Source organism: Acinetobacter variabilis (genome assembly GCF_000369625.1).
Classification (GTDB): domain Bacteria; phylum Pseudomonadota; class Gammaproteobacteria; order Pseudomonadales; family Moraxellaceae; genus Acinetobacter; species Acinetobacter variabilis.
In genome coordinates this window covers 358723-416393 of record NZ_KB850111.1, presented here as the reverse complement: position 1 = coordinate 416393, position 57671 = coordinate 358723, and the positions used below count along the sequence as shown (strand labels likewise).

The 57671-nt window shown below is 43.4% G+C and carries 58 protein-coding genes, 4 tRNA genes and 1 pseudogene (1 of these 63 running past the window's edge); 40 read left to right on the top strand and 23 right to left on the bottom strand.

The genetic code is table 11. From position 1 onward, the window contains the following. Positions 1-807: 807 nt before the first annotated feature. Both F897_RS01975 and F897_RS01970 read left to right on the top strand, forming a co-directional pair. Positions 808-2517, top strand: a complete 1710-nt coding sequence (locus F897_RS01975; protein ID WP_005232635.1) for a GGDEF domain-containing protein — start codon at positions 808-810, stop codon at positions 2515-2517. A 127-nt stretch (positions 2518-2644) separates the two neighbouring features. Continuing rightward, the gene (locus F897_RS01970; RefSeq protein WP_005232633.1) at positions 2645-3112 is read left to right on the top strand and encodes an HIT family protein; all 468 of its coding nucleotides are present in this window, start codon (positions 2645-2647) and stop codon (positions 3110-3112) included. 74 nt (positions 3113-3186) lie between these two features. Here the strand turns inward: F897_RS01970 and uvrA are convergent, their stop codons facing one another. Then, positions 3187-6018, bottom strand: a complete 2832-nt coding sequence (uvrA, locus tag F897_RS01965; RefSeq protein WP_005232631.1) for an excinuclease ABC subunit UvrA — start codon at positions 6016-6018, stop codon at positions 3187-3189. 293 nt (positions 6019-6311) lie between these two features. Next, complete coding sequence (gene tenA, locus F897_RS01960) at positions 6312-6983, bottom strand: thiaminase II (protein WP_005232629.1); 672 nt, start codon at positions 6981-6983, stop codon at positions 6312-6314. A gap of 222 nt (positions 6984-7205) precedes the next feature. Here tenA and F897_RS01955 point away from each other — a divergent pair, with 222 nt between their 5' ends. The 3 genes from F897_RS01955 (at position 7206) to ssb (ending at position 10452) form a co-directional block, all read left to right on the top strand. Then, the gene (locus F897_RS01955) at positions 7206-8297 is read left to right on the top strand and encodes a DUF475 domain-containing protein (RefSeq protein WP_005232627.1); all 1092 of its coding nucleotides are present in this window, start codon (positions 7206-7208) and stop codon (positions 8295-8297) included. Between the two features lie 154 nt (positions 8298-8451). Beyond that, positions 8452-9816 carry an MFS transporter gene (locus tag F897_RS01950; RefSeq protein WP_005232626.1) on the top strand — a complete coding sequence of 455 codons (1365 nt, stop codon included), beginning with the start codon at positions 8452-8454 and terminating at the stop codon, positions 9814-9816. A 51-nt stretch (positions 9817-9867) separates the two neighbouring features. Further along, positions 9868-10452, top strand: a complete 585-nt coding sequence (ssb, locus tag F897_RS01945; RefSeq protein ID WP_005232624.1) for a single-stranded DNA-binding protein — start codon at positions 9868-9870, stop codon at positions 10450-10452. Positions 10453-10521: 69 nt separating this feature from the next. Here the strand turns inward: ssb and F897_RS01940 are convergent, their stop codons facing one another. Further along, positions 10522-10986 (bottom strand): hotdog fold domain-containing protein, encoded by a 465-nt coding sequence (locus F897_RS01940; RefSeq protein ID WP_005232622.1) that lies wholly within the window; start codon positions 10984-10986, stop codon positions 10522-10524. A gap of 138 nt (positions 10987-11124) precedes the next feature. On the opposite strand from F897_RS01940, the gene F897_RS01935 reads away from it, so the two are divergent. The 5 genes from F897_RS01935 to F897_RS01915 all read left to right on the top strand — a co-directional run bounded on the left by F897_RS01935 (position 11125) and on the right by F897_RS01915 (position 16173). Further along, a complete protein-coding gene (locus F897_RS01935) occupies positions 11125-11769 on the top strand; it encodes a TetR/AcrR family transcriptional regulator (protein WP_005232620.1) in 645 nt (214 codons plus the stop codon). Between the two features lie 151 nt (positions 11770-11920). Then, a complete protein-coding gene (gene ahpC, locus F897_RS01930; protein WP_005232609.1) occupies positions 11921-12484 on the top strand; it encodes an alkyl hydroperoxide reductase subunit C in 564 nt (187 codons plus the stop codon). Between the two features lie 246 nt (positions 12485-12730). Next, entirely contained in the window at positions 12731-13609 is an 879-nt protein-coding gene (locus F897_RS01925; protein ID WP_005232608.1) for a pirin family protein, read from the top strand. Positions 13610-14022: 413 nt separating this feature from the next. Continuing rightward, complete coding sequence (locus F897_RS01920) at positions 14023-15330, top strand: FAD-dependent oxidoreductase (protein ID WP_004781572.1); 1308 nt, start codon at positions 14023-14025, stop codon at positions 15328-15330. Between the two features lie 3 nt (positions 15331-15333). Then, the gene (locus F897_RS01915; RefSeq protein WP_005232607.1) at positions 15334-16173 is read left to right on the top strand and encodes an SAM-dependent methyltransferase; all 840 of its coding nucleotides are present in this window, start codon (positions 15334-15336) and stop codon (positions 16171-16173) included. 75 nt (positions 16174-16248) lie between these two features. Here F897_RS01915 and F897_RS01910 read toward each other — a convergent pair. The 4 genes from F897_RS01910 to F897_RS01895 form a co-directional block, all read right to left on the bottom strand. Continuing rightward, positions 16249-16324: transfer RNA gene (locus F897_RS01910), tRNA-Thr, on the bottom strand. Between the two features lie 205 nt (positions 16325-16529). Next, positions 16530-16757 carry a hypothetical protein gene (locus F897_RS01905; protein ID WP_004781576.1) on the bottom strand — a complete coding sequence of 76 codons (228 nt, stop codon included), beginning with the start codon at positions 16755-16757 and terminating at the stop codon, positions 16530-16532. A gap of 435 nt (positions 16758-17192) precedes the next feature. Next, on the bottom strand, positions 17193-17393 hold the full coding sequence (locus tag F897_RS01900) for a hypothetical protein (RefSeq protein ID WP_004781578.1): 201 nt from the start codon (positions 17391-17393) through the stop codon (positions 17193-17195). 205 nt (positions 17394-17598) lie between these two features. After that, positions 17599-17689, bottom strand: a tRNA-Ser gene (locus F897_RS01895). 121 nt (positions 17690-17810) lie between these two features. Between F897_RS01895 and F897_RS01890 the strand changes: the two genes are divergently transcribed. Then, positions 17811-19691 carry a potassium transporter Kup gene (locus tag F897_RS01890; protein WP_005232606.1) on the top strand — a complete coding sequence of 627 codons (1881 nt, stop codon included), beginning with the start codon at positions 17811-17813 and terminating at the stop codon, positions 19689-19691. Between the two features lie 68 nt (positions 19692-19759). On the opposite strand, the gene F897_RS01885 is transcribed toward F897_RS01890, so the two are convergent. Beyond that, positions 19760-20329, bottom strand: a complete 570-nt coding sequence (locus tag F897_RS01885) for a hypothetical protein (RefSeq protein WP_005232605.1) — start codon at positions 20327-20329, stop codon at positions 19760-19762. 266 nt (positions 20330-20595) lie between these two features. Here F897_RS01885 and F897_RS01880 point away from each other — a divergent pair, with 266 nt between their 5' ends. After that, entirely contained in the window at positions 20596-21693 is a 1098-nt protein-coding gene (locus tag F897_RS01880) for a DNA/RNA non-specific endonuclease (protein ID WP_005232604.1), read from the top strand. 85 nt (positions 21694-21778) lie between these two features. Then, on the top strand, positions 21779-22024 hold the full coding sequence (locus F897_RS01875) for a hypothetical protein (RefSeq protein WP_005232602.1): 246 nt from the start codon (positions 21779-21781) through the stop codon (positions 22022-22024). A gap of 72 nt (positions 22025-22096) precedes the next feature. Here the strand turns inward: F897_RS01875 and F897_RS01870 are convergent, their stop codons facing one another. Further along, positions 22097-23167 carry an AraC family transcriptional regulator gene (locus tag F897_RS01870; protein WP_005232601.1) on the bottom strand — a complete coding sequence of 357 codons (1071 nt, stop codon included), beginning with the start codon at positions 23165-23167 and terminating at the stop codon, positions 22097-22099. A gap of 108 nt (positions 23168-23275) precedes the next feature. Here F897_RS01870 and F897_RS01865 point away from each other — a divergent pair, with 108 nt between their 5' ends. Continuing rightward, entirely contained in the window at positions 23276-23869 is a 594-nt protein-coding gene (locus F897_RS01865) for a hypothetical protein (RefSeq protein ID WP_005232599.1), read from the top strand. A 338-nt stretch (positions 23870-24207) separates the two neighbouring features. Here F897_RS01865 and hisF read toward each other — a convergent pair whose 3' ends face one another. Then, positions 24208-24966: an imidazole glycerol phosphate synthase subunit HisF gene (gene hisF / locus F897_RS01860; protein ID WP_004781588.1), complete on the bottom strand. Its 759-nt coding sequence runs from the start codon at positions 24964-24966 to the stop codon at positions 24208-24210. Between the two features lie 113 nt (positions 24967-25079). Between hisF and F897_RS01855 the strand changes: the two genes are divergently transcribed. Genes F897_RS01855 through F897_RS01845 form a run of 3 tightly spaced genes read left to right on the top strand, consistent with a single transcriptional unit; the run spans position 25080 to position 27096 of the window. Next, a complete protein-coding gene (locus tag F897_RS01855) occupies positions 25080-26027 on the top strand; it encodes a homoserine kinase (protein ID WP_005232598.1) in 948 nt (315 codons plus the stop codon). A gap of 26 nt (positions 26028-26053) precedes the next feature. Further along, positions 26054-26680, top strand: coding sequence for a DUF1294 domain-containing protein (locus F897_RS01850; protein WP_005232597.1), 627 nt, complete (start codon positions 26054-26056; stop codon positions 26678-26680). 20 nt (positions 26681-26700) lie between these two features. Then, positions 26701-27096, top strand: a complete 396-nt coding sequence (locus F897_RS01845) for a DUF4870 family protein (RefSeq protein ID WP_005232596.1) — start codon at positions 26701-26703, stop codon at positions 27094-27096. A 61-nt stretch (positions 27097-27157) separates the two neighbouring features. On the opposite strand, the gene F897_RS01840 is transcribed toward F897_RS01845, so the two are convergent. The 5 genes from F897_RS01840 to hisB form a co-directional block, all read right to left on the bottom strand. After that, positions 27158-28087, bottom strand: coding sequence for a DMT family transporter (locus tag F897_RS01840; protein WP_005232594.1), 930 nt, complete (start codon positions 28085-28087; stop codon positions 27158-27160). A 67-nt stretch (positions 28088-28154) separates the two neighbouring features. Next, positions 28155-28889 (bottom strand): 1-(5-phosphoribosyl)-5-[(5-phosphoribosylamino)methylideneamino]imidazole-4-carboxamide isomerase, encoded by a 735-nt coding sequence (hisA, locus tag F897_RS01835; protein ID WP_005232592.1) that lies wholly within the window; start codon positions 28887-28889, stop codon positions 28155-28157. A 221-nt stretch (positions 28890-29110) separates the two neighbouring features. Further along, positions 29111-29773 carry a 3'-5' exonuclease gene (locus tag F897_RS01830; protein ID WP_034580436.1) on the bottom strand — a complete coding sequence of 221 codons (663 nt, stop codon included), beginning with the start codon at positions 29771-29773 and terminating at the stop codon, positions 29111-29113. A 151-nt stretch (positions 29774-29924) separates the two neighbouring features. Continuing rightward, positions 29925-30542 carry an imidazole glycerol phosphate synthase subunit HisH gene (gene hisH, locus F897_RS01825; protein WP_005232590.1) on the bottom strand — a complete coding sequence of 206 codons (618 nt, stop codon included), beginning with the start codon at positions 30540-30542 and terminating at the stop codon, positions 29925-29927. Then, positions 30542-31135: an imidazoleglycerol-phosphate dehydratase HisB gene (hisB, locus tag F897_RS01820; RefSeq protein ID WP_005232589.1), complete on the bottom strand. Its 594-nt coding sequence runs from the start codon at positions 31133-31135 to the stop codon at positions 30542-30544. The genes hisH and hisB overlap by 1 nt, the downstream gene beginning before the upstream one ends. Positions 31136-31231: 96 nt before the next feature. On the opposite strand from hisB, the gene F897_RS01815 reads away from it, so the two are divergent. The 7 genes from F897_RS01815 to tehB all read left to right on the top strand — a co-directional run bounded on the left by F897_RS01815 (position 31232) and on the right by tehB (position 35616). After that, on the top strand, positions 31232-31609 hold the full coding sequence (locus F897_RS01815) for a GNAT family N-acetyltransferase (protein ID WP_004781604.1): 378 nt from the start codon (positions 31232-31234) through the stop codon (positions 31607-31609). A 203-nt stretch (positions 31610-31812) separates the two neighbouring features. Beyond that, positions 31813-31888 (top strand) — tRNA-Phe (locus F897_RS01810). A 137-nt stretch (positions 31889-32025) separates the two neighbouring features. Further along, positions 32026-32101: transfer RNA gene (locus F897_RS01805), tRNA-Phe, on the top strand. Between the two features lie 317 nt (positions 32102-32418). Next, entirely contained in the window at positions 32419-32832 is a 414-nt protein-coding gene (locus tag F897_RS01800) for a hypothetical protein (RefSeq protein WP_224213982.1), read from the top strand. A gap of 231 nt (positions 32833-33063) precedes the next feature. Further along, positions 33064-33564: a hypothetical protein gene (locus F897_RS01795; RefSeq protein WP_005232586.1), complete on the top strand. Its 501-nt coding sequence runs from the start codon at positions 33064-33066 to the stop codon at positions 33562-33564. Between the two features lie 241 nt (positions 33565-33805). After that, complete coding sequence (locus tag F897_RS01790; protein WP_005232585.1) at positions 33806-34555, top strand: hypothetical protein; 750 nt, start codon at positions 33806-33808, stop codon at positions 34553-34555. A 194-nt stretch (positions 34556-34749) separates the two neighbouring features. Then, positions 34750-35616, top strand: a complete 867-nt coding sequence (gene tehB / locus F897_RS01785; RefSeq protein ID WP_005232584.1) for an SAM-dependent methyltransferase TehB — start codon at positions 34750-34752, stop codon at positions 35614-35616. 98 nt (positions 35617-35714) lie between these two features. Here tehB and F897_RS01780 read toward each other — a convergent pair whose 3' ends face one another. The 3 genes from F897_RS01780 to F897_RS16840 all read right to left on the bottom strand — a co-directional run bounded on the left by F897_RS01780 (position 35715) and on the right by F897_RS16840 (position 37172). After that, entirely contained in the window at positions 35715-36095 is a 381-nt protein-coding gene (locus F897_RS01780) for a hypothetical protein (RefSeq protein WP_005232583.1), read from the bottom strand. Positions 36096-36352: 257 nt separating this feature from the next. After that, positions 36353-36829, bottom strand: coding sequence for an IS5/IS1182 family transposase (locus F897_RS17835; RefSeq protein ID WP_005232582.1), 477 nt, complete (start codon positions 36827-36829; stop codon positions 36353-36355). Continuing rightward, positions 36777-37172, bottom strand: coding sequence for a transposase family protein (locus tag F897_RS16840; protein ID WP_081400878.1), 396 nt, complete (start codon positions 37170-37172; stop codon positions 36777-36779). The genes F897_RS17835 and F897_RS16840 overlap by 53 nt, the downstream gene beginning before the upstream one ends. A gap of 132 nt (positions 37173-37304) precedes the next feature. Between F897_RS16840 and F897_RS01770 the strand changes: the two genes are divergently transcribed. Both F897_RS01770 and F897_RS01765 read left to right on the top strand, forming a co-directional pair. Then, entirely contained in the window at positions 37305-37820 is a 516-nt protein-coding gene (locus tag F897_RS01770) for a Panacea domain-containing protein (protein WP_005232581.1), read from the top strand. A 6-nt stretch (positions 37821-37826) separates the two neighbouring features. Continuing rightward, entirely contained in the window at positions 37827-38207 is a 381-nt protein-coding gene (locus tag F897_RS01765; protein WP_158651683.1) for a hypothetical protein, read from the top strand. Between the two features lie 61 nt (positions 38208-38268). On the opposite strand, the gene fadA is transcribed toward F897_RS01765, so the two are convergent. Continuing rightward, positions 38269-39441, bottom strand: coding sequence for an acetyl-CoA C-acyltransferase FadA (fadA, locus tag F897_RS01760; RefSeq protein ID WP_005232579.1), 1173 nt, complete (start codon positions 39439-39441; stop codon positions 38269-38271). Between the two features lie 12 nt (positions 39442-39453). Next, complete coding sequence (gene fadB, locus F897_RS01755) at positions 39454-41604, bottom strand: fatty acid oxidation complex subunit alpha FadB (protein WP_005232577.1); 2151 nt, start codon at positions 41602-41604, stop codon at positions 39454-39456. A gap of 473 nt (positions 41605-42077) precedes the next feature. Between fadB and lpxO the strand changes: the two genes are divergently transcribed. Together lpxO and F897_RS01745 are read left to right on the top strand one after the other, a co-directional pair. Then, positions 42078-42995 carry a lipid A hydroxylase LpxO gene (gene lpxO / locus F897_RS01750; RefSeq protein WP_034580362.1) on the top strand — a complete coding sequence of 306 codons (918 nt, stop codon included), beginning with the start codon at positions 42078-42080 and terminating at the stop codon, positions 42993-42995. A 108-nt stretch (positions 42996-43103) separates the two neighbouring features. Next, a complete protein-coding gene (locus F897_RS01745) occupies positions 43104-43520 on the top strand; it encodes a PH domain-containing protein (protein ID WP_005232573.1) in 417 nt (138 codons plus the stop codon). On the opposite strand, the pseudogene F897_RS01740 reads toward F897_RS01745, so the two are convergent. Further along, positions 43517-44580 (bottom strand): annotated as a pseudogene (locus F897_RS01740) (AAA family ATPase). The gene F897_RS01745 and the pseudogene F897_RS01740 overlap by 4 nt on opposite strands. A 224-nt stretch (positions 44581-44804) precedes the next feature. Here F897_RS01740 and uvrC point away from each other — a divergent pair. The 3 genes from uvrC to pgsA all read left to right on the top strand — a co-directional run bounded on the left by uvrC (position 44805) and on the right by pgsA (position 48212). Continuing rightward, on the top strand, positions 44805-46604 hold the full coding sequence (uvrC, locus tag F897_RS01735) for an excinuclease ABC subunit UvrC (RefSeq protein ID WP_005232569.1): 1800 nt from the start codon (positions 44805-44807) through the stop codon (positions 46602-46604). A gap of 118 nt (positions 46605-46722) precedes the next feature. Further along, entirely contained in the window at positions 46723-47517 is a 795-nt protein-coding gene (locus F897_RS01730; RefSeq protein WP_005232567.1) for a thioesterase family protein, read from the top strand. Between the two features lie 107 nt (positions 47518-47624). Continuing rightward, the gene (pgsA, locus tag F897_RS01725; RefSeq protein ID WP_034580359.1) at positions 47625-48212 is read left to right on the top strand and encodes a CDP-diacylglycerol--glycerol-3-phosphate 3-phosphatidyltransferase; all 588 of its coding nucleotides are present in this window, start codon (positions 47625-47627) and stop codon (positions 48210-48212) included. A 776-nt stretch (positions 48213-48988) separates the two neighbouring features. On the opposite strand, the gene F897_RS01720 is transcribed toward pgsA, so the two are convergent. Together F897_RS01720 and argH are read right to left on the bottom strand one after the other, a co-directional pair. Beyond that, positions 48989-49258: an oxidative damage protection protein gene (locus tag F897_RS01720; RefSeq protein WP_005232563.1), complete on the bottom strand. Its 270-nt coding sequence runs from the start codon at positions 49256-49258 to the stop codon at positions 48989-48991. A 29-nt stretch (positions 49259-49287) separates the two neighbouring features. Continuing rightward, complete coding sequence (argH, locus tag F897_RS01715) at positions 49288-50718, bottom strand: argininosuccinate lyase (protein ID WP_051069682.1); 1431 nt, start codon at positions 50716-50718, stop codon at positions 49288-49290. Here argH and F897_RS01710 point away from each other — a divergent pair. The 9 genes from F897_RS01710 to gspN form a co-directional block, all read left to right on the top strand. Further along, complete coding sequence (locus F897_RS01710; RefSeq protein ID WP_005232560.1) at positions 50709-51863, top strand: sensor histidine kinase; 1155 nt, start codon at positions 50709-50711, stop codon at positions 51861-51863. The two genes, argH and F897_RS01710, sit on opposite strands and share 10 nt — an antisense overlap. Positions 51864-51932: 69 nt before the next feature. Further along, positions 51933-52673 carry a LytR/AlgR family response regulator transcription factor gene (locus F897_RS01705; RefSeq protein WP_005232557.1) on the top strand — a complete coding sequence of 247 codons (741 nt, stop codon included), beginning with the start codon at positions 51933-51935 and terminating at the stop codon, positions 52671-52673. 114 nt (positions 52674-52787) lie between these two features. Further along, positions 52788-53711: a hydroxymethylbilane synthase gene (gene hemC / locus F897_RS01700; RefSeq protein WP_005232550.1), complete on the top strand. Its 924-nt coding sequence runs from the start codon at positions 52788-52790 to the stop codon at positions 53709-53711. After that, entirely contained in the window at positions 53711-54478 is a 768-nt protein-coding gene (locus F897_RS01695) for a uroporphyrinogen-III synthase (RefSeq protein ID WP_005232549.1), read from the top strand. The genes hemC and F897_RS01695 overlap by 1 nt, the downstream gene beginning before the upstream one ends. Positions 54479-54485: 7 nt before the next feature. Then, a complete protein-coding gene (locus tag F897_RS01690; RefSeq protein WP_005232548.1) occupies positions 54486-55325 on the top strand; it encodes a hypothetical protein in 840 nt (279 codons plus the stop codon). 6 nt (positions 55326-55331) lie between these two features. Continuing rightward, positions 55332-56525: a hypothetical protein gene (locus F897_RS01685; RefSeq protein ID WP_005232547.1), complete on the top strand. Its 1194-nt coding sequence runs from the start codon at positions 55332-55334 to the stop codon at positions 56523-56525. Between the two features lie 7 nt (positions 56526-56532). Further along, positions 56533-56958, top strand: a complete 426-nt coding sequence (locus F897_RS01680; protein WP_005232545.1) for an acyl-CoA thioesterase — start codon at positions 56533-56535, stop codon at positions 56956-56958. 153 nt (positions 56959-57111) lie between these two features. Further along, positions 57112-57438, top strand: coding sequence for an H-NS histone family protein (locus F897_RS01675; protein ID WP_104426706.1), 327 nt, complete (start codon positions 57112-57114; stop codon positions 57436-57438). Positions 57439-57624: 186 nt separating this feature from the next. Then, positions 57625-57671 carry the beginning of a type II secretion system protein N gene (gene gspN / locus F897_RS01670; RefSeq protein WP_005232542.1) on the top strand. Its footprint extends 697 nt past the window's final position, so 47 of the gene's 744 nt are visible here — the first part of the coding sequence; its start codon is at positions 57625-57627; its stop codon lies beyond the right edge, outside the window.

Here is a 57671-nt window from a genome sequence, read left to right as displayed (position 1 = left end):
GAAGTGCAAGATGTTTGGTGCAACATGTCTATGACTGGATTGCTTAATTTTAGAGCATAATCAGCTCGAGCTTCAGAATGAATGTCTGTTTTTTAAGCTAGATGGGCATGTTTTATAATCTTGACTGAAGCAATCGACTTTACATTTTGGGGGGAATTTTACATAATATGAAAATCAAGTTAGAGTTCACACTTTCATAGTGATTTAGCCTGATTCTCCACATATTTTTGTTTTTATCGGCCCAGCTTTCCCCAAGGTTGGGCTTTTTTTTACCTAAATTTTCTGGAAATCTCAGTTTACGGATTACTTCATAAAAGAAGATGAAAGAACAAGTATAGAAAGCCGTCAAAGATGACTCTTTAATGCACCTTAATGGTGCGTTAATTCGATTTAAAAATAGTCTTGTTCTATAAAATTGCAAAAAAAAACCTCAATTTCTATAAAGAATTGAGGTTTTTTCGCCAAAATTTGCGGGTAAATCAAAAAATCTGCTGAGGAATAATTTAACTCGCCCTAATGCGGTGCATTATGCACCTAATTGTTGCACGTGTAAATAGTTCAGAAAGCGAGTTTTTTAATTTTCTTATATTTTAAATTATGAAATTTTCATTCCTATTTATGTTTTAGTGATAACAAATAGAAAATCCTGAAAATATAAAGAGCTAAAACCTTTAAGAACATAAGAAAAACCTTCTGAAAATCAACGTAATTGGGAAGAAATATTGATGATGAGTAGGTGTTTATTTGTATAATCTATCTACTATTAAATGGGGAGTCCTTGATCTATGTGAAGGACTAAAAATCAAGATGAATACTTTGCGCTCTGAGAAAATCAGCAAACATCTGTACTGGTCGATGTCGATCATTATTTTATGTTTATTGTGTATTTGTATTCCCTTGATTATTGATAGTACTCAACATTATTTGAAATCAAAACAAACCTATCAGCAGCTTGATGCCTTACAACAGGTCACCGATCTCGCCAATAAAATCTCCCGTGAACGGGCACCCGCCAACAAAGTTATGTCCAGTTCGGTTGAGGAATTTGCCAAACATCAGCAGGAGTTAAGCGATTACCGTCAGGAAGTCGATCAACAGATGCAGATGACAGCTCAGGCACTCGATCAGGTCGGTTTTAATCACCTAAGCCAGCAACTTTTATCTGAGTTAAAGCCTAGTCTGCAATATGGGCGTAAGCAGGTCGATCTCTATACTCAGATACCTCGCCCGGAACGTACTGCACAGGAAATGGATCAGGCCATTCTTGCCATGTTTAGTGCCTGGGATAGTAGTCGTAAAATTCTGAAAGGGGTAGTGATTGCCTCTGCGACTCCATCTGCCCGTTTGGATAATTACATGAGTGAAATCCTATTTTTATCTGATCTCAGGGATCAATCGGGTCGGGTAGCGTCAAATGTCATGGCACATGTGACATTTGGAACCCAGATTCCAGAGCAAAACATTACCCGTTCCTTGCAGGTCCAGCATCAGGTACGCTACCTCTGGGATATTATTGATACGCTACAGCCTGTTCAGGACAAAACCGATGAATTTATTCGTTTACATCAACGGGTCGGTACTGAATTTATTCAGCAAGGTTTACCGATTGTGGAGCGACTGATTGAAGATAGTCGACAACAGCGTCCTTATTATTTAACTGGAACTCAGCTGACTGAAGCCATTGTAGATAAATTTACAACAGTGATTGATTTGCAGAACTATTTACTGCAATACACCAAAGATGTGGCGATTAAGGAAATGCGCCACAGTCTGAATCATTTGATCTGGACGGTGGCCTTATCTGGAATTTCCCTGATTACGGCAATTTTGACCATGATTTTTGCGCGTAAACGCATCTTTATTCCTTTAATTCGCGCACGTAAAATTTTATTTGATTTGTCTACTGGATCTGAACGGAAGCAAGCACAATCAAAACTAAAAACAGACCGGCCTACTGAATCCTTATTTACAGCAATTCAAAAACTGCAGCATACGCTGCAAGAGCGTGAAGCATTAGAGTTTCGACTGAAAAATATTGCCCATTCTGATTCCCTGACCGGACTGGCTAACCGTTTTGCGCTCGATGAATATATCCGTTTTATGGAAACGCATCCGACCCAGTTTAAGCGAACCTGCCTGATGATTATTGATATGGATCACTTCAAACAGGTAAATGATCAATATGGGCATATTATTGGTGATCAGGTGATTCAGCTGGTTGCAGAGCGCTTAAAAGCCAATATTCGAGCTTCGGATCTACTGGTTCGCTATGGCGGAGACGAATTTCTGGTCCTGATTGAAAATATCGAGATGCAGCATGCTTTCATGCTGGCGAATAAAATCCGGACTGAAGTCGCTGAGCATTCTATTCTGACCTCAGCTGATGAAGATATTCATGTATCGGTGAGTATTGGGGTGGCGATTGGCGCAGAGTCATGGATTGCGTTACTGGAACAGGCCGATGAGGCGCTATTTAAGGCTAAAGCGAAAGGACGCAATGTCGTGGCTGAGGTTTAAGCCAATTAACTGAATTTTTTAAGCTAAACATTCTGAAGAGTCATAACTTTTATAGTTTATATTGTTAAAAAATAAAGTAAATTTCACTGAAATTTTTAAAAAATATAAAAATTTAGGGGATCTTAAAATGAGTAAAAATTGTATTTTCTGTCAAATGGTAAAAGGGGAATTGCCATGTCATTTAATCGATGAAAATGATGATTTTATGGCGTTTCTTACTATATTTCCCAATACATTAGGCGCAAGCGTAGTGATTCCAAAACAGCATTATTCCAGCTATGCCTTTGAACTGAGTGACCAGGTGCTGAAAAATCTGGTTTTATATACCAAGCAGGTAGCCCTAAAATTGGATCGTTATTTTGATGACGTTGGCCGAACAGCAATGGGGTTCGAGGGATTTGGTGTCGATCATGTGCATGCAAAGCTATTTCCAATACATCAGACTAAAAATACCCATGAAAACTGGCAGCCAATTAATTCTTCGATTGATAAGTATTTTGATGCTTATGAGGGCTATATTTCATCACATGATGGTCGAAGGGCGGATGATCAAACGCTGGCACAATTGGCTGCAAATATTCGCTCAATCGCATAGTCAAAAATAAAAGCCCCTCTTTTTAAAAGAGGAGCTCTCCCTCCTTTGAAAAAGGAGGGTTGGGGAGGATTAAATTATTTTAATAATGGCTTTAAGAATTTCCCGGTATGTGAGGCTTTGACTTTCACGACCTGTTCAGGCGTACCTTCCGCGACAATCATACCGCCACCCGACCCACCTTCAGGGCCTAAGTCCACGACCCAGTCGGCAGTTTTAATCACGTCCAGGTTATGCTCAATCACCACGATGGTATTGCCCTTGTCACGGAGCTGATGCAAGATATCCAGCAGTTTGGCAATATCATGAAAATGTAGACCTGTGGTCGGTTCATCCAGAATATACAGGGTTTGACCGGTATCGCGTTTAGCCAGTTCACGCGCCAGCTTGACACGCTGCGCTTCACCGCCAGAAAGAGTGGTCGCTGACTGACCCAGACGGATATAGCCCAGACCAACCTGATGCAAAGTTTCCAGACGACGATGAATCACTGGAATCGCATCAAAGAAATGCATGGCATCTTCAACGGTCATCTGTAATACATCGGAAATATTCTTACCTTTGTAGTTCACTTCCAGCGTTTCACGGTTATAACGCTTGCCATGACAGGCGTCACACGGCACATACATATCCGGCAGAAAGTGCATCGCTACCTTGATCATGCCATCACCTTCACAGGCCTCACAGCGTCCGCCTTTCACGTTAAACGAGAAACGGCCAGCGGTATAACCACGCGCTTTGGCTTCCGTAGTCTGTGAAAACAGTTCACGAATTGGAGTAAACAAACCGGTATAAGTTGCTGGGTTCGAACGTGGCGTACGACCAATCGGGCTCTGGTCAATATCAACCACTTTATCCAGAAATTGCAGACCATCAATTGAATCAAACTTCTCGGCAGTCAGCGTGGTTGCACCATTCAGCTGAGTCGCTGCCAGTGGCAACAGAGTCCGGTTAATCAACGTAGATTTGCCAGAACCTGAAACACCGGTGACACAAGTCATGATTCCCAATGGAATGGTCAGATCGACTTTCTTCAGGTTATGCCCGGCAGCACCCATCAATTTGATCTGTTCTTCCGGTTTTGGTGGCTGAACCCGTTTTTTCGGTACTTCAATTTTCAGTTTGCCAGACAGATATTTACCCGTCAGGGAATCTTTGTTTTCAGCGAGTTCCTGATAAGTTCCTTCTGCAATCACATGGCCACCATGCACACCGGCACCCGGACCAATATCAATAATATGGTCTGCTGCACGAATGGCATCTTCATCATGTTCGACCACTAAAACAGTATTACCGAGGTCACGTAGACGAATCAGGGTTTGTAACAGGCGATCATTATCACGCTGATGCAGACCAATCGAAGGTTCATCCAGCACATACATCACGCCCATGAGACCAGCACCAATTTGTGAGGCCAGACGGATACGCTGTGCTTCACCACCAGACAGGGTTTCAGCAGAACGGGACAGGCTCAAATAGTTCAGACCGACTGATACCAGAAAGTGCAGGCGTTCACGAATTTCCTTAAAAATCTTGTCCGCAATTTCACCGCGGGCACCTTCCAGATTAATCCCCTGATAATAGCTTTCTGCATCACCAATCGACATGCGGGTAACGTCGGCAATGGTTTTGTCCAGAATTTTCACATTACGCGAGATTTCATTCAGACGTGAACCATCACAAGCATCACAAGCGGCATTGGATAGATACTGCGCCAGATCATCACGGACATAATTACTTTCGGTTTCGCGGTAACGACGTTCCAGATGCGGCAAAATACCTTCAAAGGGCATCACCCGGTTATGACGACGACCACGTTCATCAATATAGCTCAGGTCAATTTTTTCTTTGCCGGTACCGTACAGGAATTTCTTCTTGGTATTGGCATCCAGTTCATTCCAAGGCGTTTCCAGAGAAAAGCCAAAATGCTCAGCTACTTTTTGCAGCATGCCATAATAATATGGACGCTGACGGTCCCAGCCACGAATCGCACCCTGGCTGATGCTGACCTCCTGATTGGGAATCAATTTGTCCGCACTGAAATGGCTACGGGTGCCCAGACCATCACAGACCGGGCAGGCACCGAAGGGATTGTTAAATGAAAACAGGCGTGGCTCCAGTTCAGCCACAGCGCGGTCACATTCCGGACAGGAGTGTTTGGCAGAAAACACGCGATCATCATTTTCGCCTTTCATCCAAGACAAAATCGCGATATCACCACCGAGACGCAGTGCAGTTTCAAAACTTTCTGCAATCCGGTTACCGAGATCATCACGGACCTTAAAGCGGTCAACCACGACTTCAATAGTATGTTTTTTCTTTTTGTCCAACTCGGGTGGCGGATCAATTTCCATGATCTCGCCATCGACACGTGCACGTACAAAGCCTTGGCTTTGCAGTTGTTCAAATAGCGCTGTGTACTCACCCTTACGTTCACGCACGACAGGCGCTAGCAATAACAGTGCAGTACCTTCTTCCAGTTCTTTAACCGCATCGACCATTTCAGTTACGGTCTGTGCCACCATAGGCAGGTCGTGTTCCGGACAGTAAGGTGTACCTACGCGTGCATAGAGCAGACGTAAATAGTCATAGATTTCGGTAATGGTACCTACAGTCGAACGCGGATTATGGCTAGTCGATTTCTGTTCGATAGCAATGGCCGGGCTTAAGCCCTCAATCGAATCAACTTCCGGCTTTTCCATTTGCGAAAGGAATTGACGCGCGTAGGCAGACAGAGATTCTACATAACGGCGTTGACCTTCCGCATATAACGTATCGAATGCCAGTGAGGACTTACCTGAACCAGACAGTCCCGTAATCACCACAAACTTGTCGCGTGGAATATCAAGGTTCACATTTTTCAGGTTGTGGGTACGTGCACCTCGAATACGGATGTGACTTTGGCTCATGCAATGATCCTAGAAAATTCATCAAAAACCTTTATATGATACCGAATGAAAAATGTTCAAGTGCAAATAAAAGTATTTTAAACGTCAAGTTGTGTCGGATATTGGTCAAAAGATCAGTACTAAAGCAACTGGGTAAAAACGTGGAGTGAATTTGCTTTCTTCAAAACGTCTAGTGGGTTAAATTTTATGATGTATACCTACATCGAAATTAGCTTCACTTTTCATCATTTATGGTTTGGCTTAAAAATAAAAAAGCCCTGCATTGGACAGGGCTCAGTGAATAGACACTAAAATTAATCATCCAGACCCGGCCACTGGCGTTGTTCATAAGCACTATCCCAGAACAGCCATTCCAGACGTGCTGCATGGGTATAGGTCTGATGCATTTTTTCCAGAGTATCAGCATCGACCCGCGCTGCCACCCGATCCACAGTGGCAATTACATTGCGTACCGCTGTATGAAAATCTTCACCGGCATAGGTATCAATCCAGGCCTGATACGGATTATTCGGCGCTGCCTTATCGACAATATCCTTACCCACTTCCGCATAGATCCAGAAACATGGCAAAAGGGCAGCCAGAACCACCGGATAACTTTCTGCCCAAGCCGTTGCCTGTAAATAAGAGGTGTAATGATGGCAGGCCAGAGTCAAAGGTGTATTTTCAAATTGGGTTTTGCTGATGCCAAAATCCTGCATAAAGCCATCATGCAGGCTACGTTCGACCACAATGGCAGTTTTAGCGGCTTCACTAAACTGGATCACGTCATCTGCTTCAAAAGCTTTGGCTGCACAGACCGCCAGCGCACGACCATAGGCCAGTAAATAATGCGCATCCTGAATTACATAATGACTAAAAGCTTCACGGTTTAATGTTCCCTGCGCCAGTTGCTGGTTAAAAGGCAGCGCCAATGTCTTTTGATAAAGTCCGAGATTACGTTGCCATACGTCTTGAGAGAAACTCATACTGAAATCCTTAGCAGTTGAAGTCAAAACATCCAGCACTATAGCAAAGATGAATCTGTTTAAAAGATCAGCAAATCTGAAAAGCAGAAAATACCTAAAAATGGTTCAGGAAGTGCTTTGGTTTATGCGGCAAAAGTTTCATAATTGGGACAACTTTTAGTCTTAGTATTTCTCTACGTTTAAAGAAATGCATTTAATGAAATTTATCTAAGGTCGATATATATGTTGAAACATTTTGGTTTCTCAATCGTATTTTCGATCGTGTGCCTTGGTTTGTCTGCTTATTGGGGATTTACCCATGGTCCGGAAGCGGGCCTGCAAACCATGTTCACAGCACTGACCATCACCGCTATTCTGGCGATTATGGAAGTGTCGTTGTCGTTTGATAACGCGGTTGTCAATGCATCCGTCCTGCGCGGTTGGGATCATTTCTGGAAAATGATTTTCCTGACAGTCGGGATTCTGGTTGCAGTTTTCGGGATGCGCCTGATTTTCCCGGTGGTCATTGTGGCCGTGACTGCGGATATGGGCTTTATGGAAGTGGTGCAGCTCGCCTTAAATGCACCAAAAGAATATTCGGCCAAACTGATGGCACATCATGCCGAGATTTCTGCCTTTGGTGGCGCTTTCCTGATGCTGGTATTCCTGAACTTCTTCCTGGATGAAGAAAAAGATACCCACTGGTTCCGCATGCTGGAACGCCGTCTGGCGCATTTGGCGAACGTTCCGGCGATGTCAGTGTTTATTACCCTGATTGCCTTATTAATCATGGATTTCCAGGTTGAAGAAGCGAAACGTCTGGATGTTATTCTGGCTGGGATCTGGGGGATCGTGATTTATATCGGGGTACAGGTCCTAAGCCATATGCTGGGCGGGGAACCGGAAGTAGACGAAGAGGGTAATGCCGTTCGTCACGATGCTGAAGGTGTACCGACTGGCGTGGTAAAAGCTGGCTTTGGTGGTTTTCTTTATCTGGAAGTACTCGATGCATCTTTCAGTTTTGACGGTGTAATCGGTGCCTTCGCGATTACATCTGACGTGGTAATCATCATGTTAGGCTTGGCCATCGGTGCGATGTTCGTGCGTTCGATGACCATTTACCTGGTCGATAAAGGCACGCTGGATGCCTATATCTATCTGGAACATGGCGCGCACTATGCGATTGGTGCTCTGGCATTTATCATGCTGGCAAGCAGTACCGGTGTGCATATTCCTGAAGTGATAACGGGTCTGATCGGTGTAGCTTTCATTATCTGGGCAGTCATTGCTTCGATCCAATATACCAAGCGTCAGTTATTAAAAGCAGGCAAATAGTCCTGTGATCACTGAACAGAAGCGTAGCTCCGTCTACGCTTTTTTATTTTTCAGATAGTCCTTATCTTTATTTCAAATAAAATTCATGCATTCCTTTGAGCGGAATGGCCTATAATCTGCGCATCAAGATTAACTAACTCGATCGCCAGACTTTATGATGAATGCCTTAGAACGTCGCTCGACCTTTGCCCTGAGCAGTATTTTCGCACTGCGCATGCTGGGGTTGTTTATGATCATCCCTGTATTCTCTGTAGCAGGGCAGTCATATAAATATGCTACGCCGGCATTGATTGGTCTAGCGGTGGGGATTTATGGCCTGACACAGGCCATTTTGCAGATTCCGTTTAGCCTGATTGCAGACCGCTATAGCCGTAAGCCACTGGTGGTTTTGGGCTTACTACTATTCGCTCTAGGTGGCGCAATTGCAGCGATGTCTGACACTATTTATGGTGTGATCATCGGTCGTGCGATTGCGGGTGGTGGAGCAGTTTCAGCGGTGGTAATGGCCTTATTGGCTGATGTGACCCGTGAAGAAAACCGCATGAAAGCCATGGCGGTGATGGGCATGAGTATCGGCCTGTCCTTTGTGGTAGCCTTTACCATGGGGCCATGGGTGACAGGACTGGTCGGCATTTCTGGTCTGTTCTGGGTGACCACAGTGATGGGATTGGCCGCGATTGCGATGTTGTTGATGGTCCCTAAAGTTACCCGTCATCATAAAAATTTTCAGCAGGGCTATCTGGAGCAGCTAAAACAGGTCCTGAAAATGGGGGACCTGAACCGTCTGCATATCTCGGTATTTACCCTGCATTTGCTACTTACAGCGATGTTTATTTATGTGCCATCGCAACTGATTGAAGTTGCTGAACTGCCATTATCGAGTCATGGTTGGGTCTATCTGCCGCTGCTGGTCGTGAGTCTGTTCTTTGCTTTTCCGAGCATTGTACTGGCAGAGAAATACCGCAAGATGCGCAGCATTTTCCTGACAGCGATTGGCGGTATTATTCTGGGTCTGTTGATCATGATTTTTGGCTTTGAATCCAAATATGTGCTGATCGGTGGATTAGGGCTGTTCTTTATTGCCTTTAACGTCATGGAAGCTTTACTGCCATCTTGGCTATCTAAGGCAGCACCAATTCAATCCAAAGCCACTGCGATGGGCGTGAATGCCAGTAGTCAGTTCCTGGGCGCATTCTTTGGCGGGATTATCGGTGGACAATTGTTGTTACTCAACAACACTTCGCTCGGTTGGAGTATTTTATCGGCAATTGCTATAATTTGGCTGCTCGTGAGTTTTGGGTTGGCTCAACCACGCTATCTTTCATCGCTTGTGCTTCGTCTGCCAGAGAGTAAACAAACAGATGAATGGACTTCTCAACTTTTAGCGATTCGTGGTATTGAAGAGGTTGTGGTCATGTCTGAACAGCAAGTCGCCTTTGTCAAGGTCGATAAACAGCAGGTTGATGATGTTTCGCGACAACAATTAACGCACTTGTTAGGTAAAGAGGTAGCCATTTAAACATAACTCTTATAAAGTAAAATATAGAAATAAATAGGAAGTGTACGTCTGATGCGTGGTGTTAATAAGGTCATTTTAGTTGGTACTTTAGGTCGAGATCCTGAGACCAAAACTTTCCCAAATGGTGGTTCTCTCACTCAATTCTCTATCGCAACCAGCGATTCATGGACTGATAAAAATACGGGCGAACGTAAAGAGCAAACCGAATGGCACCGTATTGTGCTGCATAACCGTTTAGGTGAAATTGCACAGCAATATCTGCGCAAAGGTTCTAAAGTTTATATCGAAGGTTCATTACGTACCCGTCAATGGACAGATCAAAGCGGTCAAGAACGCTACACAACGGAAATCCGTGGTGAGCAAATGCAAATGCTGGATTCTGGTCGTCCACAAGGCGAGCAAGGCGATAACGGTTTTAACCAGCCACGTTTTAATAACAATAACCAGGGTGGCGGTTATGGCAATAATCCACAAGGTAGTTATGGCTCAGCGCCTCAGCAAGGCGGTTTTAATAATAATCAGGGCAGTGGTTATGGCAACAATAACCAAAATAACCAGGGTGGTTATGCGCCGAAGTCTGCACCTGCTCCAGTAGCAGCACCGGCAGCCGATCTGGATGATGATCTTCCGTTTTAATCCCGATATTAGAAAGGTAAATCATCAAAAAAACCCGCCATTTGGCGGGTTTTTCATATCTGGGTTCTTCTATTTTTTCACTGAAACCCACATCGTGATCACCGCCCGGAACACGACTTCTTCTGCAATATCTTTAATTTCTACATTGACCAGATAATCGCTGCCTTCGTTCCATATAAAGTTAGGCTCGGCGGGTGTTACAATCGCAACTAGGTCAGTGGTGGCTTTTTTGACATATTCGACCTGCATACCCTTGGGAATCCAGCGATGGGTCTTTGGAACGGTTGCATCGGTCATGGTGCCGCCTGCCAGTTCAGCCATATTGCACATGGCAATCGCGTGTACAGTGCCTAAATGATTCAGCACAGCACGATGTTTCTTAATGCTCACTGCGCAATATCCAGGCTTTAAATCTTCAAACAATGGAGAAATACTGCCGAAATAAGGTGCTTTTAGACAAAGTAATTTAGAAAAAAGATACTTACCGGCTGGCTTATTTTCTAAGCTGTTCCAGATTTTTAGGGCTTGGCTCATCTATAACTTCCTGTATATTATTTTTAATCAGAATAATATTCTCATACAGAATATTATTCTGTATTGGCGCATCTGACAAAAACCAGACATCAGGCTGCCAGCCTGCTTTTAAAAATAGAGAGGATTTAAATATTAAAAATGCAAAACATGGAATTGCTGGAAAGGATTCTTAAGGGAAGACGGGCTTTACTCAAACGTCAGATTCTGGAATGCGCATTGACAGAATTTCTGCGTACCGGTGTTGCTGCGACTACGATTGAAATGATCCGTGATCAGGCCGATACCAGTATTGGGGCGATCTACCATCATTTTAAAAACAAGGAGGGGATCATTGCGGCACTATATATTGCAGCACTTACGGATCAGTCGAAGCAGCGTTTACAGGCTTTGTCGCAAGTTCAGGGTATTGAACAAGGCATACAGGCGGTGATTCAGAGTTATATCGATTGGGTCGTAGCGTATCCTGATTTTGCCCGCTTTCTTTATGCTGCGCATCATACAGTTCAAAGCAGTGACTTTAAAAAGGAGTTACAGCAGTCGAATCAGCAGCGCAATCAAGACTTAAAACAATGGTTGGCTCAACAGATAGATGCCAATCAATTACAAGCTGTTCCCTTGGAACTGCTTATGTCACTGATCATTGGACCCACTGAAAGTTATTGCCGGAGCTGGTTATCTGGTCGAGTTCAAACCTCTCCCAAACATTATGCAGCAGCCTTAGCAAAATCGGCCTGGAAATCTATACAGCATTTTCAAGAAAGTGAATTCGCCAAAATTGATTAAACAAATTAGAAAGATAAAAATACAAGGAATTATAAATCTAAAAAACCGATAGTTTTTATTAAAAGTTACGGTTTTACCTATTGATAGTTTTTGCGTATTCTTAACTACATCAAATGAACACACACTTTCACGAATAGATAGGAATAGACTTATGAGTTTAATCAATACTGAAGTTAAGCCATTCAACGCAACTGCTTACCACAATGGCCAATTTATTGAAGTGTCTGAGCAAGACATGAAAGGCAAATGGTCTGTAGTATTCTTCTATCCTGCTGACTTCACATTTGTTTGTCCAACAGAATTAGGCGATCTTGCTGATCAGTATGCTGAATTCCAGAAACTGGGCGTAGAAATCTACTCAGTATCTACAGACACGCACTTCACGCACAAAGCTTGGCATGATACGTCTGACGTGATTGGTAAAATCCAGTACCCAATGATCGGCGATCCAACCTGGACTTTGGCGAAAAACTTTGAAGTGCTGATTGAAGCTGATGGTCTGGCGGATCGTGGTACTTTCGTGATCGATCCAGACGGTAAAATCCAGATCGTTGAAATCAACGCGGGTGGTATCGGTCGTGACGCGCAAGAACTGCTTCGTAAAGTAAAAGCGGCTCAATATGTACACGCTCACCCAGGTGAAGTATGTCCTGCAAAATGGAAAGAAGGTGAAGCGACCCTTGCTCCTTCAATCGACCTGGTCGGTAAAATCTAATTCGATAACACGTTATCGAAGTTGAAAAAACCCAGCTCTCAGCGCTGGGTTTTTTATTGTCTACTGCCCATGACTACTTAAATTAACGTCTTATGAGCAAAGCTAAAGTTATAAGTAGCTACACAGAAATCTAAGAGTCGAATCGTCTTATAATTGAAATACTGCATTCTAGAAGTACGGTATTGATGACTGCTGATAAAGCTTAAAATGGCTACATGTTCATCCTATTGCGTATAGGAGTAAAAGATGAAAAAAGTCATTGGTGTTTACCGTAATCAAAACATGCACTGGGTCGGTGACGGCTTCCCGGTGAAAAACCTGTTTTCTTATGATCGTCTGGGGCAGGCTATTAGTCCATTTTTGTTGCTGGATTATGCAGCGCCGTATCACTTTGCATCAACTACTGAGCAGCATGGCGTAGGTTCACATCCGCATCGTGGCTTTGAAACTGTAACCTTGGCTTATCAGGGTGCAGTGACCCACCAGGACTCCAGTGGTGGTGGCGGTACGATACAGACCGGTGATGTACAGTGGATGACAGCAGGTGCCGGAGTGGTGCATGAAGAATTTCATTCTCCAGATTTTTCTCAAAAGGGCGGCCTGTTTGAAATGGTTCAACTCTGGGTCAATTTGCCAGCTAAAGACAAAATGACCGCGCCACGTTATCAGGCCATTACTGCAGCTGAGATTCCACGGATTGAAATGGATGAAGGTGCAGGATATATCCGGGTGATTGCCGGAGAATTCGGAGGTCATCATGGCCCTGCGCATACCTTTAGTCCGGTAAATGTCTGGGACGGCGAGCTAAAAGCGGAGTATGAAACTACGTTGCATGTACCTCTCGGACATAATGCTTTGCTGGTTGTACTGGCGGGTGAGCTGATGGTAAATGGCAGTCAAAAAGTACTGGATAGCTCTATTGTCATGTTTGCGCGCGATGATGATCCTGAAATTCAGCTACAGGCCGATCAGGACGCTAAATTTCTGCTCTTGACCGGTGAGCCGCTGAATGAACCGATTCAAGGTTATGGCCCATTTGTGATGAATACAAAGGAAGAAATTATTCAGGCATTTCAAGATTTTAATCAGGGTAAATTTGGTGAAATCGCGGTACAGGCCGAATAATACAGTCAGTCTGAAAACAAAGAAGCCTCTGCACAAGCAGAGGCTTTTTTTCTAATGCGCTGGAATTTCTTGTCGTTTTTACGAGTTTCTGGGATAAATTCATTTTGTTTATCTCTATGAATTTATCTCTTTCTTGTACTGCATATTATAGAGTGTTTTGCGGTCTTTGTAAACCGATTATTAAAAAATTGGTTAATTAAATCATTTGTTTTTTAAAGATTTATTTTGAAATATTTAAATATGATGAAGGTTTAAGTCACTCTATATAAAGGCGTTCTTTGCTATTCAAAAAATGTAATTTATTTGTAAAGTTACGTTAACTCAGACTTACGAAAAAAAAGTATTCTGGAAGATTTTAATAACCTATTTGCCGAAAGCATGGTTCATAATTTCTTTTAGTTTTTCAATGACGGATGATCAGATTGGATATCGCAGTAATTGGTAGTGGCATGGCTGGACTGGCTACTGCCAGAATTCTTCAGGACGCAGGACATCGCATTACTATTTTTGAAGCGCTTCAAGGTCGTGGCATGGACAGTCATAGTCTCGAATTTGAAGGAGGCCTCATTGACGCACCTTTACGTGTGATGAATCCTTATCTGTGGAAAAATACCTTAAGTCTGGCGACTCATCTGGGCATTAAAACTTACCCGGTACGTACTTATATGGCCTGTAGCTGGCTGTTTGAAGACCGGGTAGAAACCTGGCTAACCACGTCACGTAGCCGGATTGGCAATATTCCGATTATCAATAACCGCAAAGGCATCCAGCAATATGGCTGGCGTCTGGTCAAAGGTTTGTTACAGCTCAAAACAGCCTTGGCAAAATTCTTTAAATCTAAAAATCAGGACATTAGCCTAGCAGAATTTATCAATCGTAACGAGATTGAAGAAGTGTTCTGGCATGGTGCAGTGATGCCGGTGCTGTATACCATTTGTACCTGTAACCCGAAAACCATTGGTGAATGGCCAGCCAAACCTTTATTGATTTTCCTGCGTCAGCTAACGGATGGTGATGCCTTGTTACGTATGCAGGGTGGAACTCCAGCTTTGGTAGACAAACTGATTGAAGGCATTCACATTGAAAGTGGTGTGCCGATCGTATCGGTGAAAGAGCAGGGTGACAAAGTACTGGTAGAAAATGCAGCCGGCTTGTCGAAAACTTTTGATCGTGTCGTGGTTGCGACACCAACCAATCATATTGATGAATTCCTGGATCATGAGCAGTTTGGCCGTGATATAGAGCTGTTAAAGAAATTCAAATTCGAACAGGGCGAATTGGTCATTCACCGTGATAGCAGCGTGATGCCTCCAAAGCGTAAGGACTGGGCTGTACTCAGCTATATGATGGATCGCAAGTTTACCCGTCAGCAATTTACGGTTTGGCTGAATGCGGTTGAACCGAGTCTGGTGGGTAAATCTCCGGTATTCCAGACCTGGCGTCCTGTGACTGAGATTGATCCGAAAAAAGTGATTTCCTCAGTGACCTTGACCCGTGCGGTAGTGGATGCCAATACTATCGCTCTCAATAAAGAATTACAGCATCGTCATCTGGAAATGAACCGTAAAGTCTTCTACTGCGGTTCGTGGTCGTCGGACGGTTTGCCAATCCTGGAATCTGCAGTGACATCTGCTATGAAAATTGCCGCAATTATGGGGGCACCGTTGCCATTTGAAGGGCTTAAACCTAAGATCGAGGTAGCACCCCAACTCGGTTATTGATTGATGCAATGGTTTCAGGCACTTCGTCAGCGTCTTCCTCAACACAAATATGCAATTGATGCATCGTTGCTGGGAGACCAGTCGCAGTTGCCCTGGAGCAATCTGGGTTATTGGCAGGCAGGGCAGCAGGATTATGTAGCTGCCTGTCGAACTTTGGCTGACCATCTGGCAGAAACGGTTGGTTTAAATTCAAAAGACAAATTGCTGGATCTGGGCTGTGGCCAAGGTGCCAGCCTGTTGCACTGGCAACAACACTATCAGGTGCAATATCTGGCCGGTGTGGAACTTCAGCCAGCTTGTGTGGCGAATATTCAACAGCATTTACCTGATCTCAATGCCATCTATCCGGCTTCTTTCCTGCGTTTAAACGACATGCATTTTTCCCAGCGCTTTGATGTGGTGCTGTGTCTGGATGCTGCCTATCATAGTCCCGTTCCCGAACTTCTCGAACAGGTATGCAGTGTATTGAACGCCAATGCACGGATTGGCTTTCATCATCTGATCTTGTCTGAAAAATGGAACAGCTTGAATGCGCTGCAAAAGCGTAAATATCAGTTTTTGCTGAAATCCGCCGATGTCGATTTAAAAAACCTGATGTCGAAAAATGAGCTTTATCATTGTCTGGAAAATTCTGAATTCAAGAATATTCAGGTTGAAGATCTGTCCGAAGCGGTATTTTCAGGTTTTGCTAATTATGTAAATCAGCATTTAAATTCAAAGAACTTGAAACAAAAAGGCAAAGGACTGGATCAGTTTAAAATCCGGATGACGGCAAAGCTTTGCCAGAAGTTATATCAGGAGGGGATTGTAAAATATGTGCAGGTGACAGCACAGGCGATCTAAAGACTAGAGACAAGCTAGATAAAAATACCAAGCCCAGAAACATCAAAGCCTCACTAAAAAGCGAGGCTAAGAAAATGGTGCCGGCACACGGATTCGAACTGTGGACCTACTGATTACAAGTCAGTTGCTCTACCAACTGAGCTATGCCGGCGTTGTGGAGTGCATTTTACAGATTTTTCTTAAGGGCGCAAGCCAAAAAATAACCGTTCAATCTTATAACCATTTTTTTAATGCTGATCATTGAATCATCTTCACTCAGGCATCTACATTTAAATCATGAAATTGCCCACATCGGTGATATGGGCAAGGGTAAAGGACTGATATTTAAAATCTATTATGAATAAGTTAAAAGGGAATTATCTGCTTTTGAGTATCCGATCCAGGTCTTGTGCGCATTCCTCTAAAGTAAAGGCCATATCAAACTGCATTTGAGGTTTGAGTTCTTGAGCGAGACTTCTCCACTGTTCAATTAGTTTTAGGGCTTTTTGAATCTTATGTTTGTTGACGTCTTTGGCAATTGTCGGGGTATAACCACCGCGTTTGGCATTTTTTATCTGTTTCATGTAGTTTGCGCTGTTATTCATGTCCACTCTCCGAATAGCAGTGTTTCCACTTTTTTCTAACCCAAATAAGGAAGGCTCAAGCAATAACGTTTTCTATCTTTTGGTTTTTATTCTCCTTTTATCCTGTTTTGATTCCACCATAACATAGCGATGATGACAATTAAATTAAGCTATTTTTATGCCAGTTTTTGTCTCCATCATATAAATAAACTAAAAGAAGAACATAAAGTTAAGAAAGTAATAAAAATGGATATATCATGGTTTTATCCAAAGAATTTATTTAAATATATCCCAGCCTATATCTTCACATCTTTAAATCTGTAAAAAAAAACAAGCAATACTCATCTCAAAAATAACCAGTAAAATGAATTATCCTTTTTTAATTCATCTGTCCAAGATGCTTACTTTTAGGGTTTTAGACTATAAAAAAAGCCCAATATAAAATTGGGCTAGGGCTTAAGGCTCAACTTCTAGCGGATCACCATCTTCAGGACGAAGATGACGTGTGCCATCATCTGCAGGATCTACACTTGATCCATCCTTAGTGATCGGATTGTACATTTCGTCCTCTTTTTTATCGTCAGTGAACTCTTCATCTTCGAAATCTAGAGGCTCATTATCATCATCAAAATTTAGGGGCTTTTCATCATCTTTCATAGCGATCCATCATTTTTTACCAAGATAAGATCATGCTCGAATATTCCTCAGTGTCATTCAACAGCCATCCGGCATCATTTATGTAACTTGTATTGTTATTCTTTTATTTTTAACGCATCACCTCATAATTTAGGCAACAAAAAAGGCTCAAATCCTTTAGATTTAAGCCTTCGTTTACAACATGTGATTACATGTTTATGAATCTTGGCGGTGAGAGAGGGATTCGAACCCTCGATACGCTATAAACGTATACACACTTTCCAGGCGTGCTCCTTCAGCCACTCGGACACCTCACCATGGCCGTGGATGATATAGAAAAAAAGCCAGTCTGCCAAGCTTGAAACAATTGATTTGCGGAAAAACTTTGAGCGCAGTGCTATGATTCGCAAAAATGCTTGTTAAAAACGAAGATGATATATGCAAAGCACTGCACAGAAAGCAGCTCTCCCGGTAATTACGCTGGCTGCGCTTGGGGTTGTTTTTGGAGATATTGGGACCAGTCCATTGTATGCATTACGCCAATGTTTTCTGACGTCGCACCTTGCCATTAGTGAAGCTTCGGTGTTGGGCATTTTGTCCTTGATTTTCTGGTGTATCATGCTGACGGTGAGCTTTAAATACGTCACCATTATCATGCGTGCCGATAACAACGGTGAGGGAGGAATCATGTCCTTGCTGGCTCTTAACTTGCGAACCACACGCATTTCTGATGACAAGAAAATTTACCTGATTGCGCTCGGCTTTATTGGGGCATCACTGTTCTTTGGTGACGGGATCATTACCCCGGCAATTTCTGTGTTATCTGCGATTGAAGGGTTGAGTATTGCCACACCTGTGTTTAATCAATGGTTAGAGCCTTTATCGATCGGGATTATTGCGGGACTCTTTCTGGTACAACGTCATGGTACCGGAACCATGGGCAAATTTTTTGGTCCGTTGACCTTACTCTGGTTCCTGTCAATTGGTGGTTTCGGTTTGTGGAGCATTATCCAAACCCCGACAGTACTGGCCATGGTGAATCCATACTGGGCCTATCATTTTGTAGTCGATCAGCCTTTTGTAGCCTTCTTGACCATGGGGGCCGTGATTTTGACCATGACTGGCGGTGAAGCCATTTATGCCGATATGGGGCATTTTGGTCGTCTGCCGATTCGTCTGGCCTGGTTTATTATTGTGTTGCCCTGTCTGTTACTGAATTATGCCGGACAGGGGGCACTGTTGCTGCGCCGTCCTGAAGCACTGGAAAATCCTTTCTATATGCTACTTCCGGAATGGGGCTTATATCCAATGATTGGTCTGGCGACGGCAGCTGCTGTGATTGCCTCACAGGCGGTGATTACCGGGGTGTTCTCCATGGTGAATCAGGCCATTCAACTGCGCTATTTACCGCGTCTGAGCGTAAAACATACCTCAGCCGAAGAACGTGGCCAGATTTATCTGCCCTTCATTAACTGGATGCTGTTTATTTCTGTGGTGATTTTGATTTTACTCTTTGAAAATAGTGCCCGCTTAGCGAGTGCTTATGGGGTCGCAGTCACCATGACTATGCTGTGTGGTACCATTTTAATCAGTATTCTGGCTTATGGTTTCTGGCGCTGGCCAATCTGGAAAGTAGTGTTATTTGCCACACCATTCCTGATGCTGGATCTAGTTTTTGTAGCCTCAACGTCTTTAAAAATTGCATCAGGTGGCTGGGTACCGATTCTGCTCGGGGCGGCATTATTTACGATTCTGATGACCTGGAAAGATGGTCGTGCACTGGTCCTGAACCGTCTAGAAAAAGATGCGCTACCAATTGACCTGTTTATTAAGAGTATTTCAATCGGTGGAGGCACCAAGTTTGTGCCGGGTGAAGCGATTTTCCTGACCGGAACCCCGACCATTGTACCGCATGCGATGTTGCATAATATCAAGCACAACAAGGTACTACATGAGCGCAATATTCTGGTGACGGTTATTACCCGGGATATTCCTTTTGTAGGCGATGAAGAACGCATCAAACTAGAAAAACTCAGTGAGCATTTTTATCGAGTCACGATGTATTACGGGTTTAAGGATCAGCCTAATATCCCGGAAGCATTGCAGCATGCGTATGCAGAATGGGGCTTTGAATATGACCTGATGCAGATCAGTTTCTTTATCTCCCGGGAACGGATTATGCATACAGTGGGAGAGGGAATGGCACCCTGGCGGGAAAAACTGTTTGTTTCCATGCAGCGTAATACCAGTCCAGTCAGCGACTTCTACCAGATTCCGACCAACCGGGTAGTGGAGCTGGGTAGCCAGATCGAGATGTAAAAATAAAAAAACCAGAGCAAGGCTCTGGTTTTTTTTAGGGGAGAGAATTTAGAAAGCTTTATAACAAATTATTGTTCTGTTGCTTCTGTCTCAGCCGGCATTTCAGGGGCTGCGTTTAAAGGTGCATCTACCGCAGGATCAGCTTCAGCTTCTACCGCAATTTCAGTTTGCTCAGTCATCACAGCCGCTTCAGGTGCAGCAGCTTGCTGTTCTTCAAGAGCTGGTTGCTCTACAGCTTCACCCATAGTCATTTCCTGTTCTGTAGCAGGGGCTGCTGGTTCAGACTCAAGATTGGCTGGAGCCGGATTGGTATCCGGCATTTCTGGTTGTGCAACAGGTGCATTAGGCATACCTGGTGTTTGCATTGGCTGATTTGGCATTGATTGTTGTGGCTGCTGGCCTGGCTGAGCAGGTGCAGACATTGGCTGGTTTACCAGACGAATCTGTCCAGAATTCACCAGGCTTTCCAGTGAGGCTTGCTGACCATTTACAGTGGTACTAATTTTAGCTTTAGACAAGCTTTCAAGTGTTTCACCCGCTTGTACAGGAGGCTCAGCGAATGCGCCGGCACTGATCACACTTGTAAATATTCCGAGACCTAATAACTTAGATAGTTTGTTAGATAGTTTGGAATTCATAAATTAACTCCATTGCTAATAATTGTACGTAATTTGAGTAGTCAATTAGCTTTGCACACTCAAGACGAGGTCACAATCAAAGCTACTTAAAGGTAAAAAAACCGCGTTGAAAGCTCACTAAAAAAACGACACTTTGTTACAAGATTTAAGAATATAGGGATAGATTGTGTAATTATTAGGCAAATAAAGGGGGTAAGATATACTTCATATACATGGCTTGTTAAGCTCGCAAAACCCCCGATTTTGATCTTAAAAGCACGTGTAGCATGGCAAAGAAGCAGCGTAAGTCGAAGAATTCAGTTTTTCAGTTTTTTAATGAAAATAGCGTGAAAGTGATCCTGGCAATGGTCGCTTCCGGGAGTTTTGCGATTGCGTTTGGCCAGGAAAAAATCAGTCAGTGGATTTCTCTGCCTTCTACATCGAATTCGAGCTGTCTGGAACAGTTTTACCGGGACATCCCGCCTTACCTGATGAAAGACAGCCTGAAAAAAGACAGTTATTCACTGTGTTTTAATGGCTTTAATGTGGGTTATTCGGGTGTATCCAAAACGCCACTGTGGGTGGCGGAGGCTTTAACACCGAAGCGTCTGAGCCAGAAAATTCCACGTGAAGACAACTTCCATGAAGAAACACGACTAAATGCTGCTCATCGTGCGACTTTGGCTGACTATCGTGGCTCAGGCTATGACCGTGGCCATATGGCGCCAAATGCAGATATGCCAAATAAAGCTTCACAGTCTGACAGTTTCTCGCTGGCCAATATGGTTCCGCAGGCACCAAAGAACAATCAGCAGGTTTGGCGCGAGCTAGAAGAAGCGACCCGGGCCATTGTGACCAAGCAGAAGCAGGACGTATATGTAGTGACTGGGCCTGTCTTTGCAGCCAAAAAACTGAAAACTATTGGCAAGGGTGTGATTGTACCAACTGCCGTGTACAAAGCAATCTATATGCCGAAAACTGGAGCCATTGGTGCCTACTATGCTCCTAATGATAATTCGCTCAAGGTTCGCATTGTCAGTGTCTGTTATCTGGAAGAGCAGCTTGGCATTAACCTGTTTCCTCAGTTAACTGAAGAACAGAAACGTAATACCTATCATCTGCCGTTGACTGCGAATGCTGTGAAGGCTAACCAGAAAATTGCCTATTCGAATTGGGATGCAGAAAGCCAGTGTGCTGAAGACGTGCCGAAAGAAGATCTGGAAAAATTGCAGCGTGAGTTCAAACCGTCGGCTTCAAGTTCGGCCAGTACAAGTAATACGAGCTCATCAGTCAATAAGAACGGGATCGATCATGATACCCAGGATACGATTGTTAAACAGCTGATTGAGGCCTTACTACAATACATACTGCAGCTGCTGAAATAGTGAAAAGGAGCTTGCTGTAAAAAGCAGGCTTCAGGTAGCATGCTGAAGACAGGTGAGTAACAATAATAAAACAGAGTGGAAATTAATGTTTAAAGCATTTGAAAATGGAACCGAATCGCATGCGATTCATGACCTGACAGTTGAGAATGATCTGGACTGTGTCAGTGTGTATGGCAATCTGCAAATTACCAAAGACCAGGCCGGTCTCAAGGCAGCCAAAGTCTTACAAGCACTGTTAAATGATATTGTGCAGCAGCTCGAAGAAACACCGGATCTGCCAGAAAAAATTGAACGCAATGATGCAGATGAAATTGAAAATCCATTTTTATAGAAATTTCTTAATCACTATTCCGGCTAGAAAAAAGCTCCTTTGATGAGGAGCTTTTTTATTTTATTCAAACTTTTAAATCTGATATGGGACATTAATCTCTGCGGTAGCAGGATAGTCCAGAAATTTTTCCTGCACCTGGGTTTCCAGATATTCTGAGCGCCATTGTTGTGGTGTCTGAGCGGTCCATTGCTTGAAGGCACGCTGAAATGCACTTTGTTCAGAATAGCCAAGCAGCATGCTGATTTCCTGCAAACTCAGATGAGGATCTTTTAGATATTGCATGGCCATCATGCAGCGGATTTCCTGTATACGCTGCTGATAGGTCTGGCCCTGTTTTTGCAGGTAACGTTGTAGCTGACGTACAGAAAAATTCATCTGTTTGGCGATATGTTCAATCTGGAACATATTTTTCTGCAGACCCACCAGAATCGCCTGTTGCAAGCGTTGATCAATCTGGGTGGAGTTCGGAAGTTTTTCCAGCACCGCTTCTGCCTGTTGCATCAGTAATTTCTGTAAGGTCTGATCACCTTTCTTTAAAGGAGTCGACATTTCACTCACAGGAATCAGTACCTGATTTCTGGCCTGACCGAAACGGACCTTGCAGCGGAAATACTGTTCATAGACCGCAATATTTTTATTGACCGGATGCTGAAAATGGACTTCATGCAGATGCAGTTGATGCTGGTCCAGAATGCTTGAGCGAATAAATTCAGTCATGAGCGCGATGGCAATCTCATCTGTGAGTTGCGTACTCACTTTAAACGGAATTTCACTCCAGGAAATAGACAGGTAATCTCGATCCAGACTGACCTGTAAGGGACTGCCATCATAGATCAGGCGATGATAGTCATGATAACGCATAAAGGCTTCGCCCAGCGTTTCACTGGATAATGCCAGATAGCCAATAATACCCAGATGCTTGGCTTGCACCAGTTGCGCGATTTCCAGGCCGAGTGCTGGCCGCTGCAACTCCTGGTCCAGCTGGCTGAGCAGATCACGCCAGAGAATATAATCAAAACGCTCCAGGTTCTGGATCGCAAACAATTTCTTGGGAATGTCCAGTTGTTTGAGCTGGTAATAGTCCAAAAGCAAATGTCCTAAACCACCATATACCGAACCGACATAATCTTGGGGAACGTGCATTTTTTAATTCTTTTGTTCTGTCGTTTTTTGTCAATGATATTGAAATTATCGGTCAATATCTAGCCCTTTGTTTGACCTATAGTGTAAACAAACAGGGAGGAAAAGATCATGTGGAAAGGCTTTCTAGCAGGACTGGTCGTAGCCAATGGCTTTGAATGGTTCGCGCATAAATATGTGCTGCATGGTACCCATCGGGCAGGGCAGACGCGTTATAGCCCAGTGCCGGACAGCATGCGCTCACATTGGGAACATCATCGTGAAGTTCGCAAGACCAGATTTTCTGATTATGCCTATGTTGAAGGTTTGAAAAACTGGCGAATCCGTAATGAAATCGGTTCACTGGCCGTCGCAGCGAGCGTATTCGGGCTGGCTTTTTATCCCTTGTCCAAAGGCATGTTTTTGGCCACGCTATATAGTGCAGGCAATTATTTTTATATGCATCGGCGGGCACATCTGCAACCAGAATGGGCCAGAAAAAAAATTCCCTGGCATTATGATCATCATATGAACAGTAACCAAGATGCCAACTGGTGTGTAACCAAGCCCTGGTTTGATTATTTGATGGGAACCCGGGTGATTTCTTCAGCAGATTTACAGGAAAAAAATCCCCTTGGTATTGCCTTGCCGGAGCAGATCTCTACGCGCTTAACCCACTTAACCCAGCGTTATTTCCCGGCTAAATGGGCTAAAGATCGTGATTAAATAACTTAAAATTCGAGTAATCTGCCACATAAAATGTTAACCATTTCTCACTTTGGTTAGCCCTGTCGTGATTTGTCAATAAATTCTGTATATATTGTCAATATTGTGCTCAGGATTTCACCTATATTTGCGTCTGTTGATGATTGAAAGTCTTATCAACCTGCATACAGATTGAGTTATATTGTAAATGTCAAAAATACCAAGTGCTGTAGTTCTTCTTGGTTTTTATAGGGAGTCGCAAGACTCCTTTTTTTGTCCAGAATTTAAATGATTCCTAAGAATAATCCATAAAAAAAAGAGCGTGATATTCACGCTCTTTTTCATTTGAAGGCTGTTGTTTAGAGACGCATTTCAATGCCTTGAGCAGCTAGATAAGCCTTGGCTTCAGGAATGGTATGCTGGCCAAAGTGGAAAATAGAGGCGGCAAGTACTGCATCGGCACCACCATGGATAATCCCGTCAGCCAGATGCTGCAAGTTGCCTACGCCACCAGAGGCAATCGTCGGTACAGTGACGCGGTCATTGATAGCACGCATGAGTGGAATGTCATAACCTGCTTTGGTGCCATCGGCATCCATAGAGGTAATTAACAGTTCGCCTGCGCCGTAGCTGGCCATTTTCTCTGCCCATTCCAGGGCATCAATACCGGTCGGTTTGCGTCCGCCGTGGGTAAAGATTTCCCATTTATTCTCGCCAGTTTTTTTGGCATCAATCGCCACCACGATACATTGCGCACCAAAACGCTGTGAGGCTTCCTGTACAAACTCAGGGTTAAAGACTGCTGCCGAGTTAATACTGACTTTATCCGCACCTGCATTTAACAGTAAACGAATATCTTCGACTTTACGCACGCCACCGCCTACGGTAAGCGGTACGAATACAGATTCAGCCATACGCTCAACGGTACGGTAAGTGGTGTCGCGTCCATGATGTGTAGCGGTAATATCAAGGAAAGTGATTTCATCGGCACCTTGTTCATTATAACGGCGTGCCACTTCTACCGGGTCACCCGCATCACGAATATCAAGGAACTGAACACCCTTGACTACGCGACCGTTGTCGACGTCCAGACAAGGAATAATACGTTTAGCTAGCATAAATTTTTCCAATTATTACAGCCGATTATGAAACTCACCCACGCAAGCGCTACACCTTGGTAGATGGAAACGGTATTCTAGCAAAAATATGTAAGTTTTTTCGCAGGTTTTCTATGTCGGTTTATACCACTTTGACTTTAAAGGAAGTTCAGGATTTCGCAGCACCTTATGGACTTGAGGTGATTGATCTGATTCCCATTCAAGGAGGTATCCAGAATACGAACTATTTTCTGGTCTGCGAAAACCAGCAATATGTGCTGACCGTTTTTGAAGATATGGATGAACAGGCCGCCGGAGAACTGGTGCCGGTCTTGCAGCATTTGGGGCAGGCAGGTCTGGCCGTACCGGTGCCTTTATCCCACTCAGGTAAAGCCATTCACACGCTAAAAAATAAGCCCGCACAAATTGCGCCACGTATGATGGGTGAGCATCCGATGCCATCTACCGTTGCGCATGTGGAAGCGATTGCCATTGCTCAGGCCAAAATGCATGTGGCATTGAAAGATTTTAAACTTGAGCGTGCCTTTGTCCGTGACCATGCCTACTGGTATAACGTAGCACAGGAAATTAAACCAAGCCTGAACGCAGCAGATAAAGTCTTACTAGGCAAACTTCTGGGCCTGTATGAAGCTTTAACCGCAGTATATCCAGATCGTCCACGTGGCTTTATCCATTCGGATCTGTTTCGTGACAATACCCTGTTTGAGGGTGATCAGCTGAAAGGAATTCTGGACTTTTATGAACTGAATAAAGATGAATTCCTGTTTGATATCGCGATTACTTTAAATGACTTCTGTACCAATTATCCGGAGGTTACTTTAAATGAAGAAAAGGCCAATGCCTTTTTAAAAGCCTATGAAACTATTCGCCCTTTAACTGCAGATGAAAAATCATGTCTGGAGCTTTACCTGGCAATGGCTGCGGGTCGTTTCTGGATGATGCGTTTACAAGTGGCACAGAAAAATGCGGCTGAAGGTCGTACCGGTGAAGATATTCTGCAAAAAAATCCGGAAGAGATGCGTAACATGCTGATTGAACGTTTAAAATTCGTGACAGCTTAACTTTAAAATAAACAGGAACAGGCAAAATGCGCGATCAGGGACGTTTAGTGGAATGGTTTGATGACAAAGGCTATGGCTTTATTCAGCCCAATGATCCGGCCAAAGATCGCGTGTTTTTGCATATCAAGGATTTTGCCCGTCCCGGTCCACGGCCAATTGTCGGCTGTGCGCTGGATTATCTGGTGATTCTGGACGAGCAGGGCCGTTATCGTGCCCAGCAGGTTATGTACCTGAAAGCATCACAAACCAAAACGGCAAAAACAAAAACTAAAACATCAGGCCGAAGCCAGCAAGAAAAACTACAGCCGATGCAGGTTGCTTCTGTGGCTTATATTCTGGTATTAGTGGGACTAAGTTTAGCCGGCTTGTTGAGTGGAATGATCCTGTTGCTGGTGAGCCTGATGAATGTTCTCAGTTACTGGCTATATGCCCAGGATAAGGAAGCGGCACAATTGGGCAATCGCCGTATTCCAGAAAATACCCTGCATCTGGTGGCATTTCTAGGAGGGTGGCCGGCAGCTTGGCTGGCACAGCAAAAATTACGGCATAAAACACAAAAACAACCCTTCCGGCAAATTTATTTTTGTACTATAGCTTTTAACATCATTTTGATTATATGGCTGATTTCTCCCTTCAACAGCCTGAATATCTAGAAACAACCACAGGAGCGTAGATGAACTATTCAATTGATAAAGACTCAAATCGCACGCTAACCCTGATTCTTTATATCTTATATATCGTGGCCATTTTTAGTGGTGGCTTGCTGGCAGTGATTGCACTGATTATTAACTATGTGAAGCGCTCGGATGTACGAGGTTCGATTTTTGAAAGTCACTTTACCTGGCAAATCCGCAGTTTCTGGTGGTATCTATTCTGGAATATTGTAGCCTTTGTGCCATTCCTATTCCTGTTCTTTACCCATGAAGATCCGGACCTGTTTGCAGGCGTCGCTTTTGGCGCATCCACTTTCTGTCTGGTTATAGTCTTTGTTTCCTGGATCTGGATTGTCTATCGCGCGATTCGCGGCATTATGCGTCTGAATGACAATCGACCGATGTATACCAAATAAAGTTAGCTATATTTCTTTAGATAAATAACTCCCCCTTTTTTAAGAGGGGGAGTTCATAAGCTTAGGAAAGATCTTCCTTCAACTCTTCTATTTTTTCTTTTCTGAAAAATTTTGGTTTCCATTCGCTGGCAATCACCCCAAGTACCACCATCAATCCGCCTAGAAGTGCCAGCGCAGGCAAACGTTCTCCCGCCATACGTCCAAATAAACTTGCCCAGATCGGTTCACCCGCATAAATGATCGCAGCTTGAGAAGGATCTACCATTTCTTGTGCCCAGTTCATCACCAGCTGAATACAGGCACTGACAATACCGAGGCCGACCAAAATACCTGCCAGATGCCAGTGAAAGTCAGGTAACTGAGTTTCACCCAGCATCGGTGCCATCAGAAAACAAAATAGCGAGGCAAAAATGAGTTGTAGCACGGTGACACGCCGGGTATTCACCTTTGGAGCAAAATGACTGATAAAAATAATCTCAAGCGCAATGGCAATTGAACCAAGTAAAGTCAGCGCCTGACCAAAATTCAGCTGAATGGCACCAAAGCCATTGCCCGTCAAAAACACCAGACCAAGAAAGGCAAATAGAGCCCCGATCCAGGTCATAAAATGCGGTTTCTTACGGAACAGCAGCCAGAGTAGTAGGGGCACCAATGGAACATATAGTGCAGTCAGAAAGGCCGATTCACTACTGCTAATCGTTTGCAGACCCACCGTTTGTGTTCCATAACCGATTGCAATCACCGCCCCGATGAGGGCACCCGCTGCCACTTCTTTGAGTGTTATGCCTTTCAGATGCTTCAGCGAAAGCAAGGTAACGGCAATTGCCGCCGCTGCAAAGCGTAGCCCGACGAAGATCACGGGACTGCTAAAATGCAGGCCATATTGTACGGTGATAAAACTGCCGCCCCAGATGATGGTAATCAGGATCAGAGCAAGTTGAGGAACTTTCGTTCTCCAAGTAGAGGGAGTTTGGGAAACAGGTGTCGACATGGGAGAGAGGATCAAAAAATTGAACAATAAAAAAGAGGTCCACAGACCTCTTTTTCAGCAGACGCTATTATAGCGCTTCTTGTTCATCCAGCAATAATTGTGCTTCACGCAGATTCAAAGTGCCTTCATAGATCGCACGACCAGTAATCGCACCTAAAATACCAGGCTGGTCTTTCAGGTTACGCACGTCATCCATATTTGTTACACCACCTGAAGCAATCACAGGCAGACCTGAATATTGTGCCAGATGTACGGTTTGCTCGATGTTGACACCCTGCATCATGCCGTCACGAGCAATATCGGTATAAACAATACTAGACACGCCTGCATCCGCAAAACGTTTTGCCAGATCAGTCGCTTTTACATCAGTGACATTCGCCCAGCCATCAGTGGCTACCATGCCGTTCATGGCATCAATACCCACAATAATATGGCCTGCAAATTTCTTGCATGCTTCTTCTACAAATTCAGGATTTTGTACTGCTTTTGTACCAATAATCACAAAAGACACGCCTGCTTCCAGATAGTGCTCAATAGTTTCCAGTGAGCGGATCCCGCCACCAATCTGGATAGGCAATTCTGGCTGTGATTTAGCAATCGCTTCTACCACTGGCTTATGAATCGGTGTACCTGCGAAAGCACCATTTAAATCTACTAAATGCAAGCGGCGAGCGCCTTCATTTACCCAATGCTGTGCTGTTGCCACTGGATCGTCAGAAAATACGGTATCGTCTTCCATACGACCTTGTTTTAAACGGACACATTTGCCATCTTTCAGGTCAATTGCAGGGATGATCAGCATGCTTTCGCTCCTTGCTCAATCTTTAGAATGAATTTCAGTGAGTTCATCTTAGCAAATAAAGTCGAAATTTCTAACTCTTAAACGGTATGAAAAAAGAAAACCTGTCTGAAGATATGCTGGAGTGACAAGATTTTATTCTTCAATTTTTTATTCTTTGCAATACTCCTGAGGGAGTCTGATATCAAAATGATATTTCGCTAGAAAACTGATCTTCTGTTCATTCAAATTTTTGAATGCGGGCGAATTTTCAATTTTAGTGAAGTATTGGGAACTTCCTTGGGACTCAGGCCACGGTGCAGCAATTCTTCAAAGACCAGTAAAGGTGCATAGGCATCTGCAGCCGCATATTCAATCTGTGCCTGACTGAGATGTTTTTTCGCCCAGTTCGATGTCGTAACCCGTTTCGATTTAGGAAAATTCACCTGAAATAGCAAAGCCATCGCATTTTTTAATCCAAGAGGATTTTTAATGCCGAACGCACCAAAGCACTTTGACAGTTCAATGACACTGTTCAGCTCAATGCCTCTTTTACGGAAGAGATGCGCATCATTTTTCAGGCCAAAACCGACTTTGATCTGGTCTCGATTGGCAAAAATCGGTTTCAGAAAATCCCAAATGGCAGCATTCATCTGAAACAGGTAAGCTTTTTCTAGAGTGGCCAGCTGAACCAAATGCGGACCAGTGGAAACTTCACCGACCTTGAAAGTCGGTTTGGACTCAGTGTCCAGACCAAAGACCGAAATCTGCTCAAGTTCTTCACGTAGAGCTTCACATTGCTGAATGCTGTTAATCACCACAATATTTTCAGGTGCGATATTTTGAAAAGGTGGAAAAGTCGCTATTGTCTCTTTACTCGGTATGACATCATTTGGCTGTGTATCCATGATTAAAGAATCTTCCATTGATGAATATTCAGGTTGAATAGAGCATACCTTAGAGAAGGAAGCTTGGATGTGAATTATTTTTCAAAAATAAAATTTTAAACTGTAGCCCATAAAAAAGCCCGCATGATGCGAGCTTTTTGAATATATTGGATTAGATATTCCAATCCACAAAGTTTTTTAGCAATTGAAGGCCTGCAGTATGGCTCTTCTCCGGATGGAACTGAGTCGCAAACAGGTTGTCTTTATGCAGGGCAGTACAGAAATCAATACCGTAGTTACAGGTCGCTGCCACGATGCTTGGATCTTGCGGTTCTACATAGTAACTGTGCACGAAATAGAAACGTGCATCCTGAGCAATGTCTTTCCACATTGGATGGCTTGGATCGGCCTGATGTACCTGGTTCCAGCCCATATGCGGTACTTTCAAACCTGCCATTTCAGGGAAATGTTTGACTTCACCTGCAAAAATACCCAGCGCATCCGCACCGCCATTTTCTTCGGAACGTCGCATCAGGGCCTGCATGCCGACACAGATGGCCAACACCGGTTTGTTGAACACGGCATTACGCACGACTTCATCAATTCCGGCTTCATGCATGCCTTGCATACAGTCACGCATCGCACCCACACCCGGAAAAACGATTTTGTCGGCTTGGGCGATCAGTTTTGGATCATTGGTTACATCTACCGTTGCACCGACGTGTTCAAGTGCTTTGGCTGCTGAGTGTAGGTTTCCCATGCCATAGTCAAGAAGGGCAATACGGGTCATTACAAGGTACCTTTGGTTGAAGCAACAGTATTCGCAGCACGTGGATCAACTTCACATGCCATACGCAGTGCACGGGCAAATGCCTTAAATACACTTTCGATCTGGTGGTGACTGTTTTTACCTTTTAAGTTGTCAATGTGTACAGTCATCAGCGAGTGGTTGACAAAGCCCTGGAAAAACTCAGAGAACAGGTCTACATCAAAACGGCCAATCATGGCGCGGGTAAATGGAATGTCCATAAACAGACCCGGACGACCAGACAGATCCACCACCACACGGCTTAAAGATTCATCAAGCGGCGCATAGAAGTGTCCATAACGACGTAAGCCTTTTTTATCACCCAAAGCCTGAGCGAACGCTTGACCTAAGGTAATACCACAGTCTTCTACGGTATGATGGTCATCAATTTCCAGATCTCCATCACAATGAATATCAATATCAAACAGCCCATGTCGCTTGATTTGATCAATCATATGATCTAAAAATGGAATACCAGTGTTTAAAGTGCCTTGACCAGTACCATCGAGGTTCAAACGAACTCGAATTTTGGTTTCGTTGGTATTTCTTACCACTTCACTGATACGATCTGTCATAGACACGTTCCTCAAATACGTCAAAATGATTGATGTAGAAAATATTTTCGCCGTGACGACGTCACCGCATATTAGATTGCTCAGGAGGGTTTATCAATGCCTATTACCGTACATGCTTATACTTCTCTAGAAAACGACGAAGTGCGCAGCCAGCTTGAGCGACTGTATGACACTAGCCCTGAATTTAGTGATGGGGCAGATGCCATTGAACATCTAGAGCAAAACCTTGCACAGTATACCTTACTTTATACCGCAGAATTTAACACCAAAATCATCGGCGCCATCTGGTGCACGGGACAAGGCGAAAGCCGAACCCTGGAAAATATTGTGGTGCATCCGGCCAACCGTGGACGCGGGGTTGCAGAAAGGCTGGTGAGTGAGGCATGCCGAATGGAAGAGGAAAAAGGAGTAAAAGCATTCGTACCGGGATGTGGGGCCATTCACCGCTGTCTGGCAAATCTTGAAAAAATTTAAATACAGATAAATTTCAAGCAGCCTTCGGGCTGCTTTTTTTGTAAATAACAGATTCAATTTGTTTTATTAGTCAGGTATTTGCTGAGAATATTGAAAAATATTGCTGTATAAACATGCAAATCGATGGAAAAGTAAACATTTGGTGATTTTTATACGTTATGTACTTGACGATTAAGAGCTGAAACTGTTTAATACGCGACATCGGCGTGATAGCTCAGTTGGTAGAGCAACGGATTGAAAATCCGTGTGTCCCCAGTTCGATCCTGGGTCTCGCCACCATATTCAAAACGATTTTAAAGTTTTCAATCCCTGATCCCATCAGGGATTTTTTTTTAGGCCAAAATTCAGACACTCAATCTTTTTTTTCATAATTTTGATTGACTAATGTGTCCAGATACGGCTTAATACACCGCATCGGCGTGATAGCTCAGTTGGTAGAGCAACGGATTGAAAATCCGTGTGTCCCCAGTTCGATCCTGGGTCTCGCCACCATATTCGAAAAAACCTCAAACATTGTTTGAGGTTTTTTTTTGCCTGTAATTTTTGATTCAGCCCAAGAATTAACTTGTTTTGCCATCCATCTGAACAGGAATGAGTTCTCTAAATAATCAAGGTAATCTAATAGATAACTAGATTAAATACAGACTTTAGCAACCGATGAAGGCATTCAGGTTGTGAAATTTGAAGTAGGGGAAAGCCCATGAATAGTATAAAAACATCTTTATTTGGGATTCTGTTAGGTACATTGAGCATAGGAGTACACGCGGAAGAACAGAAACCGGTGCTTATCCTTGCCGACGATGACCATTATGGCTGAACCTGAAATGAGTAATGAAACTGGCTATGTTCCATTTATTGAGAATGAAGCCAATCGTCTTGCCTTGCAGCATCAGGTAATCCGAGGAACCAAGGATGCAGAGAATTTCATGGTCAATCCAAATGTGCTGGCAAACCTCGATATCAAGCCGACCCAAGCTCCAGATTTGAGTCTACTGTCACCTGCACTGCAACAGTATGTGATGACCATCGCCCAAGGCTTACAATCTAGTGATCCAACCCAAGGGCTGTATACACTGCTGGAGAATGTCGGGATCGATCGTAGCAGCAGCATGCAGCCAGGGCGTGGCCTTCAATTACAGATCAATCTGGACAAGGTGAATCTGGGCTTATTAGAAAACTACAACAATCCATCCCCTGTAGCACAATTTCCAAGATCTCCTTAAAGGACGAGCCAGTAATGCAGATCGATCCCCGCAAACCGGGGATTTTTGCTTTTTTTAAATTTAACCTTTGATTAATTTATGTTTTTTAGGAGCTTTGTTCCTGATTTGATGGTTGGTTTTATCAGGGTGTAATGGGTTCGATTGACCGTTTATCAAACTTAACAATAAGAAGCTGTATTACTTGTAAGATTTAATCTGACGCTTTCCCTTTTCCAACCGAGGGGTAATAAGATGAATCTCCTAAAATCCATTCAAAGCTTGGGCCTGATGCTGACCTGTACTGCTTTTACTCTCCCTATATTGAGTCACGCAACTCCTGCTCATTCTGAAACAACGGTACTTCCCACCTTAACTGTCATGGCAGAGCCTGAAATGCGTGCTGTGACGGAAATCACGCCTTATCAGGAAGGTGCCAGCCAGCGTAAGGCTTTGCAGATGCGCCTGATGAAAATTGAACGCGATATCCAAGCTTATAGTGTCGATGGTGATGTTGTTGCAAATATTGACATAGGGGCAGCAGCGCCTAATCCTGATCTGGACAGTTTGCCTACTGTGTTCCGAGAATATGTACTGGCAGTAGCGCAAGGCTTGCAGTCTTCAGATCCAAGAAACGGAATCTATGTAATTCTGCAACCTTTCGGTATTGACCGGAATGCCACCAATGTCCAGATCGTCCGGGAACAGTTTGATCCGAATCGGCTTGAGCTCAGTCTGCCTTTTGGTTCGCGCTAGCACACAATCCGGTGGGCCAGGCTGATCAGGTCAGTCAGTTTCGGTATAGCCAGATCACGTCATGGAGAAAGGGTGGGTTAAAAACTTATTTCCTTTCTTCAGGCTTTTTACTGGATTCATTTTTCAGTATTGAGAAAGCACATTCACAAATGTGAAAAGTTCTATGTCTTGAATTATGCTGGAAAAATAAGCATAGTGTAAAAAATCAATAAGATCTGGATGACAGACCTGGAGCGTGTAGATGCCCCGTGTTTTTATGATTATCGCTGGAGTGGTACTGGTAATTTTGATCTGGTTATTTTATCAAAATTCTGTAGAGCAAAAACAGCAGGCCGATTTGCAGGAATATGAAACGGTACTGGAAGAAAAAACCGGATCTATTTTGCAGCAGGCACAGGATTGGTCTAAACCGATTCAGATTGATCTGGAAGATAATCGCCTGGACGGGGATTATGCTGTGATGGCTCAGTTTATTTTGGGTCAGATGCGTGATCGTGCCGAGGCTCGCAATCAGTATTTACGTGACCTCAAAGCAGCGGACTGGGATCGTTTTCTGGATATTGACCGCTTAGCCAAAGATCAGGCTCAAGACTATAAAGAAACCGAAGCCATGCTGAAGCGTGTGCATGAAATTGTCGATGGCTATGAACAGATAATTCAACAGCGGGCAACCCAGCAGTTAGAGCAGGTGAAACAGCTGGACATTAAAAGCCGTTATCGTCAGCAGCTGGCAGATAATCTGAAAGCCAATCAGCAGCAGGATAATGCCCATGCAATTTTTGAAATTGAGAAACAGAGTCTGGCCAAAGCAGACCAGTTATTTCTGGTGCTGAAAAACAATAAATGGGAAAAGAAAAACCAGACCTTTATGTTCTATGAAGATGCACCCTTAAAGCAATTCAATAAGCTCTATCAGGAAATAGTGCAGCTTAACCAGCAAATGACTCAAGTGGATCAGCAGGCTCTTAAAGAAGCAGAGAACAAACTCTAAATATAAGGGTCTTATGGATTTTTATGCGCTAAATTGTATTGAGGTTTTCTTGCTAGATCGATCAGTCTTACTGCATTGCTTACATCAAAGATGTACCAGTTCTCATCTGTAATAGAACCAACTATGCTTGAGAAAAATGAATATCCAGAAGCATACTTGCAGACGGAAAGAGAAGATAGGGAGCACAAGCTTTTATGCAACAACTGAGATGTTATAAAGAATTTCCGGTCTGGTCACAGCAAGCTATTCCACAAGGGTTCAAGCAGCCACATAATACCAAAGCGGGGACTTGGGCAAAGCTGACCGTTCTTAAAGGTGAGCTGCATTTTGCCATGCTGGATCAGTCAGGTCATATACAGTCTGAACATGTATTTACGCCAGAGCAGCAACCACCGTTTATTGAACCACAGGTATGGCATAAGATTATTTCTGCCAGTGAAGATGCAGAATGTCAGCTGCGTTTTTACTGCAAACCTGAGAATTACTTCAGCAAAAAATATCAGCTAAGCCCGACTCATTCGGAAATTCTGGCGGCTATGCCGTATTTAAAGGGTGGCCGTGCGCTGGATGTCGGTTGTGGTTCAGGCCGCAATTCGCTGTATTTGAGCCAGAACGGTTTTGAAGTTGATGCCTGGGATGTGAATGAAAATAGTCTGCAGACCTTAAGACAGATCATTCAGGCCGAAGAAATCGGGAATATTCAGGTTCAGCAACGAGATTTAAATCTTGACCCAAGTATTCAGGGCCAATATGACTTTATCTGCTGTACGGTAGTGATGATGTTCCTACAGGCCGATACCATTCCACCTCTTATTGCACAGATGCAGCAGGCGACAGTGCCGGGCGGTTATAACCTGATTGTCTGTGCGATGGATACCGATGATATTCCGGTACAGCCAGACTTTCCGTTTAGTTTTAAGCCGGGACAGCTTAGTGCCTATTATAAAGGCTGGAATCTGGTGAAATACAATGAAAATGTAGGTGAATTACATCGTGTAGATGAACAGGGCAACCGGATCAAGCAGCATTTTGCGACTATGCTAGCCCAAAAAGTCGAATAAGAGATTTATACAGTTTTTAGATTTTTGGCTTTAAATCAGAGAGAGCCAAAAATAAAAAAAGATGTCACCCGGACATCTTTTTTTATGCTTAAAAAATCTTAAGCTGCTTTTTTAAACCAAGAGAACCAGCCTTTTTTCTCGGCTTTTACTTCTGCTTTTTCAGCAGCCGTATCTTTGGTTTCTACTGCTTCAGTTTGCGCAGCTTCAACGTGTTGTTCTGCTGTAGCTTGAGCCATTTCTACTTGAGTCGTTGCTTCTGTTTTTACTGCTTCAGCTTTAGTTTCAGCCGCTTGTTGAGTTGCAGCAACAGTCGCTTGAGCAGCTTCAACTTTCGCTTGTACAGGTGCAGCAGTTTCTTTAGCAATAGTTTGGGTTGTTTTGGTTACAACAGTTGCTGGCGCAACTTGAGCTTCAGTTGCCATTGCAGATGCAGAAGTCGCTACGATTGCAGTTGCGATCATTGTTTTAAGCATGTTCATATAAACCCTTTTAAGGAAATAGGAAAAAAGAGGCTTGATCATACACGTATGAAATTTAAGTGATTAATAAATATTATTTTATTGGTTGAATATTCAACTAAAATTACAAAGGGATAACATATATTTCTACTTATAATTTTGATTAATAGTGGAGATGTAAAATGAGAGTGACAAGCTGGGTCGCACATGTTAAAAAGAAACTAAGGAAAAAGTTATTTTCTCTTTATAAAAATATAAAAACATAGATAAGACCTCTTTCATAAATCATTTTTGCTCAGTTCCAAGTTGTAGATTCCAGCGATTAAATTGAATCTCAAACCAAGCCTTTTACCTCTATTTCGATAACGCTCAGCAAGGATTTTGAAGGTTTTCAGGCTGCCAAATACATGCTCAATTCCGATTCTTCTTTTATTGATTTCCTGATTATAGATTTTCAATTCAGGATCCAATTTACAGTGTCTTTTGGCTTTTAAGGGCAACAGGCTATTCGGATACAACACATAAATCCCCTGATAGCCTTTATCCGCAAGAACAAAGGCTCCTGAAGGAATCTGGTTTAAATTGCGTTTGAACAACTCGAAATCATGCACTGCACCGCGACTGGTACATAAACTCAGAATTTGCTGAGTTTTGTAGTGAATCATGGCCTGTACTTTAAAGGTATGCGTCTTTTTCTTGCCGCTATAGCTTTTCTTCTGTTTTTTTAGGCCTTTGGATTGGAATTTCCGTGGCATCCACGATCACAACATTCCAGTCGATGCCTTCGCCCTCGGGTAAATCTTTGGGTAAATTAAACAGATTGGACCGAATCAGGCAGTCTTCAATATGACGGACAATTCTTGAGGCTGTAGGCTCTGAAACCCCGTAACTCGTCGCAACGTGAAATAAGGTTCGGTATTCCCGCCAATAGCTCAGACAGAGCAGAACCTGATCCTCCAGGCTTAACTTGGGCGGTCTGCCTTTGGCAGAGACATGCTTTTGCAATTGCTCAACCATCAAATAGAAAGTTGACCATGAGATGCCTGTGTATCGCTTGAACTGAAGATCAGAAAGCTTGTTTGAATCGATGTATTTCATCCGCAGATTATGCACGAATGCCAAGAAATCCGGAGTGCAAATATTAACCAAAAAGAAGATCGTTTTTTGATTTATGAAAGAGATCTATAATACGGCGTAAATTAATTATGGGTAATTTAGTGGAGGTATGACATGAATGCTCTAAACTTTGCTAACTATATTATTTGGTATGTGAATCAGAAATTTCCAAATACTAGTTTTACTCACGTTAAACTTCAAAAAATTCTTTATTATATTTATTGTGATTTTTTGAAGAAAGGTATTCCACTTTTTGAGGATAAAATCGAAAAGTGGCAATATGGGCCGGTAGTTCCTAGTGTTTATAATAGTTTTCGTTCGTATGGATTCAACCGAATTAGTACACCAGAAACTTCTGTCCGACTAATTAATGATGAAAATGGTTTCCGCTTTGAGCGCGATGATTTTAACCCCAATATTTTAAATTTGAGTACTGAGCAAAGAGATAGACTAGATTTTATAATTCAAAACTTAGTGGAAAAAGAAGCTTTTGAGTTAGTTAATCTTACTCATAAGGAAAAATCTTGGATCAGAGCTGAGCCTAATATTAAAAAAGGCGAAAAAAATATTGTATATTCAGAAGAAGAACTACGTCTTGAAAGTACTGATATCGAAGAACTAATTGGTTAAATTTTTGTGAATAATACATCCATAAAGCTTCTTACTCTTAATGAATTAATAGAATCACATTTAATACCACTTGAAATGACTGCAGAACTGCAACAGCAAATTCTGCAGTCGTTTCTTTTTTTATGTAATGAAATAAATATGATTGATAATAGTACTGGGGAAACTTTTTACCCTATGCCATATCAAGAGATTACAGAATGTATTTATGAACTTGAATTTGAGTTCTCAGCTGAATTGAACAGTGTTATAGAGGGATTAATAGAACCTTTAAAAAAATTGTTAAAATTAGATGGGCTTCCAATAGAAGAAGCAAAAACAGAATTAAATAGAAAATCTGTACACATATTAAATGCATATAAAAGATTTGTATCGCACAATAACTACTGATCAAAAAACCTAAAGAAAACCCCGCAATAAGCGGGGTTTTTTATCTCGAAGTATTTAAGAATTAAACACGTTCGATCACTGTTGCAATACCTTGACCTAGGCCGATACACATCGTCGCAAGACCGATTTGTGTATCTTGCTGTTCCATCACGTTTAACAATGTTGTTGTGATACGCGCACCAGAACAACCCAATGGGTGACCCAATGCAATCGCGCCACCGTTATGGTTCACGATGTCTTGCTTATCATAAATGCCTAAGCCTTTAAGAACAGACAGACCTTGTGCTGCAAATGCTTCGTTCAATTCAAAGGTTTGAATATCAGCAATTGACAGGCCAGCGCGTTTCAACGCTTTTTGTGTTGCCGGAACCGGACCATAACCCATGATCGCAGCATCACAGCCTGCAACCGCCATAGAGCGAATTACAGCACGTGGCTTAAGACCTAAAGCTTGAGCACGTTCAGCAGACATTAGCAACATTGCAGATGCACCATCAGACAAGGCTGAAGAAGTTGCTGCAGTTACTGTACCGCCTTTCGGATCGAAGACTGGACGCAAAGATTTGAACGATTCAAGGTTCGCATCCGGACGGATCACTTCATCGATATCGCACAGAACTTTGTAACCGTCAGCATTATGACCTTCAATGCCTACGATTTCATTCTGGAACATACCATTTTCAGTCGCAGCCCAGGCACGGCGGTGAGATTCTACACCAAACGCATCCTGTTCTTCACGAGTAATGCCGTTCATGCGACCCAGCATTTCAGCAGTCAGGCCCATCATATTTGATGCTTTTGCATAGTGCTTAGATGCAGCAGGGTTCAGGTCGATGCCGTGCATCATGCCTACGTGGCCCATATGCTCTACACCACCGATGATGAAGATATCACCCTGGTTAGTCGCGATCTGTGCAGCCGCAGTGTGGATTGCCTGCATAGAAGAACCACACAGACGGTTAACCGTTTGACCTGCAACAGTCTTAGGAAGATCAGCTAACAATGCGATATTACGCGCAATGTTCATCCCTTGTTCCAGAGTCTGGTTCACACAGCCCCAGATCACATCTTCAACTTCATTCGGGTCAAATTCGTTACGAACCATCAACGCACGGATAAGTTCAGCTGACATGCTGTCGGCACGTACATTGCGGAACATACCGTTTTTCGATTTGCCCATGGCAGTACGTACGCCATCAACAATCACAACGTCACGTGGATTTAAAGTAGCCATTCACGTCACTCCTTAACCGTAGAATTTTTTGTTGTTAGCAGCCATGTCGCGCAATGATTGCGGCGCTTCATAAGCCTTACCTAAGTGCGCGTATTTGTCGCAAAGTGCAACATACTCAGCTACACCAGTCTGGTCGATATAACGGCATGGACCGCCACGGAATGGAGGGAAACCTACACCCATGATCATCGCCATATCTGCTTCAGCTGGAGTTGCAACAATGTTGTCTTCCAGGCAACGAACAGTTTCGTTACAGAAAGCCAGCATCATACGGTCAATGATCTCTTGAGGATCAAATTCGCGTTTTTCAGCAGTTGCAACAGATGCCACAAGCTCGTATGCAGTTGGATCAACCACTTTGGCTTTTTTGCCTTTACGGTCAAGTTCGTATTTGTAGAAACCAACGTCATTCTTTTGACCCAGACGGTTGTTTTCGTACATTACTTGGATTGAACCTTTGAAATCAGGTTTCATACGATCCGGGAAGCCTTCAGCCATGACTTCTGCACCGTGAACGCCAGTATCGATACCAACCACGTCCATCAGGTAAGCAGGACCCATAGGCCAGCCGAATTTTTCCATCACTTTGTCAATTTGCTGGAAGTCAGCACCATCTTTCAGTAACAGGTCAAATGCACCGAAGTAAGGGAACAGTACGCGGTTTACCAGGAAGCCCGGACAGTCATTGACCACGATTGGTGTTTTACCCATTTTCTGAGCAAGAACAACAGTCGTTGCAATCGCTTCAGCAGAAGTCTTCTCACCACGAATCACTTCTACCAGTGGCATCATGTGTACCGGGTTAAAGAAGTGCATACCGACGAAGTTTTCAGGACGTTCCAGATTTTCAGCCAGACGCGTGATTGAAATCGTAGATGTGTTAGACGCAATAATCGTGTTTTCACGTACTTTGGATTCAGTTTCTTTCAGTACGATGCCTTTCACTTTCGGGTTTTCAGTTACTGCTTCGATCACGATGTCGACTTCTTTAAACTCGTCATAGCTTAAAGTAGGACGGATGCGGGCAAGGGTTTCACCCATTTGCGCCGGCTTCATCTTCTTGCGTTCAACCTGCTTGGTCAGCAGTTTGTTTGCTTCAGACATACCCAGTGCAAGTTGCTGGTTACCGATGTCTTTCATGATGATTGGAGTGCCTTTGCTTGCCGCCTGGTAAGCAATACCACCACCCATGATTCCTGCGCCTAGAACGGCAGCCTGGTTCACTGGATGTGCACCTTGTTCATATTTCTTAGAAGTTTTCTTCACCACCTGGTCGTTCAGGAACAGACCGATTAACGCACCCGCTTGTGGAGTTACCGCAGCTTTCGCAAAGCCTTGAGCTTCAACTTTAAGCGCTTCATCGCGGTGTAAGCTTGCACCTGCCTGAAGAGAATCAAGCAATAGTTTAGGCGCTGGGTATTGAGCAGGGTTTGCTTTTGCAAGAACCGCACCTTTCGCCGTATTGAACGCCATCATTTGCTCAAGCATGTTCAGCTTGATTGGATCCAGTTTTTCCTGGCGTTTTGCCTGCCAGTCTAAACGGCCGTGAATCGCCTGTTTCACCAGGTCAATCGCAGCATCTTTCAGTTTGTCTGCAGCAACAACCGCATCAACCGCACCATCTTTCAGTGCAGCAGCCGGTTTTTTCGGAGTAGCCATGGCCATCCATTCAACTGCATTGTCGATACCGATCAGACGGCTTAAACGAACCGTACCACCGAAACCAGGGAAGATACCAAGTTTGATTTCAGGCAGGCCGACTTGCGCCTGTTCTGACATCACACGGTAGTCACAGACTAAGCACATCTCGAAACCGCCACCTAGTGCCATACCGTTAATCGCGGCAACTTTAGGAATGTCCAGGTCTTCGAAGCTGTTAAAAATTTCATGAACTGGTAGTGCCCAGTCAACAATTGCCTGTTCGCCTTGAGCAAAGTTATCGCCGAATTCAGTAATGTCAGCACCTACAATAAATGTAGACTTACCTGAAGTCACGATTAAACCCTGAATGTCAGCAGCGGAAACTGCGTCAATCGCAGCCTTGAAATCTTCAATCGTTGCACGGTTGAATTTGTTAACCGACTCACCTTGTAAGTCAAAGCGGAATTCTGCAATTCCGTCCTCAAGCATTTGGACGGTAATGGCATTGCCAGCGTGGATCATGCCCTGATCTCCTTTATTTTGGAGGACTTCTAAGTTGATGTTGTGAAGCAAGCGCGCATTTCCCGCGCACTTTTTTACTTCGCTAATCTTACGATAACTATATCCAAAAAGAACAACACAAGTTGTATCAAGCCGTGACGCAAGGGTCATCAATTTTTATCGCTCAATCAAGGTGTTGTCATATCAGGAATACAGTGAACCGTTATCGCAGTGTAATGAAGTTATTGTTTCAATTTCACTTTTTTATTGCTGTCGCGGTGTTTTTATAACGCAAATTGACCAGATAGGGAATGTTTGTTGTGTGGTGTTTTGGTCAAAATAGTCAATTGAGATTCAAATCAGCCGCTATGGATGTAAGAAAATGTATGCAACGCTGTGTTCTACAAGCGGGTAGGGAGAGCAAAAGCAGCTTTGTTATAATGCGGCTCAGATGTGACTTTTTTATTTTTTCCCCGTTCTTTTTGGGTATTGATATGTTTAAGTGGATTATTTTGGCCATCTTTGTCATCTCAGCGTTATATATTCAGCGACGTGGCACAGTTCGGCATTCTTTTTATCGCCAGTTTTTTGACCATTCGACCCTGTTTGCACCGATCAATTTTCTGATGTACGCCTTTTCACGCGTACCGAATCAGCCTTATATCGATACGCAGCATTTTAAAGACCTAAAAGTGCTGGATGAAAACTGGGAAATGATTCGTGACGAAGCACAGGCGCTCTATCAGAAAGGTGGGATCAAGGCTTCGAGTAAATATGATGACCTAGGGTTTAACTCATTTTTTAAGACGGGCTGGAAACGCTTCTATTTAAAATGGTATGACTCGGCGCATCCCTCTGCAGCAGAACTCTGCCCAAAAACTACCGCCTTGCTCAAAACCTTGCCAACGATTAAGGCGGCCATGTTTACCGAGCTGGCACCTGACAGCCGTCTGGTCCGTCATCGTGACCCGTATGCCGGTTCATTGCGTTATCACTTGGGCTTAATGACCCCGAATGATGACCGCTGCTTTATCGATGTCGATGGTCAGCGTTATTCCTGGCGCGACGGCGAGAGCGTGGTATTTGATGAAACTTATATCCACTATGCCGAAAACAAGACTGACCAGAACCGGATCATTTTCTTTGCAGATGTCGAGCGACCTTTAAAAACCCGCTGGATGGAACGCTTTAATCACTGGTTTGGCAAAAAGGTAATGACGGCAGCCAGTTCACCGAATGAAGTCGGAGATCAGACCGGTGGCTTAAACAAGGTCTTTGGTTATGTTTATCAACTTCGTGTCAAGGCTAAGGCTTTAAAAGCACAAAACCGCCAGCTGTACTATTTCCTGAAATGGTTCCTGATGCTAGGTATTTTCTTCCTGATCTTTGTTCGTCCTTATCTGTTTGCCTAAGCTGCAAAACAAAATATAGAACGCCCCTCAGGGCGTTTTTTATTACTTATAGAGATTCACCACATCATTCTGATTTTGTGTAAGATAAAACAAAATAGGGGGAAGATGATGCGTGTATTTCGTTCCAAAAAAGACTGGTGGCTGCTGGCATTCTTGATTTGTATGAGCGGTTTGTTATTGCAATTACTACTGACCATGCAGGCCAAAGGGACGATGGCTCAATATCCGGTACATACCGCAGTTTATATACTCACAATCATCTTGGTCTGGTGGCCGGTTTGGAGTACCCGTTATATCGTCCAAGATGGGCAATTGACCATTAAAAGCCTATGGCTGAGCTGGCAAATTCCACTTGGTTCGATTCAAAATATCCAGCCTACAGATCACTCAGAAATTGCACCTGCTTTGTCTTTCAAGCGTTTAAAAGTCAGCTATACATTGGCAGATCGGCAAAAATATGTCCTGATTTCACCTAAAGACCCGGATGCATTGATTCAGGCGATTCGAGCGCATCAAACAGTTTAATTGGAATTGGATGATTGAGGCTGAACTAGCAATTGACCATTAATGCAGTCCAGATGGAGTTGCAGTTGTTCTGGATGGTTCAGGAAATAAATCGCTAAGATTGGTTCCAGTTCAGTCCGTATTTTTCGGCCCAGATGACGGGCTCCATAACGGATGTCATGGCCTTGATAAAAATGAGCCTTGGCTGCATCAGTGAGGTGAATCTGTCGTTTCTGGTGTTGTAGACGTTGATTTAATTTATCCAGCTCAATCTCAACCAGTCGTGGCAGGACATCATTTTGGATGGCCTGATAGTGCAAGGTACGGTCAATCCGGTTCAGGAACTCTGGATCAAACTTGCGCTGCATGACTTTTTCAATGATCTGCTGGGTCGGTACTTTTTTTAGACACAATTGCTGCATTTTCTGCGGCAGATAGCTGAGTTTTTCCAGATATTGTTGCGCGGCCTGTGCACCGACATTACTGGTCATAAAAATCATGCAGTTACGAAAATCGATGGTTTTGGTACCAGCAGTCAACGTCAGTCGGCCGGTATCCAGTACATTCATCAGGCCACGAATTACTTCAGTACTGGCTTTTTCCAGTTCATCAAATAGCATGATGCCGGGGCGGGTATGGCTTCCGGCAATAGCGGTTTCATCAAACAGGCTATGGCCTTCTTTAGAGCCCACATAACCCGGAGGCGCGCCGGTCAGGGCAGCTGCATAATGTTCCTGCGCTAAAGTATTCATATCAATCCGGCAGAAAGCATCTGGACGGCCATAAATCGCTTCGGCAATCAGGCGTACCGTCTCAGTCTTGCCGACACCGGTCGGGCCAAGCATTAAGGTAACCGAAAGCGGACGTTCTGGACTGGAAAAGTCAGCCTTGACCACATGCAGCATTTTTTCAATTTCATTTAAGGCGGCATCCTGACCGATGATCCGTTCCCTAGCAACTGCATCACAGTCTGAGGTTCAAAATGAAAACGCGGTTTCCCAATCAAACGGTCACGCTCAGACTGGCTATGGCTAGAGGTGGCAGGTTGCACAACATGAATACCGGATTGGGAACTTGTCATCTTGGATCATCTCGAGATTGAACCTGTCGAGCATAGCATAGTTAGTTCAGGCGACTTATAGCTTTTAGCAATCACACCATATTGGGTTGCTTATAAATACGGCGGTCTGGGCATAACCTGTTTCACTTTGGATGACAGTTCGGATGAATTTTGTGTCATCGCTTGAAAATGACACATTAAACATCACATATATCTGCATATTGCAGGTGAAAAATAGGTTTTAGGTGAACGAGAACGCACGCCCTCATATTGAAAAAATCTTGGCCAATATGACCACCTTACCCGGGGTCTACCGGATGTATGGCAAAGATGGCGAACTCTTATATGTGGGAAAAGCCAAAAACCTGAAAAATCGGGTGTCCAGTTATTTTGTCAAAACCCTTGATCATCCCAAGACTCAAGCTTTGGTGGCACGGATTTATGACATTCAAACTTTGGTGGTGCGTTCAGAAACTGAAGCTTTACTCTTAGAGCAAAACCTGATCAAGCTGCATCGTCCGCCGTATAACATCATGCTGCGTGATGACAAATCCTATGTCTATATTTTTGTTTCTGCAGACAAGCCTTATCCGCGGATTGCCAGCGGTCGCGGCAAGGGCAAACATCAGGTCGGCAAGTTTTTTGGACCTTATCCGAGTGCTTACAATGCTCGCGATACTTTGGTTATTCTGCAAAAATTATTCAATGTACGTTCCTGTGAGAATGGTTTCTTTGCCAATCGTACTCGACCTTGTTTGCAATATCAGATCAAGCGCTGTTCCGGCCCTTGTGTCGGCCTGATTTCACCTGAGGATTATCAGGAAGATGTTAATAACTCGATTCGCTTCCTGCAAGGCGATACTAAAGAGCTGAATCAGGAACTGATTGCCAAGATGGAAGCAGCCGCAGAAAATCTGGAATTTGAAAAAGCGGTATTTTATCGTGACCGGATGGCGTTACTGCGTGATGTACAGGCCCAGCAAGCGATTTATAAAGTCAAAGGTGAGGCAGATATTCTGGCGATTGCCTATCAGGCAGGGGTGACTTGTGTGCAGATCATGCATGTGCGTAATGGCAAGATGCTCGGCGGTAAAGGCTATTTTCCGGATATGCTGAGTGATGATCTGGGGCAAATGCTCTCGGATTTTATTGCCAATTTCTATTTTCAGGTTGCTGATGAAATTCCATCTGAACTGATCGTGAATATTGAAATGCCAGATCGGAAGGAACTTGAAGCCGCACTTTCTCAACATTTTAATAAGAAGATTCAGATCAAGTCCAAAGTCCGGGAAACCCGTGCCGAATGGCTGGAACTGGCACAGATGAATGTGCAGCATGCCATTCAGGGCAAGCTGGCTAATCACTTTGAATTGAATGAACGTTTCCATCAGTTAGAAGAGGTGGTGGGACGGCCGGTAGATCGGATTGAGTGTTTCGATATCTCGCATACCATGGGTGAAGATACGGTTGCTTCTTGCGTAGTCTTTGATAGTGGAGGCGCGCGCAAACGCGATTATCGTCAGTTTTCTATCAATGATATTCAGGCAGGTGATGACTATGCCGCGATGCGTCAGGCCTTAACCCGTCGTTATAAAAAAGCCATGCTGCCAGATTTGCTGCTGATTGATGGTGGTAAAGGGCAGTTGCATATGGCGATGGAAGTCATGCAGGAACTTGGACTGGATGCCTTTATGGTTGGTGTGTCTAAAGGTGAAGGGCGTAAGCCAGGTTTGGAAACTCTGCATTTTACCGATGGCAGCAAGATTCAGCTTCCAGAAGATCATAAGGCCCTGCATCTAATCCAGCAGGTACGTGATGAAGCCCACCGTTTTGCTATTACCCGGCATCGGGCCAAACGCGATAAAAAACGTGGCTCATCGGTATTGGAGGTGATTCCGGGACTGGGGCCGAAGCGCCGTCGTGATTTATTGACCCATTTTGGCGGGATTCAGGGCGTGCTTAAAGCTTCAGAAAAAGACCTGCAACTCGTACCAGGTCTGGGTTCTGTGATGGCCCGGATGATTTATAAAGTTCTGCATGAGTAATCGTTTTATATCAATTACAAGTGCAAAAATGCACATTGACCTTCGAGTCAAAGGTCATTTCTATTCATAGATTTTTCCAGCAATATATCGGTTCATCAGACAAAGTTGAAGGATCGATATGTCGTTGCAAGCACTGTACGCACAAATTGCGCAGCAAGAATGGATTGAAATGCCGACAGGCTGGGAGCAAGGGAGAACCATCTACGGCGGACTTGCGGCTGCAGTCATGATGCAAAAAGCCGTGGTAACAATCAATGATCCTGCTAAACGTCTGCTGAGTACCAGTGTGACTTTTGTTGGCCCGGTACAGGAAGGCAAAGCACGCCTGACTGAGGAAATTCTGCGTGAAGGCAAATCGGTCACTACCATCGAAGTGCGTCTATGGCAGGATGACGCTGTTCAAAGCATTCTGATTGCCAGTTTCGGCGTAGCGCGCGATTCTAGCATTCAGGTACATCAGGAAATCCAGGCTCCGGATTATGCTCCTCCTGAAATCCTGTTCCAGATTCCTGCACAGTTCAAGCTTCCAAAGTGTTTTGATCATTTTGAACTCAGATGGGCGGATTTGAATCTGCCGTGCAGTTCAAGTGTACGTCCTGATTTTGAAGGCTGGTGCCGCTTCCATCCAGATCAACATTCTGACCGTGAATTTCAGTTAGCTGACCTGATGGCCATTTTTGATATCTGGCCACCTGGGGTGTTACCGATGTTTCAGACACTGGCCCCGGCGAGCAGCCTGACCTGGACTGTAACCTATGTGCATCCAGTGCAGCATCAGCTACATGATTGGTTTAAATATAAAGTGATTACCGACCATGCGGCTGATGGTTATTCAACAGAACATGCCTATCTGTGGGATGCAGAAAATCGGCTGATTGCGATGGCCAGACAGACAGTGACGGTGTTTGCCTAGTGACACTTCAAGTCAATTCGTATAAAGTGAAGCGTATTAATGATGGATTAAACCTCGAAAAAAGTGTGCATTTTCATCGTACATGAGGGGAACAATTGGCGGTGTCTATGACTACAGGTCGTATCCTGAATATTCCAAATATCTTGACCTTGGCTCGTATTATCCTGATTCCGGTTTTTTTATTGGTCGCATATTGGCCACCGGCAATGGGATTTAATGAAACCAGTCCTGATGTGACTCGGCATATTATCTTAACGACAATTTTTGTAGTGGCTGCAGTCACTGACTGGTTTGATGGTTATCTAGCGCGTACTCTGAATCAGACGTCTGCTTTTGGTCGCTTTTTAGATCCGGTTGCAGACAAGTTGATGGTCGCTGCTGCACTCATTGTATTGGTACAATGGCAACCTTCAGTTTCTATGGCTTTTGCAGCCATTGTGATTATTTCACGGGAAATTACAGTTTCAGCTTTACGTGAATGGATGGCTGAACTTGGTGCGCGTACCAGTGTGGCGGTGTCTACAGTGGGTAAATACAAAACCGCGTTTCAGATGATTGCGATTACAGTATTTCTGCTGAACTGGCCACCGCTAGAAATGCTGGCTTATGCGTTGCTATATACAGCTGTGGTACTGACCTTATGGTCGATGTTTATTTACCTAAAAGCAGCTTGGCCATATCTGAAACAGCCTTAATCAATAAAAGCTCCTTAAAAGGGGCTTTTTTTATAGCTAAAAATAGAGAATATAAAAATAACAGGCAAAAAAATACCCAGCCTTTGGGGGAAGAACTGGGATGAAATCGGGGGTATTTCTCAGTTATTATTATAGTTATTCAAAGATATCTCATCTTCTTGCTAGTCATTATAGGGAGTGCCTTACACAAAATCATGTGGTTTCTTGTAGCTGAATGTTGTGTTTTGTGAGAGCAATGTATACAGAATTTACAATTGATTATTTTGATACAAATCTGATTGCTTTTCAGTAAGATAATAGCTGCTTAAATTTAAAAAACACGGTAGGAAAATGACAGGTTTTAAGCCTGTTTTTTAGCTCAATAATTTTCGATTTCATGAAAGTTAGAATAGTTTTTAGAGTGCTTTTAAGAGAAATAGAATATCTATAGAAAAAGAATACTCGAGGAGTCTCTTGCCAGGTATTTAACTCATGTTCTGGTGAAGAAATAATTTTCAAATTAAAAAGGGAATTCTTTTTATAGGTTACTTTTTTTATGGCATTCGAAGTGATACCTTTCGCTTAATTTACGTAAAAGAAAAGCTTGAGCTTAGATAAAAAAATTTCCATGTAAGGAGTTTTTTATTCTATGAACTCATAGCTGCTTGTCTTGCGTAATTTTTAGAGCAGTACTCTTTCCAATAAAAAAAGAGCCTTAAAAGAGACTCTTTTTAAATGCTTGCCTACGCGGACTTTGTCCTTGTCTTGCGTAAAAAAGAAAAGCAGTGCTTTGTTTTTTACTCAGGCTTTAGCCCTTCAGCTTTTTCCAATGATTCATCATTGTTAAAGAACTTCTCGCGTTGCTCTTCAAGGAACTTTTTCGCATCCGGTTCAAACACGTTTAAACGCTTTTCATTGATCAGCGTGGTCTGGTGTTTCAGCCATTCTTGCCAAGCCTGTTTAGATATCGTATCAAACAGTTCCTGACCCTTTGCACCCGGGAATGGTGCAAAGTCTAAACCTTCCATTTCTTGTTGATACTTACGGCAAAAAACTTGTCGAGACATATCAATACTCCAATTTAAAGCGAAAGCAATTAAGCGTAAAGTTTCTCTAGGCGAGCATGCGCACGTTCGATCGCAGCTTCAACCTGTGCAGGTGCAGTACCACCAATGTGATTACGTGCATTCACAGATGCTTCTAAAGTCAGGGCTTTTTCAAATACATCTGCCTGAATCAGATCAGAGAACTGTTGCAGTTGCTCAAGTGTTAGTTCAGACAGATCTTTACCTTCCTGTACGCCTAGAGCTACCGCTTTACCCACAATTTCATGAGCATCACGGAAAGCCACGCCATTTTTTACCAGATAATCTGCCAGGTCAGTCGCCGTTGAGAAACCGCGAAGTGCAGCTTCACGCATGATTTCAATATTTGGAACCAATGCAGGAATCATGTCAGCGAATGCCACCAATGAACCACGAACGGTATCAATCGCGTCAAATAATGGCTCTTTATCTTCCTGGTTATCTTTGTTATAAGCAAGTGGTTGACCTTTCATTAAGGTCAATAGGCTCATCAGATCACCATATACACGGCCGGTTTTACCACGGATCAGTTCAGGTACATCCGGGTTTTTCTTCTGTGGCATGATCGAAGAACCAGTGCAGAAACGGTCTGGAATATTTACGAACTTGAACTGAGCCGATGTCCACAGGATCATTTCTTCAGACATACGTGATAGGTGCATCATAATTAAAGATGCCGCAGCATTGAATTCGATACCAAAATCACGGTCAGAAACGGCATCTAAAGAGTTTTCAGCTACAGCTTCAAAACCTAGAAGCTCAGCGGTATAAGCACGGTCAATTGGGTAAGTCGTACCTGCCAGAGCAGCAGAACCGAGTGGCATACGGTTAACACGTTTACGGCAATCAATCAGACGCTCAGAGTCACGTACCAGCATTTCAAACCAAGCCATTAAGTGATGACCAAAAGTCACTGGCTGTGCAGTTTGCAGATGGGTAAAACCTGGCATGATGGTATTGGTATTTTTCGCTGCCAGACCCAGGATGCCTTTTTGCAATTTTTTCAGTAATTCCAGGATCGCATCGATTTCATCACGTACATACAGGCGGATATCTGTGGCAACCTGGTCATTACGGCTACGGCCCGTATGCAATTTTTTACCGGTAATGCCGATACGCTGAGTCAGGCGCGACTCAATGTTCATATGCACATCTTCAAGGTCAATGCGCCATTCGAAGTTACCTGCTTCAATATCTGCTTTAATGGCAGTCAGACCTTCGATAATGTCATCACGTTCCTGTTCGGTCAGTACGCCAACTTTTGCCAGCATAGTTGCATGTGCAATCGAGCCTGCAATGTCTTGTTTATAAAAACGTTGGTCAAATTGAACAGATGCTGTAAATTCAGCAACAAAAGCATCAGTCGCTTCAGAGAAACGACCGCCCCACATACCCGAAGTCTGGGCTTGTGATGGATTTGAGGAATTAGAAGATGTGGTCATGTCGGCTCAATCAGATTAAAAGCAGTAGAACGAAAAAGAGTATAACAAATTCAAAGCCCGTTGCCGAAGTCCAAGTCGATCAATCTTTTACATCTCCGACTGGATCAGCGCAAAGCTCCTATTTTTTTAGCCAGATTGGCAAGCTGCACTATTTACTGGAAATGTTTATTGGCGGCAATGTGCTGGCCATGGTCTTGGCCTTGGCAAAAGCACAATCCTGGCAAGCGCTCAATCTGGCAGATCTGCTTCAATATATGCTGTATATCAACTGGATACTGTTATGTTTTGCAGCGCTAATCGAGCTTTTTCATCAGCATTTTCAGCGCATGGGGATTAAGCTGGCATTAATCTGCGGATTTCTGCTGTTGCAGGCGATTGTTTTGGTAACTACGACCAGTCTGAATGTACTGACTTATTTTGGCAGTAATTTGAATTTTCAGGGACTGAGTCTGGCAATCGCACTGGAACAGGTCGGCCTACATCTGAGTTTTGGTATCCTGTTAGGTATGTTCTGTTTTCGCTATTTGTATTTGCGTGAACAATGGGCGCAGCAGCAGCACAGTGAATTAAATGCACGGATTCAGGCCATGCAGGCTAGGATTCATCCGCATTTTCTGTTTAATAGTCTCAATAGTGTAATCAGCCTGATCAGTATCGACCCGGACAAAGCCGAACAAATGTTGCTGAATTTGTCCCGTTTATTTCGGGCCAGTTTTCAGGAATTGAAACTGGTCAAATTGCAGGAAGAAATTGAACTCTGCCAGCGCTATCTGGAGATTGAACAGATTCGTCTGGGAGAGCGTTTACAGGTCGAATGGAAATTAGAAAACAAAGACTTATACTCACAAGTCCAAATTCCATTATTGACTTTACAACCCCTAGTGGAAAATAGTATTTTCCATGGAGTTGAAAAAATTTTGACAAAGAGTACCATAAGCATATTGATTGAAATCTTGCAAAATCAAATTAATATCATCATAACAAACCCTTATACGCAGGATAATAAAACATTAAAAAAGGGACATGGTATTGCAATTGAAAATGTCAGACAGCGTCTGGAAGCTTATTACGGACCTACGATGACGTTTCAGACTTTCGCCGGTGGAGGGGTGTTTACCACGGTTGTGCAATATCGCTATAAATAAAAATAAATCAAGGAAATCACAGTTAACTTATAATCAAATGAATAATGTTGACTGGATTAAGGAGGAGAAATGGACGTCCTGATTTGTGACGATGAGCCTTTGGCTGTCGAGCGACTATCACGTTTAGTCTCTCAACTGGGGCATGATGTGGTTGCAACAGCTACACATGGTCGTCAAGCAATTGATCTGGCTCATCAGCATGAACCTGATGTCATCTTATTAGATATTCAAATGCCTGAAATGGATGGTTTGACCTGTGCGCAGCATTTGCGTCAGCTCGACCCAATGCCGGCTATTGTCTTTTGTACGGCCTATGACCAACACGCGCTGGATGCATTCAAGTCTAATGCAGACGGCTACCTGCTTAAACCGGTGATGCAACAGGAATTGGCACAGGTTTTAGAGCATTTAATTAAACTTACCCAAGCTCAAATGAGCCAACTAAAACAAAAAGAAAATATGGAAGAAATCAATATCAGCCGCCATCAAATTGCGGCAAAGACCTATCGCGGGGTCGAATTGGTGCCAGTTGAAAATATCTATTATTTTCTGGCGGATCAAAAATATGTGACTGTACGCCATAAAAACGGCAGTGTCCTGATTGATGAAACCCTGAAGGAGTTGGAACAGGAGTTTGGACATCAGTTCATCAGGATTCACCGTAATGCACTGGTTTCGGTTCACTATCTGGAAGGCTTGGAAGTGGTAAGTTCCGGCCAGTATCAGGTGCGTTGTCGTGAACTGGAAGAGCGTCTGGCGGTCAGTCGGCGTCATTTGCCATTCTTGCGGGAACGGATTCAGAAACTCTAAACGGATCAATGAGTTCGTCTGGAACAGCATTGAAACATGCATAAATTCGCTTGCATTTTCAAGTGAGCAGGTTAAGTTTAGACTATTATTCTCATTGACTGTTTATTGAAATTTATGAAGACCCTAAAAATTGCTACTCGACAAAGTCCACTTGCGCTCTGGCAGGCGGAACATATCCGTGCACGCTTACAGGACCTGCATGCTGGACTTCAGGTCGAGTTAGTCACTTTTGTTACACAGGGCGATAAAATTCTTGATACGCCATTGGCTAAAATTGGCGGTAAGGGCTTATTTGTAAAAGAATTAGAAGCAGCCTTACTAGATGGCCGTGCCGATCTGGCAGTCCATTCAATGAAAGATGTCCCGATGGCCTTGCCTGAAGGCTTATCTTTGGCAGTTATCTGTGAACGTGAAGATCCACTGGATGCTTTTGTCTCAAATACTTATGCCAGTTTCGACGAATTGCCTCAAGGTGCCAAAGTCGGAACTTCGAGCTTGCGCCGTAAAACGCAGATTTTAAAACAGCGTCCGGACCTTGAGATTATCGATTTACGCGGTAATGTCGGTACACGCTTATCCAAACTGGATGCAGGTCAGTATGATGCAATTATTTTAGCCAGTGCCGGTTTAAAACGCTTGGGCCTTGCAGATCGTATTCGTCATAGTATTGTGCCTGAAGTAAGTTTACCCGCAGTAGGACAGGGTGCATTGGGCCTGGAATGCCGGAGTGGAGATCAAGCGGTATTAGATTTAATCCAGCCTCTATTACATGCAGAAACTGATGCGTGTGTCCGTGCCGAACGTGCCTTTAATGCCTATCTGGAAGGTGGCTGTCAGGTGCCAATCGCAGGCTATGCCACTTTAAACGAAGGTGTCATTTCGATTGAAGGCCGGGTCGGTAGTGTAGATGGCGCAACTTTGCTACGTGCACAGCAAAGCGGAAACATGGCAGATGCAGAGCAATTGGGCGTGCAGCTGGCCAAAGCTTTGCTAGATCAGGGCGCAGGCGAGTTATTGAAAGCCCTTTATTCAAAATAATGTTGTTCATTAATACCCGTCCGAGTGATCGTGCTGCAAATTTAACGCAAGCCCTACAGACAGCGCAGATTCCGGTGATAGAGTTGCCCTTGCTAGAACTGGTACAGCAGCCTTATAAGGATGAGCTGGCCAGTTTGTTTAGGCGGCTACCCCAAGCAAAACTGATTGTCGTCGTGAGTCCGAACGCTGCCCAGATTGGCATGCAATATTTGCAGCAGGCAGGTCTATCATTGCATGATCTTGGAAGTATCCAGTGGGTCGCTGTAGGTAAAGCTACCGAGCAGGCTTTAGCAAGCTACGGTATCCAGAGTTATGTGCCTGATGTGGAGACTTCGGAAGGGATGCTGCAATTGCCTGTACTGCAGCAGTTAGCTACCGGATCAACCGTCGCTTTTTGGCGAGGTGAGGGTGGGCGTCAGTTTATGATGCAGCATTTAAAGGATCAGCAAATTCATATATTGAATTTCATTTTATATGATCGTCAGTGTCCGCCAGTTGCTTCTAAGATATTAGCTAAACATTTGACGAGTCTTGAAGCTAATCCTTGTTATGCAGTCTTGGTCAGCAGTGAAGCGAGCTGGCTTAACTGGCTAGCCTTGATGCAGCCGTATCCGCATCTCATTAATCGGGCATTGTATTTGGTTTTAGGGCCACGTTTGGCTGCCATGCTTGGGGAATATCAACAGCAACATCAGGCTGGTTTTCAATTCGCTCAGTTAGAGGACTTAAGCGGATCGACGATTTTGCAGCAGCTACTGATGTACTAGGAAACGCATGAAAAAATTATTCATTGTTTTTTTCATCTTGAGCTTGGCGTGGATTGCCAAGCTGAGCTATGACCTGTTTGGTTTGAATTCAGCACAGACTGAATTGACCCAGAATTTTAAGCAGCTGCAACAGCAGAATACCAATCTGAATGATCAGCTAGTGGCTTTAAAACGTCAGGTTGCTACGAGCCAAGCAGCAAACCCTGAAACACCGAACAAGGGGACAGTTCAGGATACTCCTGTAGCTGATTTGCAGGATGATCTGCCTTTGGTCGAGCAATATCTGGATCTGGTTGAGTTTGCCTTGCAGCAGCAACAATATGCAATGGCTATGGAAAAGTTGAATCAATTATCCAATCAGCTTGAACATCTAGAACTGGCACCTGCTCTTCTGGGTAGCCTGAATCAGGCGATTGACAAGGATCGAGAAGTCCTTAAGCAGTTCATCAACAATCGTTTAGTACAACAGAATAAATTAAAAGAATTACTGCAACAGATTGATGTTGAGATGGAAAAGGAAATCCAGGTGCAGCATCAGCACCGCGCTACATCCCAAAGCTCATTCTGGCAGCGCTGGATTCAGATTGAATCAGTCGAGAAGCCGAGTGCAGTCTTAATGCAGCGTAATCTGGTCTTAAAAGAAGCTCAGCTGCGTTTACTGATTGCAGAAAATAGTGTGCAACAAGGACAACAGGTAGCTTTCCAGCAAGCCCTGAAAAGTGTGATCGAGGTATTGGCTCAACTTCCAGATGTGCAAAGCAAACAATGGATTCAACGACTGGAGCAAATTAAGGCAGCACCTCAGACGCCTACTCCTCAGCTCAATACGCGTACCCTGATCGGTTAATTGCTTATGAAACAGATTTTACTTGCTTATTTACTGGTTGGTTTGTTGGGCTTAGCGATCTTGAGTGTACTGAGCTATGGTTATGGTGCGGGCTATGTGTATTTGTACTGGCGCGAACTACAGATCCAGACCACTTTCTGGTTTCTGGTGGGCCTACTCATCGCAATCAGCTTCCTGATGCATATGCTGTGGTATGCGACCAAACGTTATCTCAGCTTTAAACGGCGTAAACATGAAACGGTATTCAGCTTTGCACGCCTGCATCCTTATGAGCAGTTAGCTGTGGTTTGGTTATTAAATGCTGCACAGGATCAACGGGATTTTATCCAGCAGTCTTTTAATCAGTCGGGATTGCTCAAGCATATTATTGATGCCCGATTATCTTGGGGACAGCAACAATATAGCGAAGCATTGAGTAGTTTAAATCAGTCCAATCCTATGGCATTTGAACTGGCAGAATTACAGCGAATTGAAATCTATTTATCGCAGCAGGATGGTCAGCAGGCATTAACGCATTTAGAATTTTTAAATCAGCATGAGTTATCCCCTTGGTTAAGACGAGTCAAAACCGCTTATGAGCAGCGTTTAAATGCTTTATGGGGGCAATTTGCCTTACAGTTTCCCTGGTTATATTTACGTTCAACCAAATATGGACATTTAGACCAAGAAGTAAAAAAAATATGGCTGCAGCAATTATTAATAGCTTATGACCAGGCCACTGAAGATGATTTAGAATATTTAAAACAACGTTATCTGGATTTAAAACAGGACATATTTAACCGTGACTATGAAGTCAAGCTATTATGGTTGAAACTGTTATTTAGAATACCGGAAATGAGTGTTGAGCATGAAAGCCTTGCTAAACATTTACTGGAACTCCAATTTAATCAGGATGTATTTTATTTATGGTTCCAGCAGCAGTTATTAAAGCAGTTTCCAGATTATGCAGATATTGAGCAGCAGATCTCAGTTTGGGGTGCAAAATATACTGCACTGCCTATATTAAGTTTTGCCAAATGGCATATTCTGCAGGCAACTGGCCGGGTAGAAGAAGCTCAGCAATTGCTGGATCTCTATCCAGATGACATCCGCATGAGCTATTTGAGAATTAAATCTGTATTGCAGGGAAGAGAGGATTTAATACAGCAGTTAAATGCCGTATTTGAATCGAATGTTAATTTTATCGAAATCAGAATTTGAGGAAATAATGTCAGAATTACAACAATATCCGGTGATTTATTCGCAAACTGTTGCATGGGGAGACATGGATGCGTTTGGGCATGTTAATAATGCCACGTATTACCGTTATATAGAAAGTGCCCGTTTGGCTTATTTGGGTAAATTAAATATTTTTGATGAAGATATTTTAACAGTGGTGGCTTCGAATCAATGCCGTTATTTAAAACCTGTAGTTTACCCAGATCAATTAAAAGTGGCGGCACGAATTGATGAAATTCGGAATAGTGCAGTCAGAATGCATTATTTATTATGGAGTGAACAGCAGCAAAGTATCGTGGCTACTTCAGAAGCAGTAATTGTATGTTTAAATAAAAATATGCAGAAAACTGAAATACCTGAAAATATTCGAGAAAAAATAAAATCGCTGGAATTAACTGTACAACATGCCATTTAATATTAGTGTTTCATCTCTAATTTAATGATTAATTTTGTAATGACCTTTAAGTTTATTGTTATACATTTAAAATTTTATATTGAATATTACACTTAATATAAATATGATGGGTCCGTTATTTATTAAAAGAAATAATGCTATTTATTGGAGAACATGATGCCAGACATTACAAATTTATCAGTTGAAGAGTTAAAACGTTTACAAGCAGAAGCTGAGTCTTTAATTGCTTTGAAAAAAGATCAGGAAATTGAAGATGCTTATCATCAGGTATTGGAGATTGCCGATAAGGTAGGCTTAACGATTGAACAGCTTCTTGAATTTGGTGCTTCTAAACGTAAAAAAACTGCACGTAAGTCTGTAGAGCCACGTTATCGCAGTAAAAGCAATCCGGAAGACACCTGGACTGGTCGCGGTAAACAGCCACGCTGGTTAGTTGCTGAATTAGAGAAGGGCGCAAAACTGGAAGATTTTGTAATCTAATCCTTCTGCCTTATTATTCATCATCAGGTTATTTACAAACGGCCTGTGATTGATCAGCCAAGCACATCCTGCTTGGTTTTTTTATGCCTATGAATTGGCGTCAGAGAAAAAGTGTGCATAATGTGATTATAAAATGACAAAACTATAAATTTAGGGGTTTCGATTGGATAGGTTGGTCGTGGCGGGATGAGCAATAAGCCGAAAACATTAAAATGGTTGATATTTGCAATTCT

Bases quoted from the DNA above. Each gene is read 5' to 3' on its own strand.
- tehB (WP_005232584.1), top strand. From the start codon at position 34,750: ATGCAACAACTGAGATGTTATAAAGAATTTCCGGTCTGGTCACAGCAA.
- F897_RS01680 (WP_005232545.1), top strand. From the start codon at position 56,533: ATGTCAGAATTACAACAATATCCGGTGATTTATTCGCAAACTGTTGCA.
- F897_RS01685 (WP_005232547.1), top strand. From the start codon at position 55,332: ATGAAACAGATTTTACTTGCTTATTTACTGGTTGGTTTGTTGGGCTTA.
- ahpC (WP_005232609.1), top strand. From the start codon at position 11,921: ATGAGTTTAATCAATACTGAAGTTAAGCCATTCAACGCAACTGCTTAC.
- F897_RS01905 (WP_004781576.1), bottom strand. From the start codon at position 16,757: ATGAATAACAGCGCAAACTACATGAAACAGATAAAAAATGCCAAACGC.
- F897_RS01675 (WP_104426706.1), top strand. From the start codon at position 57,112: ATGATGCCAGACATTACAAATTTATCAGTTGAAGAGTTAAAACGTTTA.
- F897_RS01865 (WP_005232599.1), top strand. From the start codon at position 23,276: ATGTGGAAAGGCTTTCTAGCAGGACTGGTCGTAGCCAATGGCTTTGAA.
- hemC (WP_005232550.1), top strand. From the start codon at position 52,788: ATGAAGACCCTAAAAATTGCTACTCGACAAAGTCCACTTGCGCTCTGG.
- F897_RS01795 (WP_005232586.1), top strand. From the start codon at position 33,064: ATGAATCTCCTAAAATCCATTCAAAGCTTGGGCCTGATGCTGACCTGT.
- F897_RS01955 (WP_005232627.1), top strand. From the start codon at position 7,206: ATGTTGAAACATTTTGGTTTCTCAATCGTATTTTCGATCGTGTGCCTT.
- F897_RS01790 (WP_005232585.1), top strand. From the start codon at position 33,806: ATGCCCCGTGTTTTTATGATTATCGCTGGAGTGGTACTGGTAATTTTG.
- F897_RS01950 (WP_005232626.1), top strand. From the start codon at position 8,452: ATGATGAATGCCTTAGAACGTCGCTCGACCTTTGCCCTGAGCAGTATT.
- F897_RS01705 (WP_005232557.1), top strand. From the start codon at position 51,933: ATGGACGTCCTGATTTGTGACGATGAGCCTTTGGCTGTCGAGCGACTA.
- F897_RS01915 (WP_005232607.1), top strand. From the start codon at position 15,334: ATGCAATGGTTTCAGGCACTTCGTCAGCGTCTTCCTCAACACAAATAT.
- F897_RS01885 (WP_005232605.1), bottom strand. From the start codon at position 20,329: ATGAATTCCAAACTATCTAACAAACTATCTAAGTTATTAGGTCTCGGA.
- F897_RS01925 (WP_005232608.1), top strand. From the start codon at position 12,731: ATGAAAAAAGTCATTGGTGTTTACCGTAATCAAAACATGCACTGGGTC.
- F897_RS01710 (WP_005232560.1), top strand. From the start codon at position 50,709: ATGTGGTCATGTCGGCTCAATCAGATTAAAAGCAGTAGAACGAAAAAG.
- F897_RS01975 (WP_005232635.1), top strand. From the start codon at position 808: ATGAATACTTTGCGCTCTGAGAAAATCAGCAAACATCTGTACTGGTCG.
- F897_RS01970 (WP_005232633.1), top strand. From the start codon at position 2,645: ATGAGTAAAAATTGTATTTTCTGTCAAATGGTAAAAGGGGAATTGCCA.
- F897_RS16840 (WP_081400878.1), bottom strand. From the start codon at position 37,172: ATGAAATACATCGATTCAAACAAGCTTTCTGATCTTCAGTTCAAGCGA.
- F897_RS01770 (WP_005232581.1), top strand. From the start codon at position 37,305: ATGAATGCTCTAAACTTTGCTAACTATATTATTTGGTATGTGAATCAG.
- argH (WP_051069682.1), bottom strand. From the start codon at position 50,718: ATGACCACATCTTCTAATTCCTCAAATCCATCACAAGCCCAGACTTCG.
- F897_RS01730 (WP_005232567.1), top strand. From the start codon at position 46,723: ATGTCGTTGCAAGCACTGTACGCACAAATTGCGCAGCAAGAATGGATT.
- F897_RS01850 (WP_005232597.1), top strand. From the start codon at position 26,054: ATGCGCGATCAGGGACGTTTAGTGGAATGGTTTGATGACAAAGGCTAT.
- hisA (WP_005232592.1), bottom strand. From the start codon at position 28,889: ATGCTGATCATCCCTGCAATTGACCTGAAAGATGGCAAATGTGTCCGT.
- F897_RS01720 (WP_005232563.1), bottom strand. From the start codon at position 49,258: ATGTCTCGACAAGTTTTTTGCCGTAAGTATCAACAAGAAATGGAAGGT.
- F897_RS01800 (WP_224213982.1), top strand. From the start codon at position 32,419: ATGGCTGAACCTGAAATGAGTAATGAAACTGGCTATGTTCCATTTATT.
- F897_RS01690 (WP_005232548.1), top strand. From the start codon at position 54,486: ATGAAAAAATTATTCATTGTTTTTTTCATCTTGAGCTTGGCGTGGATT.
- F897_RS17835 (WP_005232582.1), bottom strand. From the start codon at position 36,829: ATGCCACGGAAATTCCAATCCAAAGGCCTAAAAAAACAGAAGAAAAGC.
- hisH (WP_005232590.1), bottom strand. From the start codon at position 30,542: ATGACCCGTATTGCCCTTCTTGACTATGGCATGGGAAACCTACACTCA.
- uvrA (WP_005232631.1), bottom strand. From the start codon at position 6,018: ATGAGCCAAAGTCACATCCGTATTCGAGGTGCACGTACCCACAACCTG.
- F897_RS01935 (WP_005232620.1), top strand. From the start codon at position 11,125: ATGCAAAACATGGAATTGCTGGAAAGGATTCTTAAGGGAAGACGGGCT.
- F897_RS01745 (WP_005232573.1), top strand. From the start codon at position 43,104: ATGCGTGTATTTCGTTCCAAAAAAGACTGGTGGCTGCTGGCATTCTTG.
- fadB (WP_005232577.1), bottom strand. From the start codon at position 41,604: ATGATCCACGCTGGCAATGCCATTACCGTCCAAATGCTTGAGGACGGA.
- F897_RS01830 (WP_034580436.1), bottom strand. From the start codon at position 29,773: ATGGATACACAGCCAAATGATGTCATACCGAGTAAAGAGACAATAGCG.
- F897_RS01900 (WP_004781578.1), bottom strand. From the start codon at position 17,393: ATGAAAGATGATGAAAAGCCCCTAAATTTTGATGATGATAATGAGCCT.
- F897_RS01855 (WP_005232598.1), top strand. From the start codon at position 25,080: ATGTCGGTTTATACCACTTTGACTTTAAAGGAAGTTCAGGATTTCGCA.
- lpxO (WP_034580362.1), top strand. From the start codon at position 42,078: ATGTTTAAGTGGATTATTTTGGCCATCTTTGTCATCTCAGCGTTATAT.
- F897_RS01890 (WP_005232606.1), top strand. From the start codon at position 17,811: ATGCAAAGCACTGCACAGAAAGCAGCTCTCCCGGTAATTACGCTGGCT.
- ssb (WP_005232624.1), top strand. From the start codon at position 9,868: ATGCGTGGTGTTAATAAGGTCATTTTAGTTGGTACTTTAGGTCGAGAT.
- F897_RS01695 (WP_005232549.1), top strand. From the start codon at position 53,711: ATGTTGTTCATTAATACCCGTCCGAGTGATCGTGCTGCAAATTTAACG.
- fadA (WP_005232579.1), bottom strand. From the start codon at position 39,441: ATGGCTACTTTAAATCCACGTGACGTTGTGATTGTTGATGGCGTACGT.
- F897_RS01815 (WP_004781604.1), top strand. From the start codon at position 31,232: ATGCCTATTACCGTACATGCTTATACTTCTCTAGAAAACGACGAAGTG.
- hisB (WP_005232589.1), bottom strand. From the start codon at position 31,135: ATGACAGATCGTATCAGTGAAGTGGTAAGAAATACCAACGAAACCAAA.
- F897_RS01875 (WP_005232602.1), top strand. From the start codon at position 21,779: ATGTTTAAAGCATTTGAAAATGGAACCGAATCGCATGCGATTCATGAC.
- F897_RS01870 (WP_005232601.1), bottom strand. From the start codon at position 23,167: ATGCACGTTCCCCAAGATTATGTCGGTTCGGTATATGGTGGTTTAGGA.
- hisF (WP_004781588.1), bottom strand. From the start codon at position 24,966: ATGCTAGCTAAACGTATTATTCCTTGTCTGGACGTCGACAACGGTCGC.
- F897_RS01845 (WP_005232596.1), top strand. From the start codon at position 26,701: ATGAACTATTCAATTGATAAAGACTCAAATCGCACGCTAACCCTGATT.
- F897_RS01880 (WP_005232604.1), top strand. From the start codon at position 20,596: ATGGCAAAGAAGCAGCGTAAGTCGAAGAATTCAGTTTTTCAGTTTTTT.
- F897_RS01840 (WP_005232594.1), bottom strand. From the start codon at position 28,087: ATGTCGACACCTGTTTCCCAAACTCCCTCTACTTGGAGAACGAAAGTT.
- tenA (WP_005232629.1), bottom strand. From the start codon at position 6,983: ATGAGTTTCTCTCAAGACGTATGGCAACGTAATCTCGGACTTTATCAA.
- F897_RS01780 (WP_005232583.1), bottom strand. From the start codon at position 36,095: ATGAACATGCTTAAAACAATGATCGCAACTGCAATCGTAGCGACTTCT.
- F897_RS01920 (WP_004781572.1), top strand. From the start codon at position 14,023: ATGATCAGATTGGATATCGCAGTAATTGGTAGTGGCATGGCTGGACTG.
- F897_RS01940 (WP_005232622.1), bottom strand. From the start codon at position 10,986: ATGAGCCAAGCCCTAAAAATCTGGAACAGCTTAGAAAATAAGCCAGCC.
- pgsA (WP_034580359.1), top strand. From the start codon at position 47,625: ATGACTACAGGTCGTATCCTGAATATTCCAAATATCTTGACCTTGGCT.